Source organism: Streptomyces sp. NPDC001292 (assembly GCF_042896465.1).
Taxonomy (GTDB): Bacteria; Actinomycetota; Actinomycetes; order Streptomycetales; family Streptomycetaceae; genus Streptomyces.
Window position 1 is genome coordinate 1 of the sequence record NZ_JBIAXG010000029.1, and the last position, 56,077, is coordinate 56,077.

Consider the following 56,077-nt stretch of genomic DNA (forward strand, 5'->3'; position numbering starts at 1 on the left):
AGCTTCGACCCCTGCCTCCCCTGCGGCGTCCACATGTACCTCGGCAACGGCAAAACCCTCACCACCACCCACACCCCCACCTACGGAACCGACCAAGGCTGAACCGCGCGCGACCCGCGAGCCGGGCCGGCGACCGGAGGAGACACCGGGGGGAGACGAGGAGCAGACCATGGGCACGATCAGAGTCGGCAGGCGGGATGTGAAGCCCGACACCCCCGGGCACGTCTCCGGACTGCACCAGGGCAACAGCGGCCCCTACGAGCGGCAGACGGGACACCACCAGGACGGCACCTCCGATGCCCGGCGGTCCACGGGCATCCACTGGAAGAAGCACGACGCGATCACGAAGGCCATGCCGAACATCTCGCCGGGATGACGGGCCGCGTCGGGATCGGGACCGGGTCAGGACGGAAGGAAGGAACGGGATGACAGCGAAACAGTTGCTGGCGGTGGAGGCCGCCCTGGTGGGCGGGCTGGTGCTCGCAGTGCTGATCAAGGAGATGCCGGGGCTCCTGCGCGAGATCAGGATCTGGCGGATGTCCGGCCGCCGCGCCGGGCACGCCCGCTGAACGCCGGAACTGCTTCTCGCCCACCTCGGCGGACACCGACAGGAGCGGCGGCCCGCAGGCCGCCGCTCCTGTCGTCGCAGGTCCGTCACCAGTAGTGACGGCGACCGGCGACCGCGTGGCCCACCGATCCGAGGACCCACAGGATCAGGCCGATCACGGCGAGGATGATGCCGATGGTCCACAGGATCGAGATGCCGGTGACGAAGCCGACGACGAGAAGAATGACGCCGAGGACGAGCATGACCGCCTCCGTAGCGAGAAGTGCTTCATTCAACCGAATACCCCGATGTGGCCGTGTATGCCCGGCCCGGGTACGGGCGCGATCCGGGCCGGACACCGGGGACGAGGGGGTGTCGCCGGTCTCCCCCGCGGGACGGCTCAGCGGGGCCAGGTGGGCAGCAGCGTCCGCCGGTGCGTGGCGTTGATCACCGCGGCCGCCGAGGCGTACCAGGCCATCAGCCCCGACGCGATGCCGAACCAGCCGCCGATCTGGGTGACGACGTGCGGCGCCGGGCCGCCCTGGAACTCGCCGATGGCCAGCAGGACGTAGGTGATGGCCAGCAGCACCAGGAACGCGAGGACCGCGAGACTGGTGCGCAGCGCGGCCACCGCCATGTACGCGGTGAAGATGCCCCAGGCGAGCAGGAACAGACCCAGGGCGTTGTGCGCGTCGCCGACGGCCGCCACCCGCGGCACCAGCCACCAGTACGTCAACCAGAACGCGCCGAGGGATCCGAACACGGTCGCGCCGAAGGTGTTGCCGCGCCGGAACTCGAAGAGCCCCGCGACGAACTGCGCCAGGCCGCCGTAGAACGCGGCGAGCCCGAGCACCGGGAAGATCGCAGCGGGTTCCTTGAGCAGGTCGGTGTTGATGATGGACAGCAGGATGATGGTCATCGCGAACCCCGCCAGGCCCAGCGGGGCCGGATCCGCGTAGGCGACCGGCCTCGAGTCGGCCGGGCGGGCCTGTTCGCGAACGGAGTCGCTGGTGTCGTCAGTCATGAGCGGAATCCCTTCGACCTGAGGTCGGCAGAACCAGCCAGAGCCCGACGAGCGCAGGCACAGGACGTCCACGGGGCCGAACCCGCGGGCAGCGCCGGCGCTGCCCGAGTCTTCAGCTGTATCTGTTCACCACACGCGTACCCCCTTGTCCCAGGACCAGTCGTCGGGCACCAGCTGCCGGGGCGCCCGCGCTCCTGGCCGAATTCCGGAAACCCGCACGACGAGGACGGGCGTCGCGTGGGCGGCAGCGCGGCCAGGACTCCGACGTCGCCACCCCACGCCGGTTTGTCTGCCCGCTTTTGCCGCGCCGGGACCAGGGGCGCGACCTTCTGCCCCGCCTGCGGACACCGCCTCGCCCGGACGGACAGCTGCTCCTCCTGCCGCCAGGAGCTGCCTGACAGCCTGCCACCAGGAGCTGCCGGACGGCGCGGCCTTCCGCCCGTACTGCGGCACCCGAAGGTGACCACCGGACCGGGGGCCCGGGGCTGAGCGCACACGATGGCCGCGTACCGCACACACGACGTGCGGTACGCGGTCCGCGAACGTGTCGCGATCCACGGTGCCGCGGAAGTCCGTGTTGGAGGATGATCATCACTCGACAAGCCCGTCCTTCCAGCCCGGTCGGCCGGGACTGCCACCGCATGTGAAGGAGCAAGGGCAGCAGATGCCGGAGCAGCACGATCAGAACGCCGACATCGCCTCACGGTCCTTGCGCGGAGAACTGGCACGCCGCTGCCGGACCGTCACCGAGGCCCGCTGGTTCGCCCTCGGCGTCTTCGCGATGATCCTCCTCAACGCCGCGCTGCTGGGCGTGGAGACGTACTCCGGTCCGGCGGCGCAGTGGCACCACTGGTTACGGCAGGCGGAACACGTCTGCCTGGCCGCCTTCACGGTGGAGATCCTCGTCCGGCTGATGGCCTGCGCCGACCGCCCCAGGGAGTTCTGGAAGGACCCGTGGAACTCCTTCGACCTGGTCGTCGTCCTGTGCGCCTTCGTACCCGTCGTACGGGAGAACGCCACGGTGCTGCGGCTGCTGCGGCTGGCGCGCGTGCTGCGCACCGCCCGCTTCCTGCCGCAGGTGCGCATCGTGCTGGTCGCGGTGGGCCGAAGTCTGCCAGGCACCCTGAGCTTCCTCCTGGTCGGTGCCCTGCTGCTGTACGTGTACGCCATGGTCGGCTGGGTCTTCTTCGGCAGCCACGACCCCGAGCACTACGGCTCCATCGGCCGCGCCGTCCTGACCCTCTTCCTGCTGATGACCCTGGACGGCATCGGCGACGCGGTCCACAGCGGCCTGGAGGTCTCGCGCTGGAGCCTGATCTACTACGCCTCCTACGTCCTGCTGGCCTCCTTCGTCCTGGTCAACGTCCTCATCGGCGTGGTCATCACGTCCCTGGAGGAGGCCCGGGAGATGGAGAGGGACGAGCCTGCCGAAGCGGGGGACGCCGCCTGCTCCCCGGACGTCCAGCAGCACCTCGCCGCCCGGATCGAGGCGGCCCGCAGGGCCCTCGACGAACTCGAGCGCGACCTCGGGCAGACTGCGCCACCACGGGCAAGGCGGGCGGCACTCGTGGTCCCGACGGTCGTGGCGCGCCCGGCGTCCGGTCCTGCCCGAGCCGGGCAGAGGTCGTCCCGGCGGCGCCGGTGAGACGGCTGCGCCGCTTTCGGTGATCGACGGGTGACGTGACGGGGGTGGGGTGACGGGGTGGGTTTTCTCACAATTCAGGCCAAAACGGGTTCGCAGTGACGGCGGCCACTTCGCCTGGCGCGCATTTTGTCTACCTTCGCCAAGCAGTTTCCCCCGTTTGCCGACCCATTGCGGAGGCCTGCCCGACCATGTCCCATCCGCGTTCGATGCCGCATTCGAAGACCTCGGCCAGGCGCCGGGGCAGCCGTGCCGGCGCCTGCGCCGGTGCCCTCCTGGCCTCGGTGACGACCCTCTTCTCCCTCGGCGCGCTGCACGCGGCCCCCGCGGTCGCCGCGCCTGCGGAGCAGGCCCCCCACGCCGCGGCGGTCGCCCCGGCGGCGCCGCAGCCGCACAGCAAGGCACGGGTGACGGCGGCGGTGCTCAGCCTCGACGGCGCGAGCCGGAAGCCGCTGCTGTACGGCGAGGACGCCCCGTACGACACCGCCAGCATCGTCAAGGTCGACATTCTCGCGGCGCTGCTGCTCCGGGCACAGGACGAGGGCCGGCATCTCACCGCCCAGGAACGCGCCCTGGCCGAGCCGATGATCCGCAACAGCGACAACGCGGCGGCGAACGCCCTGTGGCGCAAGATCGGCCTGGCGCCGGGTCTGGACGCGGCCAACAAGCGCCTGGGGCTGACCTCGACCAAGGGCGGTCCCGGCGGCAAGTGGGGGCTGACGCGGACGACGGCCAGTGACCAGCTCCGCCTTCTGCTGTCGGTGTCCGACAGTGCCGGGGCGTCGAAGACCGGCTCCCCGCTGAACAAGGAGTCCCGGACCTACATCCGGACGCTGATGAGCCGGGTCTCCAGCGAGCAGGCGTGGGGTGTCTCGGCGGCCTCCGGTGCCCGGTACGCGTTGAAGAACGGCTGGCTCCAGCGCACCACCTCCGGGCTCTGGGACGTCAACAGCGTCGGCGGGATCACGGTGGACGGACACCGCTACCTCGTCGCCGTGCTGTCCGACGGCAGCGCGTCGATGAGCGACGGCGTCTCCCTGGTGGAGCGGGCGGCCCGGCAGGCCGTGGCCGCGGCCGCCGGGACCTGACGGGCGCCGGCGCCGGGACCCCGCGTGTCCCGGCGCCGTGCCGGCGACACCGCCCGCCGCCCCGGACCCACCCCGGCGGTGAGGTACCCGTACAACGACGTACCCGTACGACAGCGGGAGTACGGCGTCGGCGGCCGCGTACTCCCGCGGACGCACCCGGAGGGCGTGCGGGCGCGCCCCGGCGGCCGGAGACGGGGGCCGACCGGCCGCCGGGCGCCGGGGCCGCCCCCTCGTTCAGTGTTCGAGGAGCTTCCTGGCCACGCGAGCCGCCGCTTCGCTCTCGGCCGCCGACGGCGACAGCTCGCTCAGTGTGTCGAGATCGGTGTCCTCCTGGAGCTCCGTCTCCCAGGCGGCGGCGAGGCTCTCCTGTTCCTCGCGTGACAGGCCTTGGACGTGCTCGCGGTGGTGCGGGTCGAGGGCGGCCAGGAATCGCTCGACGGTATCGATGGGCATGTCGCTCTCCTTGATCAGGGGGTGCCGGCCCGGTGGGGGCGCTGTCCCCAGCGTGCGCGGCGGGCGAGCGGTGGGGTCGGCGCCGTGGCCCACGCGCACCCGAACGGAGGAGGCCCGGCCCCGTACGCCGAGGCCGGTACACCGGGTTACTCCCCACGTCGGACGCAGGCCGCGCCGCCGTCCGGCACCGTGTGGCGGGTGAGAACAAGCCGCCCCGCACGCCGTGCCTTCCTCGTGGTCCATGTGGTCGCCTCCGCCAGTTGGCTCGGCCTCGCACTCGGACTGCTCGCCCTCGGCACAGCCGCGACCACCACGCAGTCCGCGGTGACCGTGGAGACCTCGGTCCGCGCCATGAAACTCTTCGCCGACTGGCTCCTGCTCCCGGTCGCGTTCCTCACCCTGCTCAGCGGTCTGGTGCTGTCTCTGGGTACCCCGTGGGGGCTGGCGCGGCACCGGTGGGTCTACACGAAGTTCTGGCTGACCCTGGCCACGACCACCGCCACGGTCTTCGCGCTGCGCCCCGAGGTGAACTCGGCGGTCGAGGCCGTCGCCGCGGGCGAGCCGCTGTCCGGCTTTCGCGGCGTCCTGATGGGCCCGGTCGTCTCCCTGACCGCATACGTCTTCATGACGGTGATCTCCGTGCTCAAACCCTGGGGCCTGACCCGCCGCGGGCGACGGCACCGCGCCTCCCAGCGGGCGACCCAGGCCGCCCGCCGCCTGAGCGAACCGGTCTGAGCCGGTTGCGGATCGGGCTCGGCGAGGTCATGTCCGCGCGCCTGCCGCATCGGGTCGTTGACCGCCACGCCGGTGCCCGCCACGATGCCTGCCATGACCCGCATACCGACCCCCGTCAGGACCGTCCGCGTCATGCTCCTCCTCGTGGTCCCGATCAGCGGCACCGTGGCCCTGCGTTTCGCGGTGGCCGGTGCCACGGTCGAGAGCGGTGCCTTCGGCGAGCCGGCCATGGGTCTTCTGTTCCTCGCGGCTCTGCCTCTCGCCGTGCTGGCCGTGATGTCGCTGGTGGTCGCGCTGAAGATCGCGAACGGCGGCAACGGCGTCCGCGCCGGCGCGATCGTCATCGGCTGGCTGGTGATCACCGCCGGGGTCGTCGGCGCCCTGGCGCACCACAGGGCGTGGAGCGCCGGGGCCGTGCTGGGCGCCGTCATGCTGTTCCTGGCCACAGGACCCGACACGAGGGACTGGTTCGACACCCCGCGCCTGTGACATGGCGCGCGGGCCCGTCGGCCTGCCGGGACCGCACCCGCGGGAGCGTGCGGCGGGCGCCCGGCCGGGGCTCGCCGCACGCCCGCCGGCCGGGACTCAGCCCCGTCCGTGCTGCTTGCCCAGGACTTCCAGCACCGCGCGGGCCATGGCCTCCTCACCCTTGGCGTTGGGGTGGGCCGGGGCCGCGGGCGAGGCCGGCTGCAGCGGTTCGATCCAGCGGTCCGCCGGAGCCTTGCACATGTCGTGGCCGACCGTGGGCCGGTAGGTGTCGACGTACTCCGCGCGGTTCCACGCGGCCACCAGGCGGAGCATCGTGTTCAGCCTTTTCTCGGTGTCCCGCAGATAGGGGAAGTCCTGCGAGGCGAACGGCACCGAGGGGAAGCAGCCGCTGCCGTCGTCGGGCAGCAGGTCCGGGTAGCCGACGACGAGCACCCGGGCATGCGGTGCCCTGGCGTGCACGGCCCGCAGCACGCGGTCCACCTTCGGTGCCGTCCGCGCGATGTCGAGCGTCAGCCGGTCGACGCCGGACACGGCGTAGTGGCGCCGGCAGGGGTCTCCGTCCGGCTGCTGGGAGCCGAGTTGGGCGCAGGCGGCGATGATGGAACCGAACCCGATGTCGTTGCCGCCGATCTGGACCGTCACCAGGTCGGTGTCCTTGCGCAGCGCGTTGAGCTGGGCGTCGTTGGTGCCCTGCGGCTTCCACATCTCCTCGGTCGTCGCCCCGCCGCAGCTCGCGTCCTTGAACGAGGCGACGTTCCGCTCGGCCGCGACGATCGACGGGTAATTGCGGTCCGAGCGCCCGCAGTTGGCATCGACCTGCCGCGGGATTCCGGGACCGGAGGTGTAGGAGTCCCCGAGCGACACGTAGTGCACGGCACGGCCGGGCCCCGCGCCGGGCCCCGCGCCGGGCCCCGCGCCGGGCCCCGCGCCGTGCGCCGAGGCGGGCGCCGTGGAAGCGGCGACGAGGGCGCATCCGCCGAGCGCCGCCCCCACCGCGGCCGGCCACCGCCGCCCTCTGACCACGGCATCCGAACGTTCCTGATGAGCCATCAGTTCCTCCCCCTGGGCCGGGACATCGCACGCGGCCGGCACCGGGGCGCCGCCGTCGCACGTTCGACTGGGCTTGTATACCGTTCGGTAAGTCCCCGGGGCCAGAGGTGTGAAGCGGCGACGGCGTTCTCGGCGGCGGCCGGGACGACGGCTGGTGCCGCGCGCGGCGGACGACGTCACGCCGGGATGGACAGGGGCAGTTCGGCGGTGATCGTGGCGCCCTCGGGCGTGGTGCGGAGCGTCAGGGTGCCGCCGATCTGTTCGACGCGCTCGTGCATGGACTGGATGCCGACGCCGGGCGTCCACGGCTCGGTGCAGCAGCCGGAGTCCGCGACGGTCAACCGCAGATGGGTGCTGTCGCGCAGTTCCAGGGTGAGCGTGGCGGCGGTGACGGCGGCGTGCCGGGCGATGTTGGTGACGGCCTCCACCGCCACCCGGTAGGCGGCGACCTCGACGGCCGCGGGCAGCTGCGGCAACTGCTCCGGGGCGTCGACCGTCACCGTGAGGGGGCGCCCGTCGGCGACCCGCAGCGGGGCGGTGCGCTGGCGGATGGCCTCGACGAGGCCGAGTTCGTCGAGGGCGCGGGGGCGCAGCCCGTAGACGATCCGCCGGATCTCGGTGATCGTGTCGCCCACGTCGGCGCGTAGCGCGCGCAGCGTCTCGACCGCGTGCCGGGGATCGGTGGCGATGAGGTTGACGGCCGCGTCCGCCGTGTAGGCGATGCCGGTCAGGGTGGGGCCCAGCCCGTCGTGCAGATCGCGGCGCATGCGCCGCCGTTCCTCCTCCAGCGCGGTCACCGTGCGGCCCCTGGACAGGCGCAGCTGCTCGCTGAGCCGGGCCGCGTGCAGGGCCTGCGCGAGCGGGGCCGCGACCAGGTCGACCACCGCGGCGGCGGCGCGGGGCAGCCGCAGATGTCCCGGCGGCAGACCGACCACGAGATCGCCCACCTTCTCACCGTCCGCGCGCAGGGCGGTGACCTGGACGTGGTCCGCGTCGACGGTCCCCGCGGTGGCGACCACGGTGTCCTCCTGACACAGCTCGATGCCGGGCACGCCGAGCGTGGTGCGCAGGGTGTGCAGCCACAGCGGAGGCGGGGCGCCGGTCGTCAGGTCCGTGCCGAGCCGGGTCAGCGTCTCCACCGGGTCGGCCGACCGGCCGAACAGCATCTCGTCCATCACCGCCTCGACATGACGCCGGACCGGCTGGTACCCGGCGGCGATCCCGGCCGCCAGCAGGGGCGGTACGCCCTTGCCCGGCCGCGTGCCCACCGCCAGTTCCCACACGGCGGCGAGGCCCTCGTACACCGCGGCACTCAACGCGAGCATGACGATCAGGACGGCGGCGCCGCGCATCACCACCCGGACGTCCACCGCGCGCGGCGCGACCAGCGCCACGGTGATGGCGCCCGGCAGCAGCAGGGACACCACGCCGACCGTCACCACGGTGGTCGGGAAGCCCAGCGCGAGGGAGTTGTCCACCGCGAACAGCAGCATCCCGGCCAGCGTCGTCGCGGCGGCGCCCAGCACCAGCCACAGCACACGGCGCCGGTCGTCGCCGGAGGTGAGTTCGAACAGCACCCAGGTGCCGGCGCACATCGCGGTCCCGGAGGCCACCCCGGCCGCGATCAGCGCCGGCTCGCCACCCGTCACCGACGCGGCCGCGCAGCCCGCCCCGCAGACGGCGATCGACGCCTCCATCCAGCGCAGCGTCCGCGACACCGGCCGCACCTCGACGACACGGAGGGCCGCCAGCGGCACGGTGACCGTCGAGGCCAGCACCACCGGCACGACGGCGAGGTCCGGGACACCGGCCGCGGCCGCGAGCGGCGCGCTCAGCAGCGCCGCCGCGGACAGGGCGAGCAGCCGGGAGGCGGCCGAGGCCCCGCGCCGGGCGGTGACCAGGGCGTACGCCGCCGTCAGCCCGAGGCCGACGACGAGGGCCCACAGGACCCACCGCTCGGACGGGGACGGCGGCGCCCACCACAGGGACGCGACCGACGCACCGGCGATCGGCGCGAGGGCGGCACAGCGCAGAGCGGTCGGCAGGGGCGCGGTCATGTGGCGGGGCCGGACGCGTCGTCGCCCAGTCCCCGCTCGCGGGCGAGCAGGATCGCCTCGGTCCGGCCGCTCACCCCCAGCTTGGCGAAGATGGCGGATGGTTCGCGACGGTCTTGACGGCCAGTTCCAGCTCGGCCGCGACCCGGCCGTTGCCGTGGCCGCGTGCCACCCGGTCGAGGATCTCGCGCTCCCGGGCGGTCAGTTCGGGGAAGGCGTCGGGCGGCCGGGGCGGCGGTCCGACCTGGCCGAGCAGGCGGGCCGCCACGCCCGGCGCGATGACGAACTGGCCGGTCGCCACGGACCGGATGGTGGTCAGGATCTCCTCCTGCTGGGCCCCCTTGAGGAGATAGCCGCGGGCCCCGGCACGCAGCGCCGACAGCACCGTCTCGTCGTCCTCGTACATGGTGACGACGAGCACCGCGACGTCGGGCAGCAGCGCGGTCAGCCGCCGGGTGGCCTCCACGCCGTCCATCGCCGGCATCCGGATATCCATCACCACCACGTCGGGACGGCTCAACTGCGCCTCGCGCACCGCCTCTTCGCCCGTGGCCGCCTCGCCACCACGTCCACCCCGGCCAGCGAGGTCAGCAGCGCGCTCATCCCGCGCCGTACTACGGGATGGTCGTCGGCGATGAGCACTCGGATGGGACGGGCCGCGGAGGTCATGTCCCGATGATGGCGGAGACCGGTTCCCGGCGGGGAGGCTCTTCTCCCAGGACGTACGGGAAAACCTCCCCGCCGTCGGGGACGAACCACCGATGCGCGCCGGAACGCCGCTGTCGCATGCTCGCCGCACCGGGTCGCCGCACCGGCGCCCCGACTCCCGGACACAGGAGCCCAGATGAGCCGGACCAGCCGCACGGAAACCGTCCCCGCCCTCACCCGCAAGAACAAGGTGGGCCTCGTTCTCGCGGGCCTCCTGGGCCTGCTCGACATGAGCAACTTCTTCATGCTCCCGGAGCCCGACTCGGACACCCAGGGGCCGCCGACGGCCGTCGCCATCGCCGACGGCGTGCTCGGCGTGATCACGGTGCTGGCGGTCCTCTACACCTGGCGCACGCTGAACCGGACCGGTTCCCGCGTCGTGGCGGGCTCCCGGATCCTGTCGGTGGTCTCGGCGCTACCGGCGTTCTTCGTCAGCGGCGTCCCCGCCGCGGTGGTCGCCCTGGTCGCCGTGTTCACGATCCTCAGCGTCGTCGTCATCGCGCTCGTCCTGACCCGCCCGGCCCCGGAGGCCGGCACCGCCTGACCGGCTCCGGGCGCACGCCGTGCCGCTCGGGGCACCGGGGACGCATCCGCCCACCGCAGGGGAGCGGCGGATGCGTCCCCGTGCGTCGTCCCGGCCGGGCCCGCCGTCGTCACGGACGCCGGAAACGCCGTACGCGCCCGACGCCGGGGGAGCGTCGGGCGCGTACGGACGGAAAGCGCGGTCAGCGCTGGGCCACGGCCCGGCCCTGGTTGAGCTGTGCGGTGAGGAGGTGCGCGTCCAGCAGCGCGACGTCGGCGGTGCGGTCCGCCCGCGCGTAGCCGGCGAGCATGCGCTTGGTGAGGGTGAGGGCTTCCGGCACGCGCCGGACGAGGGGCCTGATCCAGGCGTCGACGGCCGCGTCCAGCTCCTCCACGGGCGCGACCTTGTGCAGGAGACCGAGCCGGTGGGCGGTGGCCGCGTCGAACGGCTCGCAGGTGAGCATGAGTTCACGGATCCTGGCGGCCCCGCCCTCGGCGACCAGGCGGCCCATGGCGCCTCCCCAGGCGGGGGGCAGACCGAGGGCGATCTCCGGCATACGGAACCGGCAGCTGTCCGCCCCCGCGCGCAGGTCGCAGAAAGAGGCGAGCGCCAGGCCGGCACCCACGACCCTGCCATGGAGTCTGGCGATGGTCACCGCGTGCGAGTTCTCCAGGGCGTCGCACACGCGGTAGGCCTTGTCCACGATGCGGCGCATCGCACCGCCGGTCGGGTCCTCCGCCAGTGCCGCCTGGAACTCGTCGCGATCGGCGCCGAGGCAGAAGTCGTCGCCCACCGCCGACAGCAGCAGCACGCGGATGTCGGGCCGTTCATGGAGGCTGTTGAGCAGGGAGACGAGGTCGTCGAGGGCCGCGACGGTCAGCGAGCTGTCCTGCGCCGACGGGTTGAGCCGGATCCGGAGCACAGGTCCGTCCTGCTCGACGTGTATCGCCTTGTAGGGGAAGTTGTCGAAGGTATTGGTCATTTCGATCATATGAGAGCGACATCCAGGTTCAGCGGGCGCCGGAACGCCACGCGCGGCGCCCAGGTCGGACGGCGCACCAGGGTGAGCCGCGGGAAGCGTCTGACCAGGTGGTGCAGGAGGGTCTGGGCCTCCAGCCGGGCCAGGGGCGCGCCGAGGCAGTAGTGAATGCCGCCGCTGAAGGCCAGGTGGGCCGGTTTGCGGTGCAGGTTGAACAACTCGGGGTCCTCGTGCCTGGCGGGGTCGCGGTTGGCCGCCCCCACCATGAGGTGGACCATCTCGTCCTTGCGTACCTCGACACCGCCCAGCTCGGTGTCCCTGGAGGAGACGCGGCTGATCACGTGGGTGGGCGGGTCGTAGCGCAACGACTCCTCCACGGCGGCCGGCACGAGGTCGGGGTGGACGGTGAGCCGGTCCCACTGCCTGGGGTGTTCGAGGAGCAGCAGGGTCATGGTCGACAACAGGGTGGACGTCGTCTCCAGGGCCGCCAGCAGCACGAACAGCGACAGGAAGTAGACGGCCTCGTCGGCCTTGTCCCGGTCGTGCTCCATGGCGTCCCAGAGGGTGATCCAGCGCGATACGGGGTCGTCGCCCGGGTGGGCGCGTCGCTCGCGCACCAGTTCCAGGAAGTAGGCGCGAAGTTCGGCCGTGGCCGCGTCGGACAGCGCCAGTTGACTGGCCGAGGGCAGCAACTCCTGGGTGAACACCTGGTCGTGGGTCAGCTCGCGCAGCCGGGGGAAGTCGGCGCTCGGCAGGCCCAGCCAGTGCCCGATGGTGGCGACCGGCAGTTCCTCGCTGACCAGGGCGTTGAAATCGGCCTCTCCATCGCGCAGCCGGTCGGCGAGGGAGTCCATGAGCCGGCCCGTGATGCGGCCTACCGTGCCACGGATCTCCTCAAGGGAGGTGCGGTCGAACATGCCGGCCGATCGGCGCACCCAGGTGTGTTCGGGGGGATTGAGGGCGGGCAGCGTCCTGCTCATCTCACGTGAGGAGGGAGCGGTCCAACGGGTGCCGTCGCCCTGCTGTTCGCGCCAGCGGGCGTCGGGCTCCAGCCAGTCACGGTTGCGCAGGACCTGATCGCACAGATCGAAGCGCGTGACGAGATGACCTCCCCAGGGCGCTGCGATGACTCCGCCCCTTGACCGAAGCTCCGCGTAGATCGGAAAGGGGTTGGCCTGGCCCTTCGCTGTCCGTAGACGAGAGAAGAGCGAGACCGCAAAACGTCTGTCGGGGGGCGGAGTTACCGCTGTCTCCACGACGGCTCCTTTCTAGGTATCAGCCGCCATGCATACCCCAACGGTGGCTTGAACATACGAAATGACTATGCGCGTTGGGGTTGCCTTCGTCACTCCCCTCGGGTCCATGCCAGGAAGCGGCTGAACATGCCCGCCTTGGGCTTGGCCGCGGCCGCAGGCCGCGGCGCAGCGGTGGTGGCCATCGGCGCGGCGGGGGCGGCCGTCTGCGGCGCCTGCGTCTGCGCGGGCGTCGGCGCCACGACCCGGGGCGTGAACCGGACCGGGAGAGCCACCAGCGAACGGCTCCACGGGGCCGGAACCCAGCTCAAGTCCTTGAAAGGCACGCGCACTTCGACGTCTGGCAGCCGATTGAGGAGGGACTCGACGGCGGTGACGGCGATCATGAACGCGGGGTCCTTGGCCGGACAGGCGTGCGGACCCGCCCCGAAGGCCAGATGCGCCTTCGCGCTGAGCTGCTCACGGTGCTGCGCCAGCCGGGGATCGGTGTTGGCCGCCGCGAAGGAGATCAGGACCGGGTCGTTGGCCTTGAGCGTCCTGCCGCCCAACTCCACGTCGTGCGTCGGGTAGTGGGCCGCGTAGTTGGCGATCGGCGCGTAGTTCCACAGGACCTGGGTGACGGCGTCCTCGATCGGCAGGCCGGCCTGCCACTGCTCGTCGAGGATCAGCGCGCTGCTCGTGCCGATGGCCGCCGCCAGGGGAGCGGTGCCTCCGGAGAGCAGGGTCACCAGCTGGTGCAGCACCTCCTCGTCGGTCAGCCCCGCGGCGTGCTCCATCAGACGGGTGGTCAGGTCCTGTCCGGGGCGGCGCCGCTTGAGGGCGATCAGCTCCCCGAGCGCCTCACCCAGCACCTGGTCGGAGTTGGGAGTGCCGTCGAAGATGCCGCTGATGCCGACGATGACGCGGTCGCCTATGTCCGGCGGGCAGCCGAACAGGTCGCTGAAGACCAGCAGCGGCAGCGGCTGGGCGTAGTCGGCCATCAACTCGGCCTGGCCGAGCCGGTCGGTGCTGAACCGGCTGATCAGGTAGTCGGCGGACTGCTGGGTCTGCCGCACCAGGTGCAGCTCGTTGACGCTTGCCAGACTGTCCGTGACGGCCTGGCGCAGCCGGGCGTGCGCCGCGCCGTCGCTGAACAGCGCGTTGGGCCGGTACCCCATCATGGGCAGCGCCGGGCTGTCCTCGGGGACACGCCCCTGGTTCAGCGCGTTCCAGCGCCGGGAGTCCCGGACGAACGAAGCGGGGTTCTGCAGGATGTACAGAGCGGCGTCGTAGCTGGTGACCAGCTCGACCTGGACGTCCGGGGCGACGTCGACCGGCGCGCTCGGGCCGAGGGTGCGCAGGTATTCGTAGTGGCTGTCGGGATCGGAGCCGAACTGCGGGCCGTAGACCGGGACATTGGCGTGGGCGGGGCAGCCGGGGGGTGGCCCCTCTATGCCGGGACGCTGCTGCATGGGCGGGTGGCTCCTAAGAAATGAGGGACAGGAGGTGATGCACGAGGGTGATGAGGGCCTGCGCCGCCGAGTTCTGGTCCCGTACGTCACAGGCGACGACGGGGGTCTCCGCGGACAGGTTCAGCGCCTCGCGCACCTCCGTGAGCGGGTAGTTGGTGGTGCCTTCGAAGCGGTTGACGCCGATGGCGTAGGTCAGGCCGAAGCGCTCGACCAGGTCGAGGACCGGGAAGGACTCGGAGAGCCGCTCGGGGTCGACCAGCACCAGGGCGCCGAGAGCACCCCGGGACAGCTCTTCCCACATCTCTTTGAACCGTTCCTGACCGGGCGTTCCGAAGAGGTAGAGCACCACCTCGTCGCTGATGGTCAGGCGGCCGAAGTCCATGGCGACCGTCGTGGTCGTCTTGTCCGGAGTTCCCGACAGGTCGTCAAATCCCACGCTCGCCTCGGTGATCTCCTCTTCGGTCCGCAAAGGCTCGATCTCGGAGATACTTCCGATGCACGTGGTCTTCCCGACTCCGAAGTGGCCCACCACAAGGATCTTGACCGCGGTGGAGACGGCTGAATCCAGGTACACGTATCACGCTCCGAATCGGGCTTTGAGGCCATCGAGTACCGCGCTGAGGATTTCTCGATCGACACGTTCGGCGCGGGGGACGGGCTTCCTCGTGATGACGAAGCCGCCCTCTTCCAACTCCGCCAGAAGAATCCGGACGATCCCCAGCGGCAGGTGCGTATGGCCGGCCACTTCGGCGACGGACAGAAAGCCGTCCGTGACCATCTCCAGAACCTGGCCCGCCTCCGGGGAAAGCATGCGGCCGGCGGCGGATGCACCGTCCTGCGCCGACACGAGGGTCGTGCGCTCGTAGGCGTGGTCCGGGGGCAGGGAACGCCCGTTCGTGACCACGAAGAGAGGCACTAATGCGGAGGTCAGTTCGAGATCGGGCTCGTCGTTCACTGGCTGCTCACCGCCCCCTGTGGTGTCAGATGCGCGCTCAGCCGGGGCACCACCTGGTGCAGACGGGTCGTGAACTCCTCGATGTCGGCGTCGTGGTCGGCCGCCGCGGCCAGGAAGGCGCGGTGACCGGCCGAGATCAGGAAGATCCAGCCGTGCTGGAACTCGATGACCGTCTGCCGCCACCGGGCGTGCTCGTGCACACCGGCGAACTGCGAGGTGGCGCGGCTGTAGGCGTGGATGCCCGTCATCGCCGCCGAGATCGTGTCCGCCAGGTCCTGGCTCATGCCCGTGGTGGCCCCGCGGGGCAGACCGTCGGAGCCCAGCAGTACCGCGTGGCGGGCGCCCCGCACCTCGCTGACCGCCTCGTCGAGGTCGGCGATCGGAACGCCGGTTCCCCGCCTGCCGCCCTGCTGGCCCCCGGCGCGGTCGGAACGCTCGGCCGCGGCCTCCGCGTTCACCCTGGGGGGCGAGGTGAGGTTGTTGCCGAGCCTGGCGACGAGCCGGTGCATGCGGAAGGAGATCTGCTGCATGTCGACGTCGGGCGCCGCGGCCGCGGCGAGGTAGGCACCCTGCCCCGCCCCGATCAGGAAGATCCAGCCGTGGGAGAACTCGATGATCGTCTGGTTCCACTGCCTGTCCTCGCCCGGACCGGCGAAGTGGGAGGTCGCCCGGCTCAGTGCCTGCATCCCCGCCATGGCCGCGGATATGGTGCGCACGTCCTTCTCCGACATGCCGTCGGTCGCGCCGCGGGGGAGACCGTCTGCGGACAGCAGAACAGCGTGCCGCGCCTTCGGCACGTTGCTCACGATGTCCTCGAGCATCCACGACAGGTCGTTGGTCATGTGTTATCGGATCCTTCGAACGGAGCCGCGGAGAGGTTCCGGCCCGAGAGCGTGCCGCGCTGGAAGGCTCCCAGGCTTCGGCCGGCGCGGCCGGCCTCGTCCGACGGCGCGACGGGCTCTGCCGGGTCGTCGCTGTCGGGAACAGTGTCGGGAACACTGGCGATGGGCACCTGGCGCGCCCCTCGCTTGGGCAGGCCGTGTGCGGTACGCGTCCCGGACTCGGAGCGGCCCGTCGCGCTGCGGATCGGGCTGACCTGGGAAACCTCGGCCGGCGCGGTCTCCTCCTCGGTCCACAGCTCCTCCGGCAGCAGGACGACCGCCCGGACGCCGCCGTAGCGGGAGATGCCGGTGACGTCCACCCGGAATCCGTACTGCTGGGCGAGCAGGCCGATGACGGGGAAACCGAACTTCGGCTGGTTGCCCAGCTGGGACAGCCGAGGGCGGAGCTCACCGGACAGCAGGGTGGACGCCTTCTGCCGGTCCTCGTCGTTCATACCGACACCGGCGTCGTCGATGACGATGCACAGGTTCTTCTGCACCCGCTGGAAGGTCACCTCGATCGGCGAACCCTGCTGGGAGAAACTGGCGGCGTTGTCGAGGAGTTCCGCGACGGCGAGAGCGACCGGGGAGACCGCGGACGCCTTCAACGCAAAACCGGTCTGCTGCATGATTTCGACGCGGCGGAAGTTGCGAATCTGTCCCTGCGCGCTGCGCACCACGTCATAAACGCTGGCGGGCTTACTGCGGCGACCCAGCGGCGCACCGCACATCACCGCGATACCCTGAGCCTTCCGCGCCATTTGCGCATTGGAGTGGTTCACCTCCAGCAGATCTGCCAGCACGGCGTGGCCGCCGTACTTCCGCTGAATTTCCTCAAGAAGCGCCAACTGCTCGGCCGCAAGGCTCTGCAGAAAGCGAGCAGAGCCCTTGAGGACGGCCTTGGTGCTTTCCTCCGCACCCTCTTCGGCCTCTCGGATGGTCTGGTCGTGCTCGGCCTTGTGGCGCTGCAATTCATGCCACACCGTGGCAAGTTGCCCCTCGGCCTCGCTCAACTTCTGCGTGTAGGCAGCCTCGGCCTGGCTCTTTTTCGTCGTCATGGCATTATTTCGACGATAGAGCACCAGGGCCGCGGCGACGGCGAGCACCACCGCGGCAACCAGGCACCAAACAAGTGCGTCTCGAATCATGGAAACCTTTCCTGGCGTTTAGCCTGCGGCCGTCGGTGGGTGGCGCCTCGTGGGAGTCCGCGGCGCAACCGCTCAGAACGACCCGACCGCTGTTGCGTTGAGAGCAGGCCGACCTCAATGCAGTGCCCGAGCCGAGTGGACCAAGGTCACAGACGCGGGGATGCTATCACTCACTTAGGGCACCCTCCGCAACTCCGGGAGAGCAAGTGCCCGACGCCGTTCGCCACTTGGTCGCGTCCTGATATGCGGGGTGTTGCTTCCTGTGGGCGGTCCGTTAACCGTCAGGTGTTCGCCGCATAAGGCAGATTGCGCTATATCTACCGTTTGTACGGTCAAGTCGCCACACATAGCTTCTACCTGACGGCCAGTCGTAGCGACCAGCGCACCACACGCTCACAACCCCGCACCGCTTTTTTCACAGACGACGCTGCCCACGCCCACGGGTCATTACGCAAGGACGGCTCCCGGGCGTCCAGCGGTTCCCGGCGTGCGGCACGGTCAGCGGATCGAAGGTGATCCGGATGCGTGCGCCGCCGGTCCAGGTCACTTCGACGCCGGTCTCGTCCGACGTGCGGCGGGCAGACCGGCGTCAGAGGTCCCGACTGCCCGCCGGGCACCGGCGTTGGCGGTCACCGCCGGCTGTCGCACGGGCGCCGGGACGGGTGCCCGGCCGCGATCCACCGGCGCACCACGGCCCGCGGCAGGCGTCCGTCGGCCGCGATGACCTCCTCGGGTATGCCGGAGGACCAGGCGGCCAGCGCCGCCCTGTGCAGTGCGGCGGCGCGGACGGCGAGGCCGGCCCGGTACGCGGCCGCCGAGCCGCAGGCGAGCTTCGGGGCGTCCTCGGCCAGTTGCCGGGCCGCCCGGCGGACGGCGCGGCGGGCGTGCAGCACGTCGAGGTCGCTCATGCCGCCACCGCCTTCCGCGTCGTGCCGAGAGGCGCGTCGTCCGGACGGCGTTGCGGGTCCCGGACACCGCGCTCCAGGGCCGGCCGCGCGACGAGCCGCTCCAGACCGCGCGCCGGGTCCCCGGCCAGGCGGACGGCGGCCCACGGGCCCGTGTTCTCACCGTTGTCGTGTTGCCCCCGGCCCGTCGCGACGACGATCCCGCCGCCGGTGCCACGGACGCCGCCGCCCTCGCGGTGGGTGACCCCGCCGCCGAGGAAGCCGGTGCCGGAGACGACGCAGGAGGCGACGCGGGTGGGGCTGCCGGAGTCGCGGACCGCCGCGCAGGAGAGGGCGAACCGCGTGGCTCCGCAGGCCACCGGGGCGTCGGTGCGCGGGCCGGCCCTGCGGGCGCGCCGCCTGCGATCGAGGCTGGTCAGAGCGCCGCAGCCGAAGCCGGCCGCCGGCCGGAGAGTGACATCGAAAGTGGTCGGGTTCGCCATGGAACCTCCCCTCGCCCCGCGGGAGCGGGGCAGGACGAGGGCGCGGCGGCCGCCGGCGCGGCGCGCGGCCGCGGGCTACCGGATGCCCGAGGAGCTGGGGGACACGGGAACGCGGGGCCTGGGACGGCCTGGACCACTACTGGAGTCCATGTCTCTCACCTCCTCGGTGCCGATGGCGGACCTCCACCGTACTTGCACATCAATGCAACCAGATACCCGGGCCTTTCGGGGCCGCCGGGCCCCGCCCGTCCTGGCGGCCCCGTCAGTCGACCGGCCACGTGTGGCCCGGGGCGTTGAGGTGCATGTAGTCGACGTACTGCTGCGTCATGCGCCGCAGCGCCTCGTGCCGGCCGCAGTGGCTGGTGGCGTCGATGTGGTGGAACATCTCCTTCTGCCAGATCGCACCGTTGCGGCCGGTGACGCACCGCTGCTCGATGATGCCGAGCAGCGGCTCGCGCCAGGCGTCGTCCATGCCGGAGTGCTCCAGCCCCCGGTGGGCCAGCGGAAGCAGCCGCCGCAGCACGAGTTCGGCCACCGGCACCTCGCCCATTCCGGGCCAGTACAGCCGTGCCTCCATGCCGTGCCGCGCCGCGGTGTGCAGGTTCTCCTCGGCGGCCGAGAAGGACATCCGCGACCACACCGGCCGGTCCTCCTCCACCAGGGCGCGCGTGAGCCCGTAGTAGAAGGCGCCGTTGGCGAGGGTGTCGGCGACGGTCGGACCGGCGGGCAGCACACGGTTCTCCACCCGCACGTGCGGCTTGTCCTGGGAGATGGCGTAGACGGGGCGGTTCCAGCGGTAGATCGTGCCGTTGTGCAGGGTCAGCTCGGCCAGCTCCGGGATGTCGCCGCGGTCGAGCGTCTCCGCGGGGTCCTCCTCGTCGCACAGCGGCAGCAGCGCCGGGAAGTAGCGCAGGTTCTCCTCGAAGAGGTCGAAGACGCTGTTGATCCACCGCTCGCCGAACCACACCCGGGGCCGTACCCCCTGCACCTTGATCTCCTCCGGGCGGGTGTCGGTCGCCTGCTCGAACAGCGGGATACGGGTCTCGTGCCACAGTTCCTTGCCGAACAGGAACGGTGAATTGGCCGCCAGCGCGACCTGGACCCCGGCGATCGCCTGCGCCGCGTTCCAGTAGCCGGCGAACTCCTCCGGGGAGACCTGGAGGTGGAACTGGGTACTGGTGCACGCGGCCTCGGGAGTGATCGTGTCGGCGTAGGTCCGCAGCCGGTCCACGCCGTCCACCTCGATGTGCAGATCCTCGCCCCGGGCCGCGAAGACCTGGTCGTTGAGCAGCCGGTAGCGCGGGTTCTCCGACAGCGCCGCCTCGCCGACGTCCTCCTGCCGCAGCGTGGGCAGGATGCCGATCATGATCAGATGCGCGCCGACCGAACCGGCGCGGTCCTCCGCGTGGTTCAGCGCGGCGCGGATCTCGGACTCCCAGGCGTCCGGACCTCCCTCGGTCAGCCGGCGGGGCGGGATGTTGATCTCGAGGTTGAACCTGCCCAGCTCCGTCGACCAGGCGGGGTCCGCGATCGCCTCGAGCACATCGCTGTTGCGCATCGCGGGCTCCGCCCCGTCGTCGCCCAGGTTCAGCTCGATCTCCAGCCCCACCTGGGGGCGCTCGGACTCGAACCGTGACTCGCGCAGCATCTGCGCGAACGCGTCGAGGCACTGCTGCATCTTGATCCGGTACCGGCGGCGGTCCTCGCGGGTGAAGACCAGCGCCGGGACGTCACGTCCCATCGGCCCTCCCGGAACCCCCTCCTCGGACACCTGACCTCCCCAGCGTCGCATCACCGGGCGGCCCTGACCAGGCGAGGGCGGGAGGGCCCGCGCACGTACCGGGCGCGGGCCTGATACGGCCCTCCGGACGGTCACCGCCACCGGGCGAGCCGCTCGACCGGGCGTGGAGCGCAGGACACGGGCCCCGTCGGCGTCCGCCGTGATCTTCGAGTGGCAGGCCGTGTTCATCCGGGCCGCGGCCGTGCACGCGGGGGTCGTCGAGCGGTATTTCGTCACACCTGTCGCAGGCGACGACTACGCCCGGCTGACCGGCTCGCTGCGGGAGATCCACCGGGCACTGCGCGACGGCACCGACTGACGCGCCCCGCGCCGAATCCGTCGGTCTTACGGCCGTCGCACCCTTCGGCCTTACGGCCGCCGGAGCCGGCGGACGGCGCTCTCCGGCGGGCGCTCGCGCAGCGCACCGTAGGCGAGGAAGTACGCGGGCAGCCGCCGGACCAGCCGGGATCCGGTGAGCAGGCCGGCGGTGCGCCGGGCCCGGTCGGCGCTGCCGAGGGGTTGCCGCCCCCGCAGGACGGGCGCGATGAACCCGGCGTGGGCGGCCCTTTGCAGCGCCTGCGTCACGACGGTGGTGGGTCGGCGGCGGCGCTGCACGGCGCGTACGTCGCGCAGGCCCACGGTCCCTCGGCGCAGCGGCCCGGCCAGGTGCCGGGCGGCGGCGACGGCGTCCTCCACGGCGAGGTTGATGCCGATGCCGAAGACCGGGGACATCGCGTGCGCGGCGTCGCCGATGCACAGCAGCCCCGGCCGGTGCCAGCGGCGCAGCCGGTCCAGCCGCACGTCCAGGAGCTTGACCTCGTCCCAGGAGCGCAGCGTGTGCGTGCGGTCCGCGGCCCAGGGCACGGCGCCGGCGAAGTCGGCCAGGAAGCGGTCGAGGCCGGCGGCGCGGCGCTCGGCGTCGGTGCCCTTGGGGATGAGCGCGGCGCACTGCCAGTACGACCCGCGGTCGATCATCGCGGTCAGGAAGCGGTCGCCCGCGCCGCCGACCAGTCCGCTCGGGTCGCCCTCGTGCCGCGGCAGCCGGAACCACCAGGCGTCCATCGGGCAGTCGAAGCGGCGCAGCCCCAGTTCCGGTCGCGAGCGGGCCAGTGAGCCGCGGCCGTCGCAGGCGACCGTGAGGACCGCGCGCAGTTCACCGGTGCGACCGTCGGAGGTGCGGTAGCGCACCCCGGTGACCCGGCCGCGTTCGATCAGGAAGGAGGTCGCCTCGGTGTTCATCCGCACCTCGAAGGACGGCTCGCGCCGGGCCTCGTCCACGAGGAGGTCGAGCAGGTCCCACTGGGGCACCATCGCGACGTAGTTGTACGGGCCGGGAAGCGCCGCGAGGTCCGCGACCGTCACCATCGACCGGCCGGGGCCGGCGGGCAGTTGGACGGTGCGCACCCGGCGCTGGGGCAGCCGTGCGAAGCGCTCGGCCAGACCCAGGTCGTCCAGCAACGCCAAGGTCGAGGGGTGCACGGTGTCGCCGCGGAAGTCCCGCAGGAAGTCGCCGTGCTGTTCCAGGACGGTCACCGCGACGCCCGACCGGGCCAGCAGCAGGGCGAACACCATGCCCGCGGGGCCGCCGCCCACCACACAACACGTGGTCCGTTCCATCACGCCCTGCCTCTCAGGAGAGCAGTAATTCATCGGCCGATGAAAACTATACTCCCCGCGGGGCGGGCGTACGTCCCCCTGTGCGGCCCGATCCGGAACCGCGGCTCGGTCGTGGTCCGCCGGGTCCGGCGGGCGCAGGTGTGCCCCGTGCCCGCCGGGAGACCGGTCCGCGGCGCGGTTCAGCGCCGGTCGGTGCCGGTCGGTGTCCGTCAGAAGGAGACGCTGACGCTCGCCTGGCGGTACTGGCCGACGGTGCCCAGAACCTGTTCGCCGGTGGCGGCGACCTGGGTCAGCACGTCCGAGTCGCTGACCGCCGTGGGGCCGACGGCGACGCCGGCGTGCGGGCTCAGGCCGCCGGAGACGTTGTCGAGCTCGGCCTCGGAGATCTCGGCCGTCTGGATCCGGGGAGCGGAGTTCATGAAACTTCCCTTCGTACTGATGTCCGTCGACGAGGGCCGACCCGCTGGGGACAGAGTGCGGGCCGCGACTGGATCACCCCCGCGACGTGAAGGATCCAAGCACGGAGCCGATCAGGGTCTCCACTCAACCTGTACCGCGCATCAGGGAGTTGTCCGCGGCGGTGATCCATCTGTGCAGACATGCCCACGACTTCGGAGCCACTTCCGCACACCCCGTACGACATCCGGGTGCCGATAGCGCCTCCGTCGCCGTTCCGCATGCGTGACCCGCCCTGGGCGGTGCGCCGCCGGCAGGTCTCTGTGTGGTTCCCTCACGCTTTGTGTCGCCTTCGCGTATTCAGTGTGCAGGTCTACCGAAGGCCGATGGCTGTTCGACGTTGGAAGCGGGCGGTCACCGATCGGCTGCGGGCCGTACGGATGGCCGGCGTGGCCCGTTGACCCCCGCACGGCTTCGCGCGGCCCGCGGCCCGCGCCGGACAGCGGGAGACCGGCCCGGGGAACGGGAATCGGCCCTCCTGGCCGAGGGAGGGAGAGCCGCGTCCAAGGCCGCCTCCGTTCCCTCGTGCGGCGGCATGGAGGGGGGTGTCAGTAGTCCGAATGCGACGCTCAGGTGGTGGGGCGTCAGAATTCCGCTGAAGGTGATCACGTCGCCTCTGCGATTCCCGATTGAGTGGGCGTTGGGCCGGCTCTCGCAGTCGTGACGGAAGGAACACCCATGCGTATCACCCGTACTCTGTTCACCTCAGCGGCCCTGGCCGCGGCTGTGGCGTTCTCCGCCCCTGCTGCGAGCGCGGTGACTGTGACCGCGTCCCCCTCCTCGCAGCAGCAGGCAGTCAAGGCCGACGACTCCGGCGGCGAGGACTCCGACGACAACGACAGCGACGAGGGCAGGAAGGGCGAGGACCGCGGTGGCCGTGAGAAGGGCGGCGAGGACCGTGAGAAGGGCGGCGAGGACCATGAGAAGGGCGGCGAGGACCGTGACGAGGACCGTGGCGAGGGCCACGGTAAGGGTCACGAGGGCCGGCCGCACGGTGGCGTGGACGCCGGCGGGGGAGCCTTGGCCATGATGAACGCCGACGGCGGCAGTGGCCGTGACGAGGGCGAGCGTGGTGACGGCGACGAGGATCGCGGTGGCCGCGAGAAGGGCGGCGAGGACCGTGACGAGGACCGTGGCGAGGGCCACGGTAAGGGCGGCGAGGACCGTGACGAGGACCGTGGCGAGGGCCACGGTAAGGGCGGCGAGGACCGTGACGAGGACCGGCCGCACGGTGGCGTGGACGCCGGCGGTGGTGGGCTGGCCCAGTCCTCCAACACCCTCGGCCTCGGGGCCGCGCTGCTGGTCGGCGGCCTGGGCGCCGGTGCGTACATGCTCCGCCGCCGTCAGGCGTCGGACCCCTCCGCGGTCTGATCGGGCCGGTCTTGCTTGTCGCTGGGCTGCCGCGGTCTGCGTCACCTCCTCAGGAGGGCAGCGCAGTCCGCGGCAGCGGCGGCCGACCCGAACCGTCGCCCCCGGCCAGTACCACCTCTTGACGAAAGGCACCGTCCATGGCTTCTCAGCAGCCGCCCCAGACGGAGCAGAGCGGGACCAAGCCCACCGCGCGTCGTTACCGGCTCCGCCTGCTGTGGCCCGCGGCAGCGGTCGGGCTGGGCATCGCGCTCATTCACAACTCCCTGGTCACCGCGCCCGTGGCGCACCCCAAGCACACGAACCGTCCGGCGGCGGTCGCCTCCCGGGCACCCGCACAGGCCGAGCCGAGCGCCCACGCCAGTCCCAGTCCCAGTCCCAGTCTCAGTCCCAGTCCCAGCATCAGCACCGGCACCGGCACCGGCACGAAAGTCGACGACAAGTCACTCCGCCGATCGCAACCGACGCGGCTCTCGATCCCGGACATCGGGGTGGACGCGCCGTTCACCAAACTGTCCGTCAACGCCTCGGGACGACTGAACCCACCACCGGCCGACAACACCAACATGGTCGGATGGTTCAAGGGAGGGCCGTCGCCAGGCGAGCGCGGAGCGTCGATCGTCGTCGGTCATCTGGACACCAAGACCGGTCCCGCGGTCTTCGCCGAGCTGGAATCGCTCGAACCCGGAGCCGTGGTGGACATCACCCGCGCGGACGGCACCGTCGCCCGCTTCAAGGTCGACTCCATCGACTCCTTCAGCAAGGCGGACTTCCCCGACGACAAGGTCTACGCGGACACCGCGACTCCCCAGCTACGGCTGATCACCTGTGGCGGGAACTTCGACCGCGCCAACCACGGCTACGAGGAGAACGTGGTCGTGTTCGCCCACCTCGACTCGAGCTCGCGCAGCTGACGAACCGGGAAGGGCGCGTGCCGCCCCCACCCCGGCCTGCATGGCTCGCCGCCCGGCGCTCCAGCGGCGACAATGGACTGCCGGGAGCGGTGAGGTGGTTGCGATGCCCGCATGGCACCTGCGCGACTATCGCGACGACGATCTTGACCAGGCGATCCTGATCTGGGAGGAGAGCCGGCAGGTCAACGAGGACCCGGTCTTCCCGGTCTCGGAGGTGATGGCCGAGGCCAGGGCCGGACAGAACGCCGTGGTCGCCGTCGTGGGTGACGAACTGGTGGGCATGGCGGCGGCACGGGCGAGCGGTCAGCGCGGCTGGGTCCTCCTGGTGGCGCTCGCCGCCCGGTGGCGTCAGCGCGGCATCGGCAGTGCCCTCCTCACCGAGCTGGAACGGCGCATGAGGGCAGTGGGTGTGCGTCGCATCAGCGCCCTGCTGCCACCCGGCGCCGCCGGGACCGCCGCCTTGGAGCACTGCGGCTACCGGTTCCGGGACGACCTGGTCTACTACGAGAAACTCGAACCGCACGGACCCTCCAACGCCGGCGCCCTCACGGAACTGGGCGGTCGCATGCTTCCCGAGGGGCTCTGGGACGCCATGGCCGGCATGGAACGGGAGAAGCAGGTCGTCGAACGACGTGTCGTGCTCCCCCTGGCGGAGCCGACGCTCGCCGACCGCTACGGCGTCGCCCCGCCGAAGGGGGTCATCCTCTTCGGCCCGCCCGGCACCGGGAAGACCAGTTTCGCCAAGGCGGTGGCCTCACGGCTCGGCTGGCCGTTCGTGGAACTCTTCCCGTCCCGGCTCGCCGCCGACACGAGCGAGGGGCTGGCGGCGGCGCTGCGGGAGGTGTTCGCGGACCTGGCGGAACTGGACTCGGTGCTGCTCTTCATCGACGAGGTCGAGGAGATCGCCGGCGTGCGCTCAGGCATGGCGGTGGACCCCGGACACGGGGTGACCAACGAATTGCTGAAGCTCATCCCCGGCTTCCGCGAGCACGACTCCCGGCTGCTGGCCTGCGCCACGAACTCGGTGCGTTCCCTCGACCCGGCGTTCCTGCGGCCGGGCCGGTTCGACTACGTCATCCCGATCGGACCCCCCGACGCGACGGCCCGCTCGGCGATCTGGGACCGCTATCTCCGGGCCACCGACTCGGTGGACGTGGCCCAACTGGTCGCCGCCAGCGAGCTGTTCACTCCGGCCGACATCGAGTTCGCCGCCCGCAAGGGCGCGCAGGCCGCGTTCGAACGCGAGGTCGCGCATCGGCAGGGCCGTCCGGCCACCACCGAGGACTACCTCGACGCCATCGCCGACACCCGGCCCACGCTCACCGCTCAGGCGATCGAGGAGTTCACCGAGGACATCGAGAAGTACAGTCGCCTCTGAGACGGGCGACGATGCCGGGCCGACGTCGACGACGAAGCCGGCGGCCGGCGGTGACGGCGCGGTCGGGCGGGAGGCAGGTGTGGCGAGGTCACACAACAGGGCGGCGCGGCGCCGGCGAGCGCGGCGCCGCAGAGCCGCGGCCGCCGGCGCGGGCGCCGACCGCGCGTCCGGCGCACCGCGGGCCGCCGGGCGGAACACCGGTGCGCAACGGCAGCGGACCCTGCGGAAACTGGCCGATCGAGCGGATGCGTCCACGGCTGCCCCGATCCGGCGGCTCCTGTGGTGGTGTGGGTCCGCCGTGTTCCTGATCGGCATCGCGCTGCTGGGGACCGTGGCCGCCTCCGCGGTGGGATGGGCGGGCACCCCGGGCGTGTTCACGGCCCGCGAGTGCCATCGGGAGGCGAGCGGCAGGGGAGGCAAGGGCACGGCCTGCTCCGGGCTGTTCGTCGCCGAGGACGGAAGCCTCGTCGACACGGCCGCGGCCCTGCACTGGGCGGAGGGCGAGGAAGGAGCACGGATTCGGGTCCGCACCCTGACCCTCGGCGGCTACCAGAGGGAGAGCGCGCTCGACGCGGCACTGGTCGCCGTCCTCATCGCGCTGCTGGCCGCCCCGGCGATCGGCTGCGCGTTCGCCGGCCTGTCCCGCCAGAGCCAGGACCGCCTCGCCGCCCGGCTGCCCGGTCCGGTCTTCAAGTCCTATGTGCGTTGGAGGTCCTGACGGTGCGGGGCCGTCGTCCCGACGGACGACCAACCGGGCATCCCGCGTCTATCCCGGCAAGTGGCGCGCAGGATGCCGCCGCCGTGCTGGACGCGGACGGTCGCCCTGGCGCCGGGCGCGTGTTCGCGGATGTTGGCCAGCGCCTTCTGCACGGTGCGGTAGACGGCGCGCTGAATCGGGGGAGGAAGGCCGTCGGGCAGGTCCGTCTTCCGTTCCGCCTCGATGCCGCTGCCGTCCACCAGCCGCCGCAGGTCGGCGAGGGACGGCCGGGGGGTGAGCTCGGTGGGGCGGCTGCCGGAGGCGCGCAGCACGCTGACCATGTGCCGCAGCTCGTCGAGGGTCTCCACACTGAGCCGCGGTGGCCGCGGCCGGATGGCTCCGGCCGGTCGGCCGGGTGCCTCCGGAAAAGGGATATGTACGCCGTGCCGGTTATTTGGCAAAGTCTGGGGGCATGACGCAGAACGTATCGTCGGCCGTGCCGTCCGAGGTGCCGTCCGAGCCGTGGGCCGAGCCCACCGCCCCCTGCGCAGGGCCGCCGTCAACGGGACGGCTGATCGGCATCGACCTCGCGCGCGGACTCGCGGTCTTCGGCATGTACTCCGCCCACGTCGGCCCCGACGTGACCGTGGGTGGACCGGTGGGGTTCCTGCTGGAGACGGCACGGGGCCGCTCCTCGGCGCTCTTCGCGCTGCTGGCCGGCTTCTCGCTGATCATCATGACCGGCCGGCCGCGCCCCCGGACCGGGCGGGCCGGCCGCCAGGCCGTGGTCAGGATCTTGATCCGCGCCGCCGTGCTCGTGGCCCTCGGTTACGCCCTGACCGCCCTCGACACCGGCGTCGATGTGATCCTCAGCTTCTACGGACTGCTCTTCCTGGCCGTCCTGCCGCTGTACCGGCTGCGGGCCGGCGTCCTGGCGCTCATCGCCGCCGCCGGAGCGCTGGTCCTGCCCCAGATCCTCTACGTGCTGCGGAAGTCGATCGAGGAGGGTCACTGGGCGGACGCTGTGGTCGCCCGGGACCCGCTGGCCCGGATCACCGGCACCAACGGCATCGTCGAACTGCTGTTCACGGGGGGATATCCGGTCCTCGCCTGGATTCCGTTCCTGATCGCCGGCATGGCGGTGGCCCGGCTCGACCTCACCCGGCCCGGCGTCCGGTCCCGGCTGGCCGCCGTCGGCGGCGCCCTCGCACTCCTGGGCTACGGCGGCTCCTGGCTGGCCCTGCGCATGGTCCCGCGCGCCCTGTCTGCCGTCTCCGCCGCCACGGACGGCGGCTCGGCGAACTCGGCGTGGTGGTCCGACCGGGTCGGCGAGACCGGCAACCACATCCCGCCCGCCTGGCTGCTGGTGGCCGCACCTCACAGTGAGACGACGTTCTCCATCCTCGGCAACACGGGCGTGGCCCTGGTGGTGATGGCCGTGTGTCTGACCGTCGCCGACCGGCTGCCGAGGCTCACACGCCTGGCCGGACCGGTCGCCGCGGTCGGTATGACCGCGCTGACCGTGTACGTCCTGCACATCGTCGCCCTGTGGTTCCTCTCCGACGTCTGGCACGTGGCCGCGATCGACGACGACAGCATGTCCGCGCTGCCGGTGCTCCTCACCTTCATCGCCGCCGCCCTGCTGGTGGCCACGGCATGGACCCGGCTGTTCCGGCGCGGCCCCCTGGAGTCCCTGCTCCACATGGCCACCAGTCCGGCGCGGCACGTCCCGTGACAGAGCCTGCCGCCACCGGCGGTGAACACACCGGTGGCGACAGGCCCGGGTGGTGCCGCTACGGCCGGTCGGCCGGGGGGTACCCGGTGGGCAGGTCCACCGGAGTGCCGTACACGCGCATCTCGGCGGCGGCCGCGAACGGCTGGCCGTTGAGAGCGTTCAGCGCGGTGAACCTCACGTAGGAGGCGCGCACCGAGGGGAAGGAGATCCGCTGCATCTGCGGCGAGTCGACGAGGGTGCCCCTGGCCACCGTGGTCCAGGTGCGGCCGTCGTCGGAGACGGCGACCTCGTAGTCCGCCACACGGCCGTTCTGCCCACCGCTCTGCCGGTCGAGGTAGCCGAAGCCGTTCACGTCGGCCGGACCGGCCGGCTTCAGCGTCACCCAGTGCGGGTACGGCGCGTTCCCGTGGCTGTAGTCGGTGTGCCAGATGGTGCCCGGGTCACCGTCCAGCACGTTGGACACCGGGCCCTCCGCCGGCCCCGAGGAGAGGTTCTCCGAGTCGGCGGTCGCCGTCATCGAGCCGGGCGAGAGGACCGGCACGGTCGAGACCGTGGCCCTGGCGTCCGCCGACACCGTCTTGGTGACTCCGGAGTCGGCGTAGACGGCCGTCGCCTTCCAGGTCGCCGACGTCCCCGCGGCGCTCGCCGGCGGGGTCAGCACCCAGGTGGTGCTCACGGTCGCGCCCGGCTTCACGCTGTCGAAGAGGTTGCCGTCGCGCTTCGCGACCAGCGCGGTCCAGCCGTCGGGCAGGCCGTCGAGCCGCACGGCGACGTTCGTGACGTCGCTCTGCTCGTTGTTGGTGAACGTCGTGACGTACTCGCCCGGCACGCCGGGGCTCAGGTCGGCGCCGGCCGGGGTGGTCACGCTCGCGCAGGCGGCGCCGCCGCTCACCGGGCCGAGGTCGGACACGCGGAAGTCGTCGAGGACGAAGTCCGTACCGGCCGCGCCGCCGAGCTTGCGCAGGCCGACCCAGGTGTCGCCGCAGCCGGCGACGATCTCCTCGGAGTAGGTCGCGGTGCCCAGCGCGGGGGCGAGGGTCTCACGGGTGATGTCCTTGGAGACGACCGTGCCGTCCCCGACCCGGTCCGCTCCCGTCACCCAGGCCCACTGGCCTTCGACGTTGGTCTGGTACCGGAACGAGACCGCGTACTTGTGCCCGGCGACGAACGGTACCGTGGCGGGCACCGTGCGGTACACCAGGCCCCTGTTCTCCTCGTGGGCCTTCAGCGAGTGCTTCCCGCCGACGACGTCGTCCACCGCCTGGCCCTCGAGGGTGCCCGAGGCGTAGGGCGAGTAGGTGTTCTTCCAGGTCTTCTGGCTGTACGGGGCGTGCAGGTCGCTGATGCTGGTGCGCGGGTCGGTGGAGCCGCCCGCGTCGCCCTTCACGAACGGCCCCCAGCCGGGCTGGTTGCCCTCGAAGTCGTCGTGGGCGACCACGGTGCCGCCGGACGGGCCGTCCTCGCCGCGCGGCAGCGGCGTGGAGGTGTCGGCCATGATCCGCAGGTCGTCGAGGGTGACCGCCGCGTCCCCGGCCGCCGCGCCGATCGCCACGGTGACCTCGCCGTCGGCGGGCGCGGTGAAGGCGACGGACGCGCGCTGCGCGTAGGTGCCCTGCTTGGAGTCGGCGGCCATGGTGTTCCGCAGCGGGGTGGTGTCGAAACCGTTGTGGGCCTTCTCCCCGTCGCCGGTCACGCCCAGGGTGACGGCGCGGCGCTGCCCGGCGGCGACCTCGACATGGGCGCTCAGCGTGTACCGCCGGCCCGGCTTGAGGTCCTTGACCTGCTGGGAGATGCCGGACTCGCCGGCGCCGAGCCGCACGACGTTGTCACCGGTGGCGCTGCGCGCGACCGCCGCCCCGCCCCGCGGGTTCCAGGCGTCCAGGCCGCCGGCGTTGAAGCCGGGGTCGACCAGGCCCGTGCCCTCGCCGTAGTGCGCGTCCCGGTGCGGAGCCTGGTTCCCGTTCGGGACCAGGACGTAGGGCTGGTCCTTGTCGCCGGTGAGCGTCACCCGCCCGTCCTGGGCCTTCACCTGGGCGGCCTTCACCCGGCCCTGGTCGGTGAGCTCGTACAGCGTGAAGTTGCGGATGGAGGCGAACTGCCGGGTCAGGTCGAAGGTGTGGGTGCCGCCCGAGGAGCTGTAGTAGTACATCTTGTCGGCCCGGCTCGGCGAGGAGGTGCCGTTGCCGCCCTTCGCCTCGCCCCAGGGCAGCAGGTAGGTGCCGCCGTCGAGCACGACCGTGCCGTCCATCGACACCTGGCGTCTGCCGTCGGCCATCGCGACCCGGACGCCACCGGTGAGGGAGGCGGACTTGCCGAAGTCCCAGTTCATGACCTGGTAGTGCTGGAGGAACTTGGTCGGCAGGTTGTCGGTCCAGATGTTCCGGTAGAAGGCGTTGAAGTCGTCGTGGCCGGTCCAGCCCTCGAACTCCTTGACGCTGGCCCCGCCCAGCAACGGGTCCACGTTCCACACGTCGCGGTCGGAGTTGGCGATGAACCGGACGATGTTGGAGTTGATGCCCTTGTTGGTGGCGCCGCCGTAGCCCTTGTCGCTCGCCCAGTGGGACCAGGTCGACGTGCCCTCGAACTTGTAGGCCCACTCGGTCGCGATCTCGAAGCCCATCGTCCGCAACTGCGCCGCCAGCGAGTCGGCCAGCCAGCCGCTGGAGTAGTAGACGTCGATGTAGAGGCCCTTGATGCCCGGGGCCTCGTGGCGCAGCTGCTCGAACCGGTCGAGGACGGCTCCGGAGCCCAGGTCGGCGCGCTGGTCGATGTGGTACGACTGGTTCAGCCAGTTCCAGCCGTTGACCTGGCCCTTGACCAGGGCCTCGCTGAAGTTCTGCGCCTGCGGGTACGCCTCGGTGGCGTTCACGTGCACGGCGAAGTCGGAGTTGTACTCGGCACCGGCCTTGGTGAGCTTGTTGAGGTCGGCGAGCCCGCCGGCCCGGGTGTTGTAGTTGCCGCCGTAGTCCGGGTGGGCCGAGTCGTGGCCCTCGCTGGCGTAGCCCTTCTCCAGGACCCACTGGCCGAGGTCGTCCGTGGCCATCGACACGCGCTTGACGTTGTCGAGCGTCTTGAGGAACGGATTGGTCGCCTGGCTGGCGAAGTTGAAGGGGATGTGCTGCACGACGCGCTCGGGCACCCGGTCCGCGCCGAGCGGCCGGGGCATGTGGTCGCGGTAGGCGATCGCGCCGTCCTGCCAGTCCACCCGGCCGTCGCCGTTGGCGTCCGCGGCGAGCACGACGGTCGCCTTGGGCAGGGCGTACGTCCTCACCCGTGGGTCGGTGGCGCCCCGGGGCGCGTAGGTGTAGGTGCCTGCCGACAGCTCCGCGCGCCGGGCGCCGTTCCCGGCGTCCACGATCCGCGACTGCAGGCGGGTGTTCCAGTTGTCGTTGTTGTCCTGCGCGGAGTCGTCGGTGGCGTTGGTGATGACGCCGCCGGCCAGGTCGCCGTTGCTCACGAAACCGTACGGCGTGCCGACGGCGGCCTTGTCAGGGGCCGTGGCGGCGGTGATCGGCAGGAACTCGTCGGCCGTGGTGGTCGAGTTCGTCGAGATCTTCGTACGGGCCAGGGTCGTGCGCGGGGAGGAGGAGTCGGCCGAGACGAGTGACTGGTCGGGGATCGACAACTGGTCGACGGTGGAGGCGGCCGCGCCCTCGATGCTCTTCACGGCGAAGACGACGGTCCTGTCGTCGGTCACCGTGATCGTCGAGGTGATGGTGAGGTCCGGCAGATCGGCGAAGACGGAGGTGTACTCGGCCTGGTTGCCGTGCGCCTTCATGGTCGTGGTGGCGGTGTGCGCCTTGCCGTTGACGGTGAAGGTGTCCAGGGCGCGCGCCTGGCCGCCGAGCGTTCTGCCGCCCATCGTGTAGGAGATGACCTGCGGGAATTCCTTGGCCACCTGGACCGTCAGACCCGGGCTGGTCAGTTCGACCGGGGTCGCGGGGTTGTCCGGGGGAGCGGGTGCGGCCGTCGCGGGCGCGGCGGCCGGGTCGGCATGGGCCGGAAGGGCACCGGCCGACAGCGTGCCCAGCGCGAGCAGCGCGGCGGTCGCTGCGGCGGCGCCTGTTCTTGACCGGGGTGTGCGTCGAGGGCGTTGCGAGTGGATGGCATCCACTTGGGGGCCTCCTGATGACTCCGAAACGGGAGAGAGAGGAAGACGGGGCCCTTGTCGGGCCGGTGGGTCAGGGAGCCGGCGTCGCGTCGACGCCGACCTCGGCGACGGCGGTCCACGGGTTGCCGTTCACCTCGGACAGGGCGACGAGCCTGAGGTAACGCGCCGTCGTGGTCGGCACCGGCACCCACTGGGCCTCGGCGGCGTTGGGGAAGGTGCCCTTGGCGACCGGTTCGCCCCAGGTGCTGCCGTCGGTGCTCAGGTAGATCTCGTAGTCGGCGATCCGGCCGTTCCCGGAGCCGCCGCCGCTGCCCTGCCGGGGCAGGTAGGTGACGGCGCAGACGGACTTTGCCGAGCCCAGGTCGAACCGGATCTCGTGCGGTGGACGCGGCTCGTTCCTCGACCACTCCGTGTGCCAGTACGTCGCCGGGTTCCCGTCGATCGCGTTGATGGCCCGGCCGTCCTCCCCGGCGGTCTCCTGGCTGTCCGCGTAGGTGACGGCGGTCGGCCGGGTCGCCGCCTCGGCACAGCTCAGGCGCAGCTGCGCCGAGGCGGTGACCGTGTGGCGGACGCCCTGCACGGTGGAGCCGACCGCGGCCCCGAGGGAGGCTGTCCCGGCCTGCGCCCGCTGCGGCGGCGCGGCGGTGAAGGTGGCGGTCCAGGTCGCCCCGGGGGCTACGGTCGACGTGGTCGCGCCGTCCGGGGTCACCGTCCAGCCGTCCGGGGCGGTCGGCCGGACCTCGACCGAGGAGGCGGGTGTGGCGGTGGTGTTGGCGACGGTGACGGTCAGCGTCGCGGTGCCGCCCGGCACGACGGTCGCCCGGTCGGACGCCGCGGACACCCTCAGCACCGGCGCCAGGGTGAACACCGTGGCCCGGTGGCCGTCCGGCACCTGCTGCACCAGGCGGCCGTCGTCGTCGAGGACAGCCACCATTCGGGTGATCGCGTTGGTGAGGGTGACACCGCCGTCGGCCGCGGTGGCCTGCCAGCGCTGCAGCCGGTTCTCCGCGGCGCAGGTCTGCGCGGTGATCGGGGTGCCGGGCTCGAGCGGGGTGTTGAGGTAGCGGGTGCCGACCCGGGACTCCGCGCAGCGGCCGGTGGCGGCGTTGCGCAGCGTGTAGTAGCCGTCCGCGGTGGTGCCGAGGTCCCACGCCGACTCCGCTGCGCCCATGGTCAGCGGCGCGCCCTCGGCGGCCGTGGCTGCGGACAGGAACGCGTCGCCGCGTGCGAGGGTGTACGTGCCCGGCTGGGCCGGCGTCCGGTCCACGTTTTCGAACCCGGGCGCCCGGCCGACCGCGTTCACCCGGGCGGTGAAGGCCGCGTAGTCCGGGTCGGGCTTGGGCCGGCCCCAGGTGACCTGGGCGACCAGGCGCAGCGGCGCGAAGACGTCGGACTCGACTTCGTTCTCGGTGTTGCCTGAGCCGTTGTCCGGCCACATCGTCAGCTTGGCGCCGGTGACGCCGTCGGCCGACGGGACGGTCTCGCCAAGGAAGTTCCGCGGGTTCCAGCCGTCGTCGTACAGCTTCCGGGTGTTGACGCCGTAGCTGCCACGGACGTGGTACAGCGCGTTGCTCGCGTTCATCAGCCGGTGCCCCTGGGCCAGCAGCCGGCTGGGCTTCAGACCGGAGTTGGTCCAATGCTCGACGACGATATCGGGGTTGAGCGGTACCGTCGCGGCGGAGGTGATGCCGTCGTTCCAGATCCGCAGCGTCTTGCCCTTGGCCCTCACATGGGCGTCGACCCGGTTGACGAAGTCCACGAACGCGTCCTGCGGCACGGCGTCCGGGCCGAACTTCTCCTTGGCGTACGCCGCCATCTGCGGGTACCTGGCGTAGTCCGAGCCGAGCATGTACTCGTCCGCGCCCATGTGCCAGTACGGCGTGTCGAACACCGTGAAATACTCGTCGATGATCCGGGTCAGGAAGGTGAACGCCTCGGGCTTGGTGATGTCGAGGCGGCTGACCTGCTTCTGCCCGGCGTTGTCGGTGAGCTGCAGGTCGGCGCGTTGACGGATCCACGGCTCGATGTGGCCCGGCGAGTTCACCTCGGGCACCAGCGTCACGTGGTAGCGGTGCGCGAGCCGCTGGAGGGCGGCGATCTGGGGCTTGGTGTAGTAGCCCCACTCGTTCGCCTCGGGGTGGGCGGTGCTCTTCACCTTCAGCTCGATCCACAGCTGATTGAGCTTCAGGTACGCCGCGTCCTTCACCAGCCGCTCCAGCGACGGGGTGGAGACGTTGATGATGCAGGCGCAGACGCCGACGCCGCGTTCGGCGTACCGCGGCACGTCGACGGCGCTGCCCGCCGGTACCGCCGGGCCGCTGTGGAACATCTGCAACAGGGTGCGGGTGCCGTAGAACGCGCCGGCGTCCGTCCGGGCGGTGACGGTGGCGGCGGTGCCGACGGTGAGCGTGTAGCCCTCGGCGCCCAGATCGGTGCGGGACGTGTCCAGCCGCAGCACGATGTCGCCGGCCTTCGCCGCCTCGGTGCTGTGCACCACGGGCGGCCGCTTGCCGGTCTGCGCCGCGATGTCGTCCGCGAAGGTCGCGGCCTCGTCGTGAGTGGAGGTGACGCGCGGGTCGACCAGCACGCGGCTTTGGCGGGTGAGGTGGAAAGCGCCCTCGGCGGGCTTCCAGTCGGGCAGTGCCGGGACCGTCACCGGTGCGGTCGTCGCGTCCGGCGCGGCCTCCGCGCGTGCGGGGTCCGCTAGCGCCGGGGCCGGTGCGGTCGTCAGCGTGGCCAGCGCGGTGACCAGGGCGGCCAGCGTGCCGGCGCGGCGCCGGGACCTACGGGATCGGGGTCTCACAGGACCGTTCCTCCTCGGGTCGGGAGGGGCCGTGGGGCAGGGGCTTCACCTGGCCGTCTCCTCATGACGCTGATGGGGGCGGGGGAGACAGTAGGGGAATGGCATCGCTAACACCAGATGCCGTTTGCGATTGCCTTTTGGCATGGCATCGCGGTGCATCGTCAGGGAGCACTGTCGGCTGTCCGCAGTCGGCCGCAGCCGGGCCGGCCCGGACGGGTACGGACAGGCCCGGACCGGGCACGGCAGAGCGCCGGCCGGAGCCGCCCCCTTCCGGGCTGCTCCGGCCGGCGAGCGGAGGGCTTTCTACCGGCCGTCGCGCCGCATCGGCGCGGTGCTCGCGCGCACGATCAGGGTCGGCTCGACGGACGCGGGATCGGGGGCGGCGTCCGGGTTCTCCAGATGGCGCATCAGATGGGCGACGGCGAGGACTCCCATCTGCGTGAACGGCTGGGCCACGGTGGTCAGCGACGGCGAGCAGTACTCGGCCAGGGCGATGTCGTCGACGCCGACGACGGAGATGTCGTCGGGCACTCGCCTGCCGAGTTCGTGCAGCGCCCGGATCACTCCGAAGGCCATCTCGTCGCTGGCCACGAAGACGGCCGTGACGTCCGGGATCCGGCCCAGGATGAGGCCGTTGCGGTACCCGGACGCGGGCGTCCAGTCACCCTCCAGCTCGGGCGGGACGCTCCTGCCCTCCGCCTCCAGCGTGTCGCGCCAGCCCTGGGTGCGGCTGACCGCGTCGAGCCACTCGCGGGGCCCGGCGACGTGCCAGACCGTCTGGTGCCCGAGGTCCAGCAGATGCCGGGTGGCCAGGCGTGCGGCCTGGGTCTGGTCGACGGCGACCACCTCGGTGGCGGAGGTGCGCGACCCGTCGATGGTGACGGTGGGGACCGAGCCCGTGAGCTGCTCGATCCGCCTGCTCACGTGGATCAGCGGGACGGCGAGGACGATCCCCTCCACGCCCTGCTCCGCGAGCCGCGCCAGCGCTCCCTCGATGGCGGAGGTGTCCAGGGAGGCGGTGGTGGCGGTGGAGACCGAGTAGCCGATCTCGCGCGCCGCGTTCTCGATGCCGTACAGGACGGCGGTGCGCGAGTAGAAGGTGGTCTGCAGCGTCACCACGCCGATGGTGCGGCTGCGGCCGGACGACAGCATCCGCGCCGCGTTGTTCTTGCGGTACCCGAGCTGGTCGACGGCCGCGAGGACCTTCGCCCGCGTCCTCTCCTGCACGTTGGGGTGACCGGCCAGGGTCCGCGACACGGTCTGGGGGGAGACCCCGGCGAGCCGGGCGACATCGGTCATGCCCGGGGGCCGTGCGACGCCGTCGCCTTCGCTCCGCTTCTTCATGAGTTTCCTCGTCCGCTCTTCCCGCCGCGATGATAGCGCCCGCACGGCAGTGTCCGCGCTGCTCGGAGTGCCCGTCGCAGCTGTGGGAACCACCATTGGCATCGCTATCATCCTGTGTCATAGTTCCGGCACGTCAGCGTGTTCCGGCCGTTCGGCGGACCGCAGGGGAGCAGGGTTCCGCTCTCCCCACCCCACGTCGAAGGAGAGGTCGTGAAGAAGCCAACCACGCGCACGGCGGCAGTGGCGGGCCCGGTCCCGCCCGGACTCGTTCCCACGGGACGCCCCTGCGGTCGCGGACAGGCCTCGGACAGCACACCCCATGACTGAAGCACGCCCGACGCACCGGCCGACGCCCGCCCTGTCCCACCCCGACGGCGAACTCCTGCGGCACGGCCGTCCGCACCGCGTCCTCGCCGGGTCGCTGCACTACTTCCGGGTCCACCCCGACCAGTGGCCCGACCGACTGGCACGACTCGCCGCCATGGGGCTGAACACGGTCGACACCTACGTGCCGTGGAACTTCCACGAGCGGCACCGGGGCCGGGTGCGCTTCGACGGCTGGCGCGACGTCGAAAGGTTCCTCCGCCTCGCGCAGGAGGCCGGCCTGGACGCGATCGTGCGACCCGGCCCGTACATCTGCGCCGAATGGGACAACGGCGGCCTGCCCGCCTGGCTGACGGGCACTCCCGGGATGCGGCCGCGGTCCTCGCACGGCCCCTTCCTGGACGCGGTGGCTGGCTGGTTCGACCGGTTGATCCCGCGTCTCTCCGCCCTTCAGACGGCGCGGGGAGGGCCCGTCGTAGCGGTGCAGATCGAGAACGAGTACGGCAGTTACGGCGACGACCACGTGTATCTGCGATGGGTCCGCGACGCCCTGGTGGAGCGCGGCATCACCGAACTGCTCTTCACGGCCGACGGCCCGACCGAGCTGATGCTCGACGGCGGCACCCTGCCCGACGAGCTCGCGACCGCGACGTTCGGCTCCCAAGCGGCCGAGGCCGCCGCACTGCTGCGGAAGCGCCGTAGCAGCGAGCCGTTCGTCTGCGCGGAGTTCTGGAACGGCTGGTTCGACCACTGGGGGGAGCGGCACCACGTCCGGTCGCCGCGGAGCGCGGCGAGGACACTGGGCGACATCCTCGACACCGGTGGCTCGGTCAGCCTCTACATGGCCCACGGCGGCACCAACTTCGGGCTCTGGTCAGGCGCCAACCACGACGGCGAGGCCATCCAGCCGACCGTGACCAGCTACGACTCCGACGCGCCGATCGCCGAACACGGCGGGCTCACCCCGAAGTTCTTCGCCCTGCGCGACCAGCTCAGCGCCCTGACCGGCCCCCCGGAGCAGCCGCTGCCCACCGACCCCGCGCTGCTCGCGCCCCGTGTCGTCCCGGTCGTCCGGGGCGCCGAACTGCTGGGCGGGCTGGAAGCCGTGTCCCGGGCGGTGGCCTCACCCCACCCGCTGAGCTTCGAGGAACTGGGACAGTCCTCCGGCCTGGTGCTCTACCGCGCGCACCCGAAGCTCCCCGAAGGCGCCCTCGACATGACCGTCAGCGGACTGCACGACCGCGCCCAGGTCTTCGTCGACGGCGTCCCGGCCGGGGTCGTGGACCGGGAGGCCGGCTCGCTCACCCTCCACGGCACGGGCCGGCGGGTACGGCTGGAACTCCTCGTCGAGAATCAGGGGCGGATCAACTACGGCCCGCTCCTCGGACAGGGCAAGGGCATCCTCGGCCATGTCCGGGTGGGACGCCGGATGGTCCACGGCTGGACGATGCACCCGCTGCCGCTGGACGAGTGGTCGGCGCAGGAGGTCGCCCGCGCGGCGGCCGCCACCGGACCGCGGGGCCCGGCCGGATTCGCGACGGCACGGTTCACGGTGGACGAGCCGGCGGACACCTTCCTGGCACTTCCCGGTTTCGCCAAGGGGTTCGTCTGGGTCAACGGCTTCCTGCTCGGCCGGTACTGGGAGATCGGCCCCCAGGTGACGCTCTACCTCCCGGCGCCACTCCTGGCATCGGGCGGGAACACCGTCACCTTGCTGGAGCTGGAACGCCTCGGGGAGTGGATCGAACTGCGCGACGCGCCGGAGCTGGGGGAGGTCGAGGAGTACGTCGAGACCTTCTCTTCGTAGCGGCGCCGACCGGACGGCTGGGGTCCGCGCCCCGGTGGAGCCGGGTGGGCGGATCAGGGCGTCGCCCAGCGGCGTGACGAGCGTCGCTCCGTCCACGACGCCCTCGCCCGCGGCCCGGTCCACGGCGTCCAGGAACGCCTCGGCCTGTTCCGCGATCATCGCCGCCAGTGGCCCGGGCCGATGCTCCTCGAACGCGGCGAGGGCCCGCGCGTCGGCTTCGGCCAGGCTCTGCTGTGTGCCGTCCCCGTAAGGGCGCTCCCGCCCGTGCGCGAGGTCGGCCGTCAACTCGTTGGCCGGCGCCAGATGGGCGGCCGCCTCGCCGACCGTCCACTCCGATCGCGGTACCTCGAGCGCCGAGTCGGCCGCGGCCCGCAACAGTGCGGCGATGTCACCGGCGGTCTCACGTATCGCTTCCGCGAGCCCTTCGGGCAACGGTCCCCCGTTGCCCGGCCGCACTGTGGGATGCACGCCCTGCGGCCCCTTCCTGCCACGCGTACACGCGGTAGGGTCCCGCTGGGAGCGGGGGCCGAGCGTACCGGGTCGGGCAACCGGCGGGTGAGTACCGCGACGGCCGCGCCACCCTCCTGGCCGGGCCCGTACCCTGGCGCCCGACGAGCGATCAGAAGACGACCCGGGCCCGGCGGGCGGCCGCCAGGGCCGTATCGGCTCCGGAGACCAGTTCCAGCGGTACGTCCGGATCGCGTCCGGCCAGGGCGCGCAGATAAGCGACGGCGTCCGCCCGGACGACCGACGCAGGCTCGCCCGAGCCGATCAGCCACGTGCCCCCGGCGGGTCCGGTGAGCTCCAGCCCGATGGGCGCCCCGGACCAGGTCAGGGCCAGGTCGCGGATCACCTGCTCGACGATGAGCCGGTCGTGCTCTCCCACCACGAGGGACTGTCCCGTGGCCCGTGCCAGATCGACGCGGTGCATCCACAGGTCGCGGTCGTAGATGGTGTCGAGCAGGTGGCCGACGGACATCCGGGGTGCTCCGGGCATACCGCTGTCGATCCTGGCGCGCCGCATCAGCCCCGGGCGGCGTAGGCGCGCCCGTACGGCGCGGGGCCACAGCTGCGCGAACCGCTCGGCCAACTCCGGTCCGGGCGCGGTGACGTGGTCGGCGACCTGCGCCGCCATGTGGGCGTCGACCGGGCCCATGCCCGGGTGGCGCCGCCTGCCCGTGATCTCCCTGCGCAACATGGTGGCCAGGGAGATGTTGTCCTCGCACTGGGCGACGAGGTGGGAGACCAGGGTGCGCACGTCCCATTCCACGCAGTCGGTGGGACGGTGCCAGTCGTCGTCGCCGAGCTTTTCGAGGACGTCCATGGCGGCCCGGCCTTCTGCCCCGGCGACCACGGCCGACTGGTCACGGCTGGTCTGCGGCAGGCGTGCGGCCTCCCCGTAGGTCTGAGTCATCGCACTCGCCCTCCTCCGGGGCGTAGAAGTGGAAGAACATGTCGACCGCCGTCCGGGTGAGCCGGGTGAAGCGGCCCTCGGTGACCCGTGCGGACGGCTCGTTGGCGAGCTGCTGGCTGATCACGCCGGCTATCAGCGCCGTGTAGAGGGCCACCCCGTCCTCCTCGGCGGCGGCGGGCGTCAGCTGCCCGGCGCGCACCGCGGCCCGGAGGGCGGCCCGCAGGAGTTCCAGTTGCCGCACCGCGGGTTCGAAGGCCTGCGGGGTCGGTTCGAATCCGGGCACGGGCCGCCAGTACAGCAGTTGTGCCAGCACCGGATGGGCCATCGCCCAGGCGACGGTGGCCTGCTGGCCCTCCAGGAGGGCACCGCGCGGATCCCGGGACAGCATGGCCCGGTACGGCTCCAGGACGCCGACCGTCTCCCGCATCCCTCGCGCGAACAGGGCGTCGTAGACGGCCGTCTTGGACGGGAAGTACTGGTAGAGCGAGGGCGGCCGCATCCCCATCCGCCGGGCCACCTCGGCCAAGCTCAGCGCGGCCACGCCTTCTTCCGCCATCACCTCGAGCGCGGTGTCGAGGATCTCCCGCACTGTGTCGTCGCGCCGGCGCAGTCGCCGATCCCCCCTCATGCCATTAAGAAAAGCTAATGGGCGTAGGGGAGTCAATACCCCGTCAGTTCCACAGCCGGACACGCGGGGAAAGGACGTGCGCCACGGACAACTGGCAAGATCGCCCGAGGCGTTGACGTACGGACAGGACTCCGCGACGCTCCAGTGACTGTGGCCCGCTCCGGCTGCCCCGCGGATCGCGGACGGCTCGTGTCACGGCCGCAGCCGCTCACCCACCTTCCGACGACCCAGGACCGCGCATGAGCATGTACCAGTCCCCGCAGCAACAGCCCTACGGATACTGGCAGCCGACGTATCCGCCGCCTGTCGCGCCCGCTCCGGTGGGCCCGCCTCCCGGGGCCCTCGGTAACCAGGGCGCGCGGCTCGCCGCCCGTTTTCTGGACGCGGTGTTCATGCTGCTGGCGCTGCTGCTCGTGGCCGGTCTGGTCGTCCTGATCCAGAACCTGACGGTGGACAACGACAACATCGGCATGGTGGCCGGGGTGATCGGATACTCCGGGATCGGTGTGGTCCTGCTCTGCTACGAACCCGTCATGCACTGGAAGTCCGGCGCCACCTACGGCAAGCGGATCTGCGGATTGCGTGTCGCCCGGCTCGACGACGGGAGACACCTCTCCTTCGGGCGCGCGTGGCTGCGCTGGTTCACCAGCTTCCTGATGGGATTCGTGCCGTTCCTGGGTCTGGTCGACGTACTGTGGTGCCTGTGGGACAAGCCGTTCCAGCAGTGCCTGCACGACAAGGCGGCCAACAGCGTCGTCCTGACCACCAGACCATGAGACCTCAGCGCGCGCCGGGGGTGGTCCTGGTCGCAGCCCCGTCGTCTCAGCAGCGCGCCGGTGAACCGCAGCCAGGCCAGCCGGCCGCGCCACGACATGTCGGCGCCGGTCACCAGCCCAGCCGGATGGCCGGGGCCGGGGTGGGCGCGGCCGTCGCGACACACGGCGATCCGGCCTCCCACGGGGACGATGGCGTCCTGGTCCAGTCCGGTCGCCCGCAGCAGCCGCCAGGTGCTGTCGTAGCCCCGGACCGCGATGTGTTCGGCTCCCTCGTCGAGGACGTAGCCGTTGTGGCGGCGGCTGGCCATCCGTCCGCCCACCCTGCCGTCCGCCTCGAGCACCCGCACGGACCGGTCGGCTCGGGCCAGTTGGAAGGCGCAGGCCAGACCGGAGATCCCGGCTCCCACCACGGCGATGTCGACGTCTGTCTCGGCCATCGCAGGTCCCTTGCTTGTCGAGGTGTCATACGGAACGGGTGCACGTGCGCGTGCGGATGTCCTGCGGCGCGCGCACGGCCGGGTGCGGCTCAGGTCCACCGCCCGGTGCCGTAGGGCGGCGCACCGTCGAACAGCCGGTCGCGCAGTTCCTGCCGCCGGACCTGGCCCGTCGCGGTGAGCGGGAGCTGGTCCAGGGGCAGCACCGTCGGCTCGCCGAGCGGCGGGAGGTCGGTCACGGCCTGCCGCCACGCGCCCACGTCCAGCGTGCCGTCCCGGGTCACCAGCACCGGCTGCGGCAGTCCGCTCGCGCGGCCGAGCACCACCGCCTCGACGACCTCGGGCAGCCGGTCGTGGATCACGTCCTCGATCTCGACGCAGCTGCCGTCGGGGATCGTGTCCACCTCGCGGTCGAGCAGCAGCAGCCGGCCGGAGCGGGCGATGACCCCGAGGTCCCCGGTGGTGAACCAGGGCCCGGACAACTTGGCGCGCATCCGCTCCGGTTCGCTGACGTATCCGGCGCACAGCGTTCGGGTGCGGGCCTGCACCAGGCCGGGCCTGCCACGCCCCACCGGCTGGAGGGTCGCCGGGTCCACCACGCGCAGTCCGGCCCTGCCGGGCACGGTCCGCCCCAGGTCGCGGGTGGTGGGGTGGCGCTCCCCGGTCGTGCGTACCGACCTGCGCGTCAGGCAGCGGAAGGTGAGCGGCCCGGTCTCGGACTGCCCCCAGACCTGCACCCACAGCGGCAGCCGGCGCCGGGTCGCGGTCAGGAACGTCCGTACCGTGGGCGGGTGGACGGCGTCGAAGGTGTTGATGTAGAGCCGGACGTCGTGGAAGGGGTTGTCCGGCGACGTCGCCAGCGGCTGCCAGCGCACGAAGGCCGCGGGCGCGGCCTCCAGCACGGTCGGCGGATGGGCGCGCAGGACGGGTTCGGCGAGCCGGGGGTCGTAGCCGTCCAGGATCAACGCCGCGCGCGGGCCGAGCCAGAACACGCTGATCGTCCAGGCGAGGCCCCGCCCGTGCGCGTACGAAGCCGCCTGGGCGACGGTGTCGTCGCGCCGGGTGGACACCAGGGGCAGGCGCCGTACCTCGGCCGCGGCGATCCGGTGGATCAGGGTTCTGGCGGAGTGCCGGACCAGCTTGGGGATCCCGGTGGTTCCCGAGGTGTGCATGATGGCCAGGGTCAGGTCGTCCGGGCGGGGGCGGGGCGCCGGCGTCCGGTGGCCGCGCACGTCCGCGAGCGGGATCGCGCCGGGTGCGGGGGCGTCCAGGGTCAGGGTGCGGCGGGTGAAGGCCGTGAGGTCGGTCTCCGCGCCGCGCGCGGCCGCCAGTGTGGCCGAGGTGGTGACCAGGGCGGTGGCGTCGAGGCGCTTGAGCAGCACCTGGAGCGTTTCCGCCGGGAGGCGGTCGGAGATCAGCGCGGGCACCGCGCCGATGCGGGCGGCGGCACAGGCGAGCAGGACGTAGTCCCAGTGGTTGGGTTTGATCACGGCGACCCGGTCGCCCGGCGCCACGCCCAGCCCCTGCAGCCAGCCCGCGGCCTGGCTCACCAGGTGGGCCAGGTCCGGGATGTCGTACGTCGTCCGGTCGTCGGCCGCGATGTCCAGCGGCCGGCTGAGATGGACCGTCGTTCCGGTGCCGCGGTCGGCCAGGACGTCGAAGAACGGTCCGGGGGCGGGGAGTTTCATGGGTGACCTCCGAGGAATCCCTTTGGGCGCACGGGAGCTGATGGAAGGTGAGGCGTGGCGCGGCGGATCGGGCGGGCCTCCTCGCGGAGCGCGGGGACGCCGGCTCGGGTTCTCGCGCCGCCCTTGCGGCTCAGGCGGGGCCGGCGCTCAGGAGGTTGACCGTGACCAGCGTGACGACCGCGGCGAGTCGGCGTGCCATCGGGTGCGTGCGGGACCGGGCACGCGGAGGAGGCCGGGGTGACCCCCGCCCTGTCCGCCGTCGGCCGTGTCAGGAGGAGAAGCTGCCGGACAACTGCGTGGTGTGCATGCCGTGTCCGGGGAGGATCGGGACGTCCGGGGTCATGCAGTACGCGTCCGCGTGCAGATGGACGGTCCGCGAGGTCTCGTTGTTCAGGACGTGCGAGAGCGTGGGCAGCCGATGGCAGCCGTGCGGGTCCTGGTACGCCTCCAGCGGGAGCAACTCGTTGCTGAACACGACGACCTGATTGGTGTTCGGGACGTCACGGACGGTGCCGGGGGCGTTCTGCGCGAACGCCGGTCCGGCGCCGGCGAAGACGACTCCGGCGGCCAGCGCGGCGGTGAGCGCGGTACGACGCATGGGATTCACCTCTCGGAACTGAGGGAGCCACCGACCGTTCCAGCGGCTCCCCGCGGTCGGATCAGAACGTCACTTGAACTGGACGTCGACCTTGTAGACACCGGGCTTTTGAGCAGTGACCGTCGCTTCGCCCTGCGCGCCGCTGTAGGCGCCGGTGCCGCCCTGCACCACGGCCTTGATCGTGTACGGGTAGTGCAGCGGGTTGAGGTCGATCTTCGCCTGGGTGCTCAGGTCGAGCTCGTCACCGTTGTCGAAGATGACGTACGCGTTGCACAGGGCGTGGGCGGTGGTGACGTTCTCGACGCCGTCCACGGTGCACGCGTCGTACACCTTGCCGATCTGGGCGCCGGAGGCGTCGTGCACCGGACCGTTGCCCGCGAAGCCCGCACCGAGCGTGGGGACCTGAGGAATCGACGTCTTGGAGTAGTCGATGGTGAAGCTCAGTGGGGCGGGCACGGCCGTCGCGCTCGCCGCCCGGGCCGACCCCGAGCCGGCCAGGCCGAGGAAGCCCGCGGGGGACGCGGCGGCGAAGGCGGTGGCGAAGCGTTTGCCGACAGCGGATTCGTGCATGAAATCTCCTTGGACATCTCGGGCCCGTTGCCCGACGACACACAGAAGATCACATTGAGCGACAGTCATCTCGCTCTCCGTGTGGGCCCTGTCCATGGCCGCGCTCCGGCATCCCCGCCGTGCGGCCCGGGTTCGCCGCCGGGACGGCCGGTTCCGGGGGCACGCGGTTTTCACTGCGCGGAGTGACCATGATCGCCCGGTCGGAGGCGCGTGGCCTGTCGGCCTCCGGGGCCTGCGGCGGCCCGGTGCACGATGCACAGCGCGTTCGCCCGGTTCCTGCTCGACGCCTGCCGGCGCTTCGCCGACGGCGGCCCGCCGGGCACCGACACGGCCACGGGCGCGGAGGGTGGCCGTCGCGCCCGCGCTGCTGCGGGGGGCGGACGCCGTGGTCCGCGACGCGGAACGGCTGTTCGGCAGCGTGCTCGCCTGCCCGCCGTTCGACGCGAACGCCCCGGTCCGCTACCCCGGCTGGCCGGAGGCCGAGCGGGCCCGCCGCAACCGCGAGCACGGCGTACCGCTGGAGCCGGCCGGTGCACGGCGAGTCGACCGAGCTCGCCGCCTCGCTGGGGCTGCGCTTCACTCTACGGTTCCCGACGGCCAGGGACGCCGTCCAGGCGGGCGGGCAGTCGTGCCCCCGGGACACGGACGCGGTCCTGACGGACACGGATGAGCCCCCAGCGCGCACGGACGTCGTCGTGACGCGCACGGGCGAGCCGCCGGCGCGCACGGACGCGGTCATGGCACACGGAGGTGAGCGGTGACGGCGGCGCGGCGCATCGGGGATTCGAGGGCGCGATCCGCGCGGGCGTGGACCGCAGCGGCGACGGGCTCGCAGCGCTCGAGTTCCACATCGGGGAACGCGGTGTGCAGGTGGCGCATCACGGCGACCGGAGTGTCGGTTTCGGCGTACCGCGTCCCGGTGTTGTCCGTGTAGACGTACTCGGGGTGGTACAGGGACCTCATCAGCTCCCAGTCGTACCGCTCGATGGCCTCCCACTGCCGTCGGTGAACCCGAGTGGCCGTCATCAGTGCTCCTGTCCCCGGGGAGTTCCCAGGCTGGGAGCACCGGTCGGACGGGGCCGTCAGGCACACCCGGCCCTCACCTCTGCCGCGGCGTGCCGACCGGTACGCGGCCCGCCGGGCGCGGTCAGCGGCTTCGGGGGGTCACCAGGCCGGACTCGTAGGCGAGGACCACGAGTTGGGCGCGGTCTCGGACCCGGAGCTTGACCATGGCCCGGTTGACGTGGGTCTTCGCGGTCATCGGGCTGATCACCATGCGGTCGGCGATCTGGTCGTTGGACAGTCCCTGCGCGACCAGGGCGACGGCCTCGCGTTCGCGGTTGGTCAGCTCCTTCAGCCCCGGGCCGGCTCCTGTGTCGAGCGGCTGGGTGACGAACCGGCTGATCAGCTTGCGGGTGATCGACGGCGCGAGCAGGGCGTCGCCCCGCGCGGCGACGCGCACGGCGTGCAGGAAGTCCTCCGGCACGATGTCCTTGACGAGGAATCCGGCCGCGCCGGCGCGCAGCGCGTCGAAGACGTACTCGTCCAGACCGTAGTTGGTCAGGATGACGACATGCACCCCGGACAGCGCCGGGTCCGCGGCGATGCGCCGGGTCACCTCGATGCCGTCGAGGACCGGCATCCGGATGTCGATGAGCGCGATGTCGGGCAGGTGCTCCTCGACCAGGGCCAGGCCCTCCCTCCCGTCGCCGGCCTCGGCCACCACCTCGATGTCGTTCTCCATGTCGAGGAGCGCGCGGAATCCGCTGCGCAGGAGCGGCTGGTCGTCGACCAGCAGGACGCGGATCACGACGCCTGCTCCACGGGGAGTTCGGCCTGGACGGTGAAGCCTCCCTCGACGCGCGGCTCCGCCCGCAGCCGGCCCCCGAGGGCGGTGACGCGCTCACGCATCCCGAGCAGTCCGACGCCGGGCATCGGGGTGGCGCCCGGCGTGGCCCTGCCGTCGTCGTCGACGCGTATCGTGAGCGCGTCCGGACGGCAGTCGATCCGGACCGACGCCGTGTCCGCGGCGGCATGCCGGGCGATGTTGGTCAGCGACTCCTGAACGATCCGGTAGACGGTCCGGTCCACCGCGGCGGGCACGTCGTGCGGTTGCCCCTCGATCGTCAGCGTCGCGTCCAGGCCGATGGCCCGGGCCCGTTCCACCAGCTCCGGGACGTGGTCGAGGCCGCGCGGCGGGGCCGTGTCGTCGTCGCGCAGGGCCTCCAGGGTCGCGCGCAGCTCCCGGCTCGCCTCACGTCCGGCCTCCTGGATCGCCAGCAGGGCCGCCGGCACCTGTTCGCCGCGCCTGCGGGCCACATGGACGGCGACCTCGGCCTGCACCTTGATGATCGAGATCTGGTGAGTGAGCGAGTCGTGCAACTCCCGTGCGATGTGCAGCCGTTCCTCGTCGGCGCGGCGCCGCGCGGTCTCCTCCCGGGTGCGTTCGGCCTCGTCCGCCCGCTGCTCGGCCTGCCGCAGCGCCTCGCCCGCCGCGCCGGCCGCGATCAGCCAGGCCACCTCGAGAGCGCCGCGGGCCTGCGCGAACGCCTCACCCGTGTCGTGCAGGGAGGCCAGGGCCGCGAGGGGGAGGGTGGCCAGCATCGCCACGCTCGCCACCACCGTGACGGTGCGGTGCCCCGCCCGCATGGCGGCGTACACCGCGAACAGGTAGGCGACGGCGGGCACATCGAAACCGACCGCCTGATAACCCACCGCGCACAGTCCGGTGACGGCCAGCACGGGCAGCGGGGCCCGGCGGCGTGCGGCCAGCGCCAGGCCGCCGGCCACCAGCAGCGCGTAGCCGAGCAGGCCGAGATCGTCGGCGGAGTGCCGCCCGGACAGCCCGGTGGCCAGCAGCGCCCCCGCCACGCCGACGGCGATCACCCAGTCTCCGACACCGGCCGGGACACCGAACCGTCCTCTGTCCATGGGCGCACCCTAGCGGGATGCCGCCGCGGGCGGGTCACGCTCGTGGACGAGTGCCCTTGTACCGCGCCCGCGGTACGGGGGCGGCGCCCGCGGTATCCGCCGCGGCCGCGTGCGCCGTCCGCGGCAGCCCAAAGTGCCCGCGCCTGCGGGACGTTCCAAGGCGGGTCCGGCGGACATCATCGGGCGATGTCCAGTCGCGGTCGCAGGAGGAGAAGATGACGGCAACCGACACCCCCCGTACGGAAGGAGCCCTCGCGGCACTGGCCCGGTTCTGCTACCGGCGGCGCCGCCTGGTGCTCCTGGCCTGGATCGCCGGCGTGGCCGCCGTGGCGCTCGCCGGCTTCGGCTACGGCGCCCCCTCCGACAACGACTACTCCGGGGGAGACTCCGGGTCCGCCAAGGCGCAGGTCCTGATCGAGAAGCACTTCCCCGAGCAGCAGGGGGACACGCTGACTCTCGCGATCAAGGCGGACAAGGGGATCGACGACCCCGCCGCCCGGCGCACGATCGAGAAGGTCATCGCCGATCTGTCCGCCTCGCCCCTCACCGGACCGGTGGCCTCGCCGTACGAGGACGAGGACCTGGTGACGAAGGATCGCCACATCGCCCGCACGACCATCCCGCTGACCGCCAAGGATGTGAAGAAGACCGAGGTCAAGCCCCTGGTGGACGCGGTCAAGAAGGCCTCGGGCGACGGTGTGACGCTGGGGCTGGGCGGGGACAGGGCGGAGAAGGCCGAGACACCCCCGCAGGGTTCGTCCGAGAGCGTGGGCGTCCTCGCGGCGGCGGTGATCCTGTTCATCTCCTTCGGGTCACTGGTGGCGATGGGCCTGCCGATCGTGACCGGACTGATGGCGGTCCTCGGCGGCATCGCCCTGATGAAACTCGTGGGGCACCTGGTCCCCTCGCCGGACTTCACCGTGCTCGTCGCCGCGTTGATCGGGCTCGGCGTCGGCATCGACTACGCCCTGTTCATCCTGACCCGCTACAAGGACGGCTTGAAGGACGGCGACGACCCCGAGAGCGCCACGGTCACCGCGATCACCACCGCGGGGCACGCGGTGCTGTTCGCCGGAACGACGGTCCTGATCGCGCTGCTGGGCCTGATCGCCATGGGCCAGAAGATGATGACCGGCGTCGCCATCGGCGCGTCGGTGACCGTCCTGGTGACGATGATCGCCGCGGTGACCCTGCTGCCGGCGTTCCTGGGCTTCACCGGACACCGGATCAACTCGCTGCGCCTGCCCCGCCGTACGTCCCGCCGGTACGGAGCCGGCGGCGTCCCGTCCCGGGAACGGCGCAACCTCGCCGAACGCTGGGCCGGCGTGGTGCAGCGCAAGCCGCTGACCGCCGCGGTTCTGGCCCTCGCGGGCCTGCTGGTGCTGGCCGCCCCCGCGCTGTCGATGCGGCTGAGCCTGCCCGACGCCAGTGTCCAGCCCCACGACAGGAGCAGCTACACCTCGTACAGGATCCTCTCCGAGGGCTTCGGCCCCGGCTACGGCGCACCCCTGATCCTCGCCACCGAGGTCCGTTCCCAGGACGCCGATCTGCGTCCCGTCGTCGAGGCGGTCAGGCGGACCGAGGGCATCGCCTACGCCACGGAGCCCCGGATCAGCAAGGACGGGCGGGCCGCCACCTTCATGGCCTTCCCCAGGACCGGATACCAGGACGAGGCGACCGCGGACCTGGTGCACAGGCTCCGCGACGACGTGCTGCCCAAGGCACCCGGCGGCGCCCAGGTCCATGTGGGCGGCCCGAACGCCGGCGCGATCGACTTCGCCGAGGACACCAGTTCGCGCCTGCCCCTGATGATCGGGGTCGTCATCGTGATGTCCCTGCTGCTGCTGATCGTGCTGGTCCGGTCGGTAACGATCGCCCTGCAGGCCGCAGTGATGAACCTGCTGTCGATCGCCGCCGCCTACGGCGTGCTGGTCGCGGTCGTGCAGTGGGGATGGCTGGGCTCGCTCCTCGGTTTCCCCACCGACATGCCGGTCACGACCTGGGTGCCGATGATGATGTTCCCGCTCCTGTTCGGCCTGTCGATGGACTACGAGGTCTTCCTGATCTCGCGGGTCCGTGAGGAGTACGAGCGCACCGGCGACACCCGCGCGGCCGTCACCCGCGGGCTGGCACGGACCGCCAAGGTCATCACGGCCGCTGCAGCCATCATGATCGCCATCTTCACGACCGCCCTGCTCGGCTCCGACGTCTCGGTCAAGCAGATCGGCCTGGGCATGGCCGTCGCCGTGTTCGTCGACGCCACCATCATCCGGATGATCCTCGTCCCCGCGGTGATGGAACTGTGCGGCAACGCCAACTGGTGGATGCCCGGACGCCGGGCACCGAAAGCGACCGCGGCCCCAAGCGCCGAGGTCGGGGAGGAGGCCAGGGTCTGACCCTCCCCCCCAGCCGGAGTGCGGGGGACCCTGGGGCGGGGGTTTCCCGCACGACCGGCGGAAAAGCTCGGCATGATGGCCGGATGATGACCGCACGCGCCCTCAACCGCTCCACACTCGCCCGGCAGTTGTTGCTCCACCGGGAGCCGCTCACCGCCGTCGAAGCGGTGCGGCGCGTGGTCGCTCTTCAGGCACAGCAGCCCGCCTCGCCGTACCTGGCGCTGTGGAACCGGCTCCCCGGCTTCGACCCGGCCGGCCTCGACGCCGCCCTGACCGGCCACCGGGCCGTCAGGTCGACACTGATGCGGATCACATTGCACATGGTCCACGCGACGGACTACCGGGCGTTCCGCGAGGCCATGGAGCCGACACTGCGCGCCTCCAGGCTCGGCGACCCCCGTTTCACGGCGTCCGGGCTCACCGCCGCCGACGCCGACGCGCTGGTCCCGGGACTGCTGGAGTACGCCGGCCGGCCGCGGTCCGCCGCCGAGGTACGGGGCCGGCTCGAGGAGTTCCTGGGCGCACCGGTGGAACCGGCGGCCTGGCGGATGCTGCGGCAGTACGCGCCGCTGTGGCACGCGCCCACCGGAGGACCCTGGTCGTTCGGCACCCAGCAGTCGTACGTCGCCGCCGGCACACCGCCGGAGCTGACGGATCCGGACGCCGCCGTCAAGGGCCTGCGCACTCTGATACGCCGTTACCTGGAGGGCTTCGGCCCGGCGTCGGTGGCGGACATGGCGCAGTTCGCGCTGGTCCGGCGCGCCAGGGTGAAGGCGGCGGTGCAGGGGCCGGCCACCGGACTGGAGCAACTGGAAGGCCCCGACGGCACGGTGCTGTACGACATCCCCGGCGCGCCGCGGCCGGACGAGGACACCCCGGCCCCGCCCAGGCTGATGGCGATGTGGGACAGCATCCTGCTGGCCTACGCCGACCGCAGCCGCGTCATCCCACCCGCGTACCGCAAGCTCGTGACGCGCGTCAACGGCGACGTGCTGCCCACCCTGCTGGTCGACGGCTACGTCGCCGGCGTCTGGCGACCCGTCGACGGAGGGATCGAGGCCACCGCCTTCCACCCGCTTCCGGAGCACGTCTGGCGGGAACTGGCCGCGGAGGCCGGATCGCTCCGCCTGTTCCTCGCCGACCGCGAGGACACGGTCTACCGGCGCTACGGCCACTGGTGGACGAAGGGGCTGCCGGCCGCCGAAACACGCGTGCTCCGCGGCGACTGAGCCGTGCCCCTGCCGCCGTGGGCGGACCCGGCCGCCCGCACGCCGGGTGCGACGCGTAGCGTCCGGTCGTATGGAGGAACCCATGGCTCACGTCCAGTCGGCACAGGGCACCCGGCGCCGGGCCCGTGACCTCGGTATCGTCGTCGGGCGGGGCGACACCGGTCCCCTCAACGCGATCACCGATGTGCCGGGCGTCCGGGTCGGGCACGCCACCGTCCGGCGTCCCCCTGACGTGCACAGCGGAGTGACCGCCGTCGTGCCCGGCGCGGTCGGCCCCCGATCGCCGCTGCCCGCGGGGGTGTTCACCGGCAACGGCTACGGCAAGCTCATCGGCACCACCCAGCTCACCGAACTCGGCACGCTGGAGACACCGGTGCTGCTCACCTCCACCCTGTCGGCGTTCCGGGTCGCCGACGCCCTGGTCGGGTGGATGCTCGAACGGCCCGGATGCGGTGAGGTGCAGAGCCTCAACCCGGTCGTGGGCGAGTGCAACGACGGCTTCCTGTCCGACATCCGCGCGCGGCCGGTGCACGAGGAGCACGTCCGCGCCGCGCTCGACGGGGCGTCCGGCGGTCCGGTGGCCGAGGGCTGCGTCGGCGCGGGAACCGGCACCGGCGCCCTGGGGTTCAAGGCCGGCATCGGAACCGCCTCGCGCACACCCGGACTGGGAGGCCGGCGGTACACGGCCGGGGTCCTGGCGCAGGCGAACTTCGGCGGCACGCTGCGGGTGCTCGGCCGCTGCGTCACCCCGCGGTCCCTGGGCCTGGCCGGCGACCCGGCGCCGGTCGCGGAGACCGGCTCCTGCATGATCGTGGTGGCCACGGACGCCCCCGTCGACGCGCGGCAGCTCACCCGCGTCGCGCGGCGGGCCGTGTTCGCCCTGGCCCGCACGGGCGCGGCCTACGGCCACGGCAGCGGCGACTACGCCATCGCCTTCAGTACGCGACCGGCGGCGGGCGCCGCCGTGGCGGACGCCGAACTGGGGCCCCTGTTCGAAGCCGTCCTCGACGCCGTCGAGGAGGCGGTGCTCAACTCCCTGCTGGCCGCGACCACGACCACGGGCTTCGGCGGCCGCACACTGCCGGCCCTGCCCGTGGACCGGCTGCTCGACGCCCTCACGGACCCCACGGCGTCACCACTGCCCGACAGCCGGACGACGCCGGCCGGCTGACAACTGACCAGCGGCGGGACGCGATAGGCCGCGGCTATCGGCCCCATTCGGCAATCGCGCATTGTGACGGCCCGGCCCTTCGGCGAGCCTGACCACGTCCGGCAGCACGGCCGGGTGGTCCAGCGAAGGGGAGGGCATGGCACAGTCACAGCACCTTCGGCGCAACTTCGTCGACGGACAATGGGACCCGGCCGAGTCGGGACTGACCAGCGTCGGAGACCCAGCCGACGCCGATGGGAGCGAGAACTCCCGCCGCGCCGAACGCGATCGGGACGAGGACGGCACCGACCTTGTCGATGTCGGGCAGCCGCCGGCTGACGAGTACGGGACCCCACAGCAGGATCGCGTAACGGGCGGGCTTGAGCAGGAAGTAGGTGGCGCCGAGGGTCAGCACCATGCGGTCGCGCAGCGTCTCGCGGTAGAGGGCGATCCCGTGGCGCCGCTCACCCGTCTCCATGGCCGGTGCAGGGCGCCCGCCCCGCGCGGGCTCCCCGGTCGGCGCGTCGTCCTCGACGATGCCCGCGTCCCGCGGAGAGTTCTTCTGGAACGCCGCGAACAGCAGCAGTACGGCGCCGAGCGTCGCCGCGCCCGAGAAGAACGCGGCCCGCCAGCTGTCGAAGAGGGAGTACGCGATCCAGCCGAGGAACGGGGGCGCGGCCAGGCCCCCGAACGCGTAGTTGGTGCTCCACAGCCCGAGAGCCCGGCCGCGCTGCCGCACGGGGAAGAAGCTGCCCATGTTCTTGCACAGCGGCGCCCAGCCGGCCGACTGGGCGAGGCCCTGGACGACCATCGCGCCGCCGAAGACCAGCAGAGCGCTGCTGAGGCCCATCACGCAGGCCGCGGCGATGGCACCGATCATGCCGCCGATGACGACCACCCGGGGACCGAAGCGGTCGGCCCACATGCCCCACAGGAACTGCCCGGCCGCGTAGGCGGCGAGATACACCGCGTCGATGACGCCGAGGGCATGTTCGGTGAGGACGGTGTTGACGGCCGGGTCGTCGAGGATGCCGAGCTTGGCGACGGAGAAGGCCTGGCGTACGAAGTAGAACCCTGCGTAGGCGAGCCAGGTCACGGCGAAGATCCGCCGTCGCCAGCGGACGGCGCCGGCCTGCGCCGGGCCGGTCAGGGGAGTTCGGTGCGGTTGCGGTGGTGCGAGGTCGGCCATGGCGGTGTCCTGTCCCTCGTCTGGGGCGGATGGGCTGGCGTGGGGGGCGGCAGCGGGCATGGCAAGGCCCCGGACGCTCGTACTCGGGGCTCGGCGTGCCGGCCCCGGCGGCCGGGGCCGGTCGCCGACGGGTGTGCTGGACGGGTCAGGCGGAGAGCGACTCACCTGCCGCGATCGCCGTGCCGACCCAGAACGCGTCGAAGTTGCGCAGGCGGTGTCCGTCGGGCAGACCGGGTACGGGCGCGTTCGCGAGGAACGGCACCTTCTGCTCGGACAGCCCCCCCCGTGCGAGCGCAGCGGCTCGGTGAAACCGGAGATGTCGTGCCGGGCGGGCGTCGTACCGAGCACGGTGTTGCGTTCCGCGATGACGACGAGGTCGCCGATGCGGTCGCCGGGCAGCTCGAAGCGGGCGGCCGCCTCGTCGCGGGTCAGCACCGTGTCCACGCCCTCCAGGGCCCGGAGACGGGCGGTGACGGTGCCGCTGTCGGCGTGCTCGGGAAGATGGACGGTGGCGTACGAGCCCAGTGCGCCGTGGTGCACGGTGTACGGGTCGGTGATCGGCAGCACGACCCGTGCGGAGCCGCGCTCCAGCTGGGCGTCGAGGACGTCCTGGAGGTGGACGACCCGGGCGTTCCCGTCGCGGTCGGCCTTGGCGTTCATGCCGTGGTCGGCGGTGACGACGAGTACCGCTCCGAGCGCGTCGACACGCTCGAAGTAATGGTCGAGCATGGCGTAGAAGTCGTTGGCGACGGGCGATCCGGGGGCGTGCTTGTGCTGGATGTAGTCGGTGAGCGACAGGTACATGAGGTCGGGGCGGTCCTTGTCGAGGATGTCGGCCCCGGCGGCCATGACCAGTTCGCTGAGCTCGGCGCTGTAGACGGACGGCAGTTCCATGCCGGTCCGGGCGAGGACCTTGCCGATGCCGTTCTCCTCCTCCGTGGCCTGGTCGGCCTTCTCGGCGGAGAAGCAGATGCCGTCGACGAGACCGTTGCCGAGGAGCCGGCGCAGCTTGTCCTTGGCGGTGATGACGGCGACCTTGGACCCCTGCTGCGAGAAGGCGGCGAACAGGGTCGGGGCGCGCAGCAGTTCGGGGTCGTTCATCATGACCTCGGTGCCGGCGGCGGTGTCGTAGAAGTAGTTGCCGCAGATGCCGTGGACGGAGGGCGGCACCCCCGTGGCGATGGACAGGTTGTTCGGATTGGTGAAGGACGGCATCGTGCAGTCGGCGCGCAGGTCGCTGCCCGCATGGAGCATGCGTTCCAGGAAGGGCATGCGGCCGTCGGCGATGGCCCGCTCGTGGTAGGCGTCCTCGCTGCCGTCGATGCACACCACGACGACGGGCCGGCGGGGCCGGTGGTAGCGGCGTCCGTTCACTGTCAGCGGTTCGGTCATGTGCGGATCCACCTCTGAAGGTCGAAGGAGCCGGGAGGGCCGTCGTGTCGGCCCTCCCGCTGTTTCATGGGTAGCACCGCGCCGGGGACGGGCAGAACCACCGGATTCGCTATGACGGTCATAGCCGCGGACGGTGCTCCCACCGCGTCTCGCACCCTCCCCACCAGGGCGTTCTGGCGCTAGAGTCGGCGGCTCGGGCGATCGGCGACGGCCTGAGGGAGGCGTGTGGAACTCAACCTCCACCGATTGTGGATCTTCATGCAGGTCGTGGAGCACCAGGGCTTCTCGGCGGCGGCGCACCGTCTCTACATGAGCCAGCCGTCGGTCTCCAACCAGGTGCGCCGGCTGGAGCAGTCCCTCAAGGTCACGCTGATCGACCGCTCGGGATCCCGGGCGCGGCCGACCGCCGAGGGCGAGATACTGGCCGAGTACGGCAAGCGGGTGTTCCTGCTGGCCGAGGAGGCCGTCGCGGCGGTGCAGCAGGTGAGCGGTCTGGTGTCGGGACGGCTGCTGGTCGGTGGCTCGACGACCGTCGGCACGTATCTGCTGCCGTCGCTCCTGGCCCGGTTCCAGGAGCGGCATCCGGGCATCGAGTGCGACATCTTCGTGGGCAACAACGAGGCGGTGCTGGAGCGGCTGTTGGCCGGGGACATAGGCGTCGCCGTGGTCGCGGGCGTTCCGGCGGAGTCCCGGCTGGTGCCGGAGACGGTGCTCGGCGAGCGCCTGGTGCTGATCGCGGCGCCGGGGCATCCGCTGGCGGCGCGGGACCAGGTGAGCCCAGGGGACCTGAAGGGCTGTCGCATCCTGCTGCGCGAGCCGGGCTCGCAGACCCGTGAACTCCAGGAACAGGCGCTCGCGGAATGGGAGTTGACCGAGGTGTCACGGGGTGAGGCCTGGGGCCCCGAGGCGGTCAAGCAGTGCGTGGCGGCGGGCCTCGGACTCGCCCTCATCTCCGAGCACGCCGTGGTGGACGACGTACGC

General features: G+C 72.0%; 49 protein-coding genes and 2 pseudogenes (1 of these 51 cut by a window edge). 19 read left to right on the top strand and 32 right to left on the bottom strand.

The window, feature by feature from the left end:
* Window positions 1–169 precede the first annotated feature (169 nt).
* Window positions 170–376, top strand: a complete 207-nt coding sequence (locus ACFY4A_RS26830; RefSeq protein WP_390831905.1) for a hypothetical protein — start codon at window positions 170–172, stop codon at window positions 374–376.
* A 49-nt stretch (window positions 377–425) separates the two neighbouring features.
* Window positions 426–569, top strand: a complete 144-nt coding sequence (locus ACFY4A_RS26835) for a hypothetical protein (RefSeq protein WP_390831906.1) — start codon at window positions 426–428, stop codon at window positions 567–569.
* Window positions 570–654: 85 nt separating this feature from the next.
* On the opposite strand, the gene ACFY4A_RS26840 is transcribed toward ACFY4A_RS26835, so the two are convergent.
* Together ACFY4A_RS26840 and ACFY4A_RS26845 are read right to left on the bottom strand one after the other, a co-directional pair.
* Window positions 655–810, bottom strand: coding sequence for a DUF6131 family protein (locus ACFY4A_RS26840; RefSeq protein ID WP_390831907.1), 156 nt, complete (start codon window positions 808–810; stop codon window positions 655–657).
* Between the two features lie 137 nt (window positions 811–947).
* The gene (locus ACFY4A_RS26845; RefSeq protein ID WP_390831908.1) at window positions 948–1,571 is read right to left on the bottom strand and encodes an acetate uptake transporter; all 624 of its coding nucleotides are present in this window, start codon (window positions 1,569–1,571) and stop codon (window positions 948–950) included.
* A gap of 664 nt (window positions 1,572–2,235) precedes the next feature.
* Here ACFY4A_RS26845 and ACFY4A_RS26850 point away from each other — a divergent pair.
* A complete protein-coding gene (locus ACFY4A_RS26850) occupies window positions 2,236–3,216 on the top strand; it encodes an ion transporter (RefSeq protein ID WP_390831909.1) in 981 nt (326 codons plus the stop codon).
* A 188-nt stretch (window positions 3,217–3,404) separates the two neighbouring features.
* On the top strand, window positions 3,405–4,301 hold the full coding sequence (locus ACFY4A_RS26855) for a serine hydrolase (protein WP_390831910.1): 897 nt from the start codon (window positions 3,405–3,407) through the stop codon (window positions 4,299–4,301).
* A 234-nt stretch (window positions 4,302–4,535) separates the two neighbouring features.
* Here the strand turns inward: ACFY4A_RS26855 and ACFY4A_RS26860 are convergent, their stop codons facing one another.
* Complete coding sequence (locus tag ACFY4A_RS26860) at window positions 4,536–4,754, bottom strand: hypothetical protein (protein WP_390831911.1); 219 nt, start codon at window positions 4,752–4,754, stop codon at window positions 4,536–4,538.
* Window positions 4,755–4,952: 198 nt separating this feature from the next.
* Here ACFY4A_RS26860 and ACFY4A_RS26865 point away from each other — a divergent pair, with 198 nt between their 5' ends.
* Both ACFY4A_RS26865 and ACFY4A_RS26870 read left to right on the top strand, forming a co-directional pair.
* Window positions 4,953–5,489 (top strand): DUF2269 domain-containing protein, encoded by a 537-nt coding sequence (locus tag ACFY4A_RS26865; protein WP_390831912.1) that lies wholly within the window; start codon window positions 4,953–4,955, stop codon window positions 5,487–5,489.
* A 93-nt stretch (window positions 5,490–5,582) separates the two neighbouring features.
* Complete coding sequence (locus ACFY4A_RS26870; protein WP_390831913.1) at window positions 5,583–5,978, top strand: hypothetical protein; 396 nt, start codon at window positions 5,583–5,585, stop codon at window positions 5,976–5,978.
* 96 nt (window positions 5,979–6,074) lie between these two features.
* Here the strand turns inward: ACFY4A_RS26870 and ACFY4A_RS26875 are convergent, their stop codons facing one another.
* From ACFY4A_RS26875 to ACFY4A_RS26885, 3 genes are all read right to left on the bottom strand, one after another.
* On the bottom strand, window positions 6,075–7,028 hold the full coding sequence (locus tag ACFY4A_RS26875; RefSeq protein WP_390831914.1) for an SGNH/GDSL hydrolase family protein: 954 nt from the start codon (window positions 7,026–7,028) through the stop codon (window positions 6,075–6,077).
* 176 nt (window positions 7,029–7,204) lie between these two features.
* Window positions 7,205–9,085 (bottom strand): sensor histidine kinase, encoded by a 1,881-nt coding sequence (locus tag ACFY4A_RS26880; protein WP_390831915.1) that lies wholly within the window; start codon window positions 9,083–9,085, stop codon window positions 7,205–7,207.
* 70 nt (window positions 9,086–9,155) lie between these two features.
* The gene (locus tag ACFY4A_RS26885; RefSeq protein WP_390831916.1) at window positions 9,156–9,617 is read right to left on the bottom strand and encodes a response regulator; all 462 of its coding nucleotides are present in this window, start codon (window positions 9,615–9,617) and stop codon (window positions 9,156–9,158) included.
* A gap of 309 nt (window positions 9,618–9,926) precedes the next feature.
* Between ACFY4A_RS26885 and ACFY4A_RS26890 the strand changes: the two genes are divergently transcribed.
* A complete protein-coding gene (locus ACFY4A_RS26890; protein WP_390831917.1) occupies window positions 9,927–10,334 on the top strand; it encodes a hypothetical protein in 408 nt (135 codons plus the stop codon).
* 181 nt (window positions 10,335–10,515) lie between these two features.
* Here ACFY4A_RS26890 and ACFY4A_RS26895 read toward each other — a convergent pair whose 3' ends face one another.
* From ACFY4A_RS26895 to ACFY4A_RS26940, 10 genes are all read right to left on the bottom strand, one after another.
* Entirely contained in the window at window positions 10,516–11,295 is a 780-nt protein-coding gene (locus ACFY4A_RS26895) for an enoyl-CoA hydratase/isomerase family protein (RefSeq protein WP_390831918.1), read from the bottom strand.
* A gap of 5 nt (window positions 11,296–11,300) precedes the next feature.
* Window positions 11,301–12,548, bottom strand: coding sequence for a cytochrome P450 (locus ACFY4A_RS26900; protein WP_390831919.1), 1,248 nt, complete (start codon window positions 12,546–12,548; stop codon window positions 11,301–11,303).
* A gap of 89 nt (window positions 12,549–12,637) precedes the next feature.
* Window positions 12,638–13,996 carry a cytochrome P450 gene (locus ACFY4A_RS26905; RefSeq protein WP_390831920.1) on the bottom strand — a complete coding sequence of 453 codons (1,359 nt, stop codon included), beginning with the start codon at window positions 13,994–13,996 and terminating at the stop codon, window positions 12,638–12,640.
* A gap of 13 nt (window positions 13,997–14,009) precedes the next feature.
* Entirely contained in the window at window positions 14,010–14,570 is a 561-nt protein-coding gene (locus ACFY4A_RS26910) for an ATP/GTP-binding protein (RefSeq protein ID WP_361419790.1), read from the bottom strand.
* Between the two features lie 3 nt (window positions 14,571–14,573).
* The gene (locus ACFY4A_RS26915; protein ID WP_390831921.1) at window positions 14,574–14,951 is read right to left on the bottom strand and encodes a DUF742 domain-containing protein; all 378 of its coding nucleotides are present in this window, start codon (window positions 14,949–14,951) and stop codon (window positions 14,574–14,576) included.
* A complete protein-coding gene (locus tag ACFY4A_RS26920) occupies window positions 14,948–15,793 on the bottom strand; it encodes a roadblock/LC7 domain-containing protein (protein ID WP_390831922.1) in 846 nt (281 codons plus the stop codon). The genes ACFY4A_RS26915 and ACFY4A_RS26920 overlap by 4 nt, the downstream gene beginning before the upstream one ends.
* Window positions 15,790–16,980 carry an ATP-binding protein gene (locus ACFY4A_RS26925; protein WP_390831923.1) on the bottom strand — a complete coding sequence of 397 codons (1,191 nt, stop codon included), beginning with the start codon at window positions 16,978–16,980 and terminating at the stop codon, window positions 15,790–15,792. The genes ACFY4A_RS26920 and ACFY4A_RS26925 overlap by 4 nt, the downstream gene beginning before the upstream one ends.
* A gap of 629 nt (window positions 16,981–17,609) precedes the next feature.
* Window positions 17,610–17,888, bottom strand: coding sequence for a hypothetical protein (locus ACFY4A_RS26930; RefSeq protein ID WP_390831924.1), 279 nt, complete (start codon window positions 17,886–17,888; stop codon window positions 17,610–17,612).
* Entirely contained in the window at window positions 17,885–18,367 is a 483-nt protein-coding gene (locus ACFY4A_RS26935; protein WP_390831925.1) for an MgtC/SapB family protein, read from the bottom strand. Before ACFY4A_RS26935 ends, ACFY4A_RS26930 begins: the two co-directional genes overlap by 4 nt.
* A 262-nt stretch (window positions 18,368–18,629) precedes the next feature.
* Entirely contained in the window at window positions 18,630–20,108 is a 1,479-nt protein-coding gene (locus ACFY4A_RS26940) for a glutamate-cysteine ligase family protein (protein WP_390831926.1), read from the bottom strand.
* Window positions 20,109–20,271: 163 nt separating this feature from the next.
* Here ACFY4A_RS26940 and ACFY4A_RS26945 point away from each other — a divergent pair, with 163 nt between their 5' ends.
* Window positions 20,272–20,466 (top strand): hypothetical protein, encoded by a 195-nt coding sequence (locus ACFY4A_RS26945; protein WP_390831927.1) that lies wholly within the window; start codon window positions 20,272–20,274, stop codon window positions 20,464–20,466.
* A 50-nt stretch (window positions 20,467–20,516) separates the two neighbouring features.
* On the opposite strand, the gene ACFY4A_RS26950 is transcribed toward ACFY4A_RS26945, so the two are convergent.
* Entirely contained in the window at window positions 20,517–21,764 is a 1,248-nt protein-coding gene (locus ACFY4A_RS26950) for an FAD-dependent oxidoreductase (protein ID WP_390831928.1), read from the bottom strand.
* Window positions 21,765–21,973: 209 nt separating this feature from the next.
* Window positions 21,974–22,183 carry a hypothetical protein gene (locus tag ACFY4A_RS26955; protein WP_390831929.1) on the bottom strand — a complete coding sequence of 70 codons (210 nt, stop codon included), beginning with the start codon at window positions 22,181–22,183 and terminating at the stop codon, window positions 21,974–21,976.
* Window positions 22,184–22,898: 715 nt separating this feature from the next.
* Between ACFY4A_RS26955 and ACFY4A_RS26960 the strand changes: the two genes are divergently transcribed.
* From ACFY4A_RS26960 to ACFY4A_RS26975, 4 genes are all read left to right on the top strand, one after another.
* On the top strand, window positions 22,899–23,591 hold the full coding sequence (locus tag ACFY4A_RS26960) for a hypothetical protein (RefSeq protein ID WP_390831930.1): 693 nt from the start codon (window positions 22,899–22,901) through the stop codon (window positions 23,589–23,591).
* Window positions 23,592–23,728: 137 nt separating this feature from the next.
* A complete protein-coding gene (locus tag ACFY4A_RS26965; protein ID WP_390831931.1) occupies window positions 23,729–24,502 on the top strand; it encodes a class F sortase in 774 nt (257 codons plus the stop codon).
* 94 nt (window positions 24,503–24,596) lie between these two features.
* Window positions 24,597–25,880, top strand: coding sequence for an ATP-binding protein (locus ACFY4A_RS26970; RefSeq protein WP_390831932.1), 1,284 nt, complete (start codon window positions 24,597–24,599; stop codon window positions 25,878–25,880).
* Between the two features lie 298 nt (window positions 25,881–26,178).
* On the top strand, window positions 26,179–26,598 hold the full coding sequence (locus ACFY4A_RS26975; protein ID WP_390831933.1) for a hypothetical protein: 420 nt from the start codon (window positions 26,179–26,181) through the stop codon (window positions 26,596–26,598).
* A 59-nt stretch (window positions 26,599–26,657) separates the two neighbouring features.
* Here ACFY4A_RS26975 and ACFY4A_RS26980 read toward each other — a convergent pair.
* Window positions 26,658–26,954, bottom strand: a pseudogene (locus ACFY4A_RS26980) (two-component sensor histidine kinase); the annotation flags it as partial.
* 95 nt (window positions 26,955–27,049) lie between these two features.
* Between ACFY4A_RS26980 and ACFY4A_RS26985 the strand changes: the two are divergent.
* Window positions 27,050–28,312: a DUF418 domain-containing protein gene (locus ACFY4A_RS26985; RefSeq protein ID WP_390831934.1), complete on the top strand. Its 1,263-nt coding sequence runs from the start codon at window positions 27,050–27,052 to the stop codon at window positions 28,310–28,312.
* Window positions 28,313–28,370: 58 nt separating this feature from the next.
* Here ACFY4A_RS26985 and ACFY4A_RS26990 read toward each other — a convergent pair whose 3' ends face one another.
* The 3 genes from ACFY4A_RS26990 to ACFY4A_RS27000 form a co-directional block, all read right to left on the bottom strand.
* Window positions 28,371–32,426 carry an endo-alpha-N-acetylgalactosaminidase family protein gene (locus ACFY4A_RS26990; RefSeq protein ID WP_390831935.1) on the bottom strand — a complete coding sequence of 1,352 codons (4,056 nt, stop codon included), beginning with the start codon at window positions 32,424–32,426 and terminating at the stop codon, window positions 28,371–28,373.
* Window positions 32,427–32,493: 67 nt separating this feature from the next.
* A complete protein-coding gene (locus tag ACFY4A_RS26995) occupies window positions 32,494–35,226 on the bottom strand; it encodes a family 20 glycosylhydrolase (protein ID WP_390831936.1) in 2,733 nt (910 codons plus the stop codon).
* A gap of 303 nt (window positions 35,227–35,529) precedes the next feature.
* A complete protein-coding gene (locus ACFY4A_RS27000) occupies window positions 35,530–36,570 on the bottom strand; it encodes a LacI family DNA-binding transcriptional regulator (protein ID WP_390831937.1) in 1,041 nt (346 codons plus the stop codon).
* Between the two features lie 319 nt (window positions 36,571–36,889).
* Here ACFY4A_RS27000 and ACFY4A_RS27005 point away from each other — a divergent pair, with 319 nt between their 5' ends.
* Complete coding sequence (locus ACFY4A_RS27005) at window positions 36,890–38,701, top strand: glycoside hydrolase family 35 protein (protein WP_390831938.1); 1,812 nt, start codon at window positions 36,890–36,892, stop codon at window positions 38,699–38,701.
* 619 nt (window positions 38,702–39,320) lie between these two features.
* Here the strand turns inward: ACFY4A_RS27005 and ACFY4A_RS27010 are convergent.
* Both ACFY4A_RS27010 and ACFY4A_RS27015 read right to left on the bottom strand, forming a co-directional pair.
* Window positions 39,321–40,115 (bottom strand): maleylpyruvate isomerase family mycothiol-dependent enzyme, encoded by a 795-nt coding sequence (locus ACFY4A_RS27010; RefSeq protein WP_390831939.1) that lies wholly within the window; start codon window positions 40,113–40,115, stop codon window positions 39,321–39,323.
* Entirely contained in the window at window positions 40,066–40,743 is a 678-nt protein-coding gene (locus ACFY4A_RS27015; protein WP_390831940.1) for a TetR/AcrR family transcriptional regulator, read from the bottom strand. The genes ACFY4A_RS27010 and ACFY4A_RS27015 overlap by 50 nt, the downstream gene beginning before the upstream one ends.
* A gap of 239 nt (window positions 40,744–40,982) precedes the next feature.
* Here ACFY4A_RS27015 and ACFY4A_RS27020 point away from each other — a divergent pair, with 239 nt between their 5' ends.
* Window positions 40,983–41,519, top strand: coding sequence for an RDD family protein (locus tag ACFY4A_RS27020; protein WP_390831941.1), 537 nt, complete (start codon window positions 40,983–40,985; stop codon window positions 41,517–41,519).
* A 92-nt stretch (window positions 41,520–41,611) separates the two neighbouring features.
* On the opposite strand, the pseudogene ACFY4A_RS27025 reads toward ACFY4A_RS27020, so the two are convergent.
* From ACFY4A_RS27025 to ACFY4A_RS27055, 7 genes and pseudogenes are all read right to left on the bottom strand, one after another.
* Window positions 41,612–41,956: pseudogene (locus ACFY4A_RS27025) on the bottom strand (FAD-dependent oxidoreductase); the annotation flags it as partial.
* 89 nt (window positions 41,957–42,045) lie between these two features.
* Window positions 42,046–43,641, bottom strand: coding sequence for a class I adenylate-forming enzyme family protein (locus ACFY4A_RS27030; RefSeq protein WP_390831942.1), 1,596 nt, complete (start codon window positions 43,639–43,641; stop codon window positions 42,046–42,048).
* Window positions 43,642–43,909: 268 nt separating this feature from the next.
* Window positions 43,910–44,239 carry a hypothetical protein gene (locus tag ACFY4A_RS27035; protein WP_390831943.1) on the bottom strand — a complete coding sequence of 110 codons (330 nt, stop codon included), beginning with the start codon at window positions 44,237–44,239 and terminating at the stop codon, window positions 43,910–43,912.
* A gap of 69 nt (window positions 44,240–44,308) precedes the next feature.
* Complete coding sequence (locus tag ACFY4A_RS27040) at window positions 44,309–44,809, bottom strand: hypothetical protein (protein WP_390831944.1); 501 nt, start codon at window positions 44,807–44,809, stop codon at window positions 44,309–44,311.
* A 735-nt stretch (window positions 44,810–45,544) separates the two neighbouring features.
* A complete protein-coding gene (locus tag ACFY4A_RS27045; RefSeq protein WP_390831945.1) occupies window positions 45,545–45,835 on the bottom strand; it encodes a nuclear transport factor 2 family protein in 291 nt (96 codons plus the stop codon).
* A gap of 121 nt (window positions 45,836–45,956) precedes the next feature.
* Window positions 45,957–46,619 carry a response regulator gene (locus ACFY4A_RS27050; protein ID WP_390831946.1) on the bottom strand — a complete coding sequence of 221 codons (663 nt, stop codon included), beginning with the start codon at window positions 46,617–46,619 and terminating at the stop codon, window positions 45,957–45,959.
* A complete protein-coding gene (locus ACFY4A_RS27055) occupies window positions 46,616–47,740 on the bottom strand; it encodes a sensor histidine kinase (protein ID WP_390831947.1) in 1,125 nt (374 codons plus the stop codon). Before ACFY4A_RS27055 ends, ACFY4A_RS27050 begins: the two co-directional genes overlap by 4 nt.
* Before the next feature lie 215 nt (window positions 47,741–47,955).
* Here ACFY4A_RS27055 and ACFY4A_RS27060 point away from each other — a divergent pair, with 215 nt between their 5' ends.
* From ACFY4A_RS27060 to ACFY4A_RS27070, 3 genes are all read left to right on the top strand, one after another.
* Window positions 47,956–50,136: an MMPL family transporter gene (locus ACFY4A_RS27060; protein ID WP_390831948.1), complete on the top strand. Its 2,181-nt coding sequence runs from the start codon at window positions 47,956–47,958 to the stop codon at window positions 50,134–50,136.
* An 83-nt stretch (window positions 50,137–50,219) separates the two neighbouring features.
* On the top strand, window positions 50,220–51,365 hold the full coding sequence (locus ACFY4A_RS27065; protein WP_390831949.1) for a winged helix DNA-binding domain-containing protein: 1,146 nt from the start codon (window positions 50,220–50,222) through the stop codon (window positions 51,363–51,365).
* An 82-nt stretch (window positions 51,366–51,447) separates the two neighbouring features.
* On the top strand, window positions 51,448–52,536 hold the full coding sequence (locus ACFY4A_RS27070; RefSeq protein ID WP_390831950.1) for a P1 family peptidase: 1,089 nt from the start codon (window positions 51,448–51,450) through the stop codon (window positions 52,534–52,536).
* Window positions 52,537–52,681: 145 nt separating this feature from the next.
* On the opposite strand, the gene phnA is transcribed toward ACFY4A_RS27070, so the two are convergent.
* Window positions 52,682–55,096, bottom strand: coding sequence for a phosphonoacetate hydrolase (phnA, locus tag ACFY4A_RS27075; RefSeq protein WP_390831951.1), 2,415 nt, complete (start codon window positions 55,094–55,096; stop codon window positions 52,682–52,684).
* A gap of 225 nt (window positions 55,097–55,321) precedes the next feature.
* Here phnA and ACFY4A_RS27080 point away from each other — a divergent pair, with 225 nt between their 5' ends.
* On the top strand, window positions 55,322–56,077 hold the 5' portion of the coding sequence (locus ACFY4A_RS27080) for a LysR family transcriptional regulator (protein WP_390831952.1). The gene runs 168 nt beyond the window's last position; 756 of the gene's 924 nt are visible here — the first part of the coding sequence; its start codon is at window positions 55,322–55,324; its stop codon lies off the right edge, out of view.

What these genes read in the sequence shown, in the direction of transcription:
- ACFY4A_RS27020 (WP_390831941.1), top strand. Translation starts at nt 40,983, where the DNA reads ATGAGCATGTACCAGTCCCCGCAGCAACAGCCCTACGGATACTGGCAG.
- ACFY4A_RS27000 (WP_390831937.1), bottom strand. Translation starts at nt 36,570, where the DNA reads ATGAAGAAGCGGAGCGAAGGCGACGGCGTCGCACGGCCCCCGGGCATG.
- ACFY4A_RS27030 (WP_390831942.1), bottom strand. Translation starts at nt 43,641, where the DNA reads ATGAAACTCCCCGCCCCCGGACCGTTCTTCGACGTCCTGGCCGACCGC.
- ACFY4A_RS26855 (WP_390831910.1), top strand. Translation starts at nt 3,405, where the DNA reads ATGTCCCATCCGCGTTCGATGCCGCATTCGAAGACCTCGGCCAGGCGC.
- ACFY4A_RS26845 (WP_390831908.1), bottom strand. Translation starts at nt 1,571, where the DNA reads ATGACTGACGACACCAGCGACTCCGTTCGCGAACAGGCCCGCCCGGCC.
- ACFY4A_RS26880 (WP_390831915.1), bottom strand. Translation starts at nt 9,085, where the DNA reads ATGACCGCGCCCCTGCCGACCGCTCTGCGCTGTGCCGCCCTCGCGCCG.
- ACFY4A_RS26940 (WP_390831926.1), bottom strand. Translation starts at nt 20,108, where the DNA reads ATGGGACGTGACGTCCCGGCGCTGGTCTTCACCCGCGAGGACCGCCGC.
- ACFY4A_RS26925 (WP_390831923.1), bottom strand. Translation starts at nt 16,980, where the DNA reads ATGATTCGAGACGCACTTGTTTGGTGCCTGGTTGCCGCGGTGGTGCTC.
- ACFY4A_RS27005 (WP_390831938.1), top strand. Translation starts at nt 36,890, where the DNA reads ATGACTGAAGCACGCCCGACGCACCGGCCGACGCCCGCCCTGTCCCAC.
- ACFY4A_RS27060 (WP_390831948.1), top strand. Translation starts at nt 47,956, where the DNA reads ATGACGGCAACCGACACCCCCCGTACGGAAGGAGCCCTCGCGGCACTG.
- ACFY4A_RS26920 (WP_390831922.1), bottom strand. Translation starts at nt 15,793, where the DNA reads ATGACCAACGACCTGTCGTGGATGCTCGAGGACATCGTGAGCAACGTG.
- ACFY4A_RS26830 (WP_390831905.1), top strand. Translation starts at nt 170, where the DNA reads ATGGGCACGATCAGAGTCGGCAGGCGGGATGTGAAGCCCGACACCCCC.
- ACFY4A_RS27040 (WP_390831944.1), bottom strand. Translation starts at nt 44,809, where the DNA reads ATGCACGAATCCGCTGTCGGCAAACGCTTCGCCACCGCCTTCGCCGCC.
- ACFY4A_RS26985 (WP_390831934.1), top strand. Translation starts at nt 27,050, where the DNA reads ATGACGCAGAACGTATCGTCGGCCGTGCCGTCCGAGGTGCCGTCCGAG.
- ACFY4A_RS27065 (WP_390831949.1), top strand. Translation starts at nt 50,220, where the DNA reads ATGATGACCGCACGCGCCCTCAACCGCTCCACACTCGCCCGGCAGTTG.
- ACFY4A_RS26930 (WP_390831924.1), bottom strand. Translation starts at nt 17,888, where the DNA reads ATGAGCGACCTCGACGTGCTGCACGCCCGCCGCGCCGTCCGCCGGGCG.
- ACFY4A_RS26965 (WP_390831931.1), top strand. Translation starts at nt 23,729, where the DNA reads ATGGCTTCTCAGCAGCCGCCCCAGACGGAGCAGAGCGGGACCAAGCCC.
- ACFY4A_RS26840 (WP_390831907.1), bottom strand. Translation starts at nt 810, where the DNA reads ATGCTCGTCCTCGGCGTCATTCTTCTCGTCGTCGGCTTCGTCACCGGC.
- ACFY4A_RS26835 (WP_390831906.1), top strand. Translation starts at nt 426, where the DNA reads ATGACAGCGAAACAGTTGCTGGCGGTGGAGGCCGCCCTGGTGGGCGGG.
- ACFY4A_RS26955 (WP_390831929.1), bottom strand. Translation starts at nt 22,183, where the DNA reads ATGAACTCCGCTCCCCGGATCCAGACGGCCGAGATCTCCGAGGCCGAG.
- ACFY4A_RS26850 (WP_390831909.1), top strand. Translation starts at nt 2,236, where the DNA reads ATGCCGGAGCAGCACGATCAGAACGCCGACATCGCCTCACGGTCCTTG.
- ACFY4A_RS26895 (WP_390831918.1), bottom strand. Translation starts at nt 11,295, where the DNA reads ATGACCAATACCTTCGACAACTTCCCCTACAAGGCGATACACGTCGAG.
- ACFY4A_RS26905 (WP_390831920.1), bottom strand. Translation starts at nt 13,996, where the DNA reads ATGCAGCAGCGTCCCGGCATAGAGGGGCCACCCCCCGGCTGCCCCGCC.
- ACFY4A_RS27015 (WP_390831940.1), bottom strand. Translation starts at nt 40,743, where the DNA reads ATGAGGGGGGATCGGCGACTGCGCCGGCGCGACGACACAGTGCGGGAG.
- ACFY4A_RS26950 (WP_390831928.1), bottom strand. Translation starts at nt 21,764, where the DNA reads ATGGAACGGACCACGTGTTGTGTGGTGGGCGGCGGCCCCGCGGGCATG.
- ACFY4A_RS26890 (WP_390831917.1), top strand. Translation starts at nt 9,927, where the DNA reads ATGAGCCGGACCAGCCGCACGGAAACCGTCCCCGCCCTCACCCGCAAG.
- ACFY4A_RS26935 (WP_390831925.1), bottom strand. Translation starts at nt 18,367, where the DNA reads ATGGCGAACCCGACCACTTTCGATGTCACTCTCCGGCCGGCGGCCGGC.
- ACFY4A_RS27035 (WP_390831943.1), bottom strand. Translation starts at nt 44,239, where the DNA reads ATGCGTCGTACCGCGCTCACCGCCGCGCTGGCCGCCGGAGTCGTCTTC.
- ACFY4A_RS27010 (WP_390831939.1), bottom strand. Translation starts at nt 40,115, where the DNA reads ATGACTCAGACCTACGGGGAGGCCGCACGCCTGCCGCAGACCAGCCGT.
- ACFY4A_RS27055 (WP_390831947.1), bottom strand. Translation starts at nt 47,740, where the DNA reads ATGGACAGAGGACGGTTCGGTGTCCCGGCCGGTGTCGGAGACTGGGTG.
- ACFY4A_RS26875 (WP_390831914.1), bottom strand. Translation starts at nt 7,028, where the DNA reads ATGGCTCATCAGGAACGTTCGGATGCCGTGGTCAGAGGGCGGCGGTGG.
- ACFY4A_RS27045 (WP_390831945.1), bottom strand. Translation starts at nt 45,835, where the DNA reads ATGACGGCCACTCGGGTTCACCGACGGCAGTGGGAGGCCATCGAGCGG.
- ACFY4A_RS26860 (WP_390831911.1), bottom strand. Translation starts at nt 4,754, where the DNA reads ATGCCCATCGATACCGTCGAGCGATTCCTGGCCGCCCTCGACCCGCAC.
- ACFY4A_RS26870 (WP_390831913.1), top strand. Translation starts at nt 5,583, where the DNA reads ATGACCCGCATACCGACCCCCGTCAGGACCGTCCGCGTCATGCTCCTC.
- ACFY4A_RS26960 (WP_390831930.1), top strand. Translation starts at nt 22,899, where the DNA reads ATGCGTATCACCCGTACTCTGTTCACCTCAGCGGCCCTGGCCGCGGCT.
- phnA (WP_390831951.1), bottom strand. Translation starts at nt 55,096, where the DNA reads ATGACCGAACCGCTGACAGTGAACGGACGCCGCTACCACCGGCCCCGC.
- ACFY4A_RS27070 (WP_390831950.1), top strand. Translation starts at nt 51,448, where the DNA reads ATGGCTCACGTCCAGTCGGCACAGGGCACCCGGCGCCGGGCCCGTGAC.